54 protein-coding genes (2 of these 54 running past the window's edge) are annotated in these 56,235 nt (G+C 69.6%); 32 read left to right on the top strand and 22 right to left on the bottom strand.

Annotation, left to right across the window (positions count from 1 at the left end; genetic code table 11):
- The 6 genes in view from BXA03_RS04165 to fliF are tightly spaced (at most 40 nt apart) and all read right to left on the bottom strand, a layout consistent with a single transcriptional unit that may run on beyond the window.
- Positions 1-561, bottom strand: the 5' portion of a protein-coding gene (locus tag BXA03_RS04165) for a flagellar hook-length control protein FliK (protein ID WP_076504160.1). The gene continues 1,080 nt to the left of window position 1, outside the view; 561 of the gene's 1,641 nt are visible here — the first part of the coding sequence; it begins with the start codon at positions 559-561; its stop codon lies beyond the left edge, outside the window.
- Complete coding sequence (locus BXA03_RS04160; protein WP_076504157.1) at positions 558-1,025, bottom strand: flagellar export protein FliJ; 468 nt, start codon at positions 1,023-1,025, stop codon at positions 558-560. The genes BXA03_RS04165 and BXA03_RS04160 overlap by 4 nt, the downstream gene beginning before the upstream one ends.
- Before the next feature lie 40 nt (positions 1,026-1,065).
- Entirely contained in the window at positions 1,066-2,439 is a 1,374-nt protein-coding gene (gene fliI, locus BXA03_RS04155; RefSeq protein WP_234983602.1) for a flagellar protein export ATPase FliI, read from the bottom strand.
- 22 nt (positions 2,440-2,461) lie between these two features.
- On the bottom strand, positions 2,462-3,259 hold the full coding sequence (locus BXA03_RS04150; RefSeq protein WP_159444702.1) for a flagellar assembly protein FliH: 798 nt from the start codon (positions 3,257-3,259) through the stop codon (positions 2,462-2,464).
- 40 nt (positions 3,260-3,299) lie between these two features.
- Entirely contained in the window at positions 3,300-4,289 is a 990-nt protein-coding gene (gene fliG, locus BXA03_RS04145) for a flagellar motor switch protein FliG (protein WP_076504149.1), read from the bottom strand.
- 6 nt (positions 4,290-4,295) lie between these two features.
- Positions 4,296-6,119 (bottom strand): flagellar basal-body MS-ring/collar protein FliF, encoded by a 1,824-nt coding sequence (gene fliF / locus BXA03_RS04140; protein ID WP_076504146.1) that lies wholly within the window; start codon positions 6,117-6,119, stop codon positions 4,296-4,298.
- Between the two features lie 157 nt (positions 6,120-6,276).
- Between fliF and fliE the strand changes: the two genes are divergently transcribed.
- Positions 6,277-6,594, top strand: a complete 318-nt coding sequence (gene fliE, locus BXA03_RS04135; RefSeq protein WP_076504143.1) for a flagellar hook-basal body complex protein FliE — start codon at positions 6,277-6,279, stop codon at positions 6,592-6,594.
- Between the two features lie 16 nt (positions 6,595-6,610).
- Here fliE and BXA03_RS04130 read toward each other — a convergent pair whose 3' ends face one another.
- From BXA03_RS04130 to BXA03_RS04115, 4 genes are all read right to left on the bottom strand, one after another.
- The gene (locus BXA03_RS04130; protein ID WP_076504839.1) at positions 6,611-6,910 is read right to left on the bottom strand and encodes a flagellar protein FliT; all 300 of its coding nucleotides are present in this window, start codon (positions 6,908-6,910) and stop codon (positions 6,611-6,613) included.
- A 31-nt stretch (positions 6,911-6,941) separates the two neighbouring features.
- Positions 6,942-7,358 (bottom strand): flagellar export chaperone FliS, encoded by a 417-nt coding sequence (gene fliS / locus BXA03_RS04125; RefSeq protein ID WP_076504141.1) that lies wholly within the window; start codon positions 7,356-7,358, stop codon positions 6,942-6,944.
- 104 nt (positions 7,359-7,462) lie between these two features.
- Positions 7,463-8,911 carry a flagellar filament capping protein FliD gene (gene fliD / locus BXA03_RS04120; protein WP_076504138.1) on the bottom strand — a complete coding sequence of 483 codons (1,449 nt, stop codon included), beginning with the start codon at positions 8,909-8,911 and terminating at the stop codon, positions 7,463-7,465.
- Positions 8,912-9,014: 103 nt separating this feature from the next.
- Positions 9,015-9,860: a flagellin domain-containing protein gene (locus BXA03_RS04115; protein WP_076504135.1), complete on the bottom strand. Its 846-nt coding sequence runs from the start codon at positions 9,858-9,860 to the stop codon at positions 9,015-9,017.
- A 553-nt stretch (positions 9,861-10,413) separates the two neighbouring features.
- On the opposite strand from BXA03_RS04115, the gene flhD reads away from it, so the two are divergent.
- The 8 genes from flhD to BXA03_RS04075 all read left to right on the top strand — a co-directional run bounded on the left by flhD (position 10,414) and on the right by BXA03_RS04075 (position 19,147).
- Positions 10,414-10,746 (top strand): flagellar transcriptional regulator FlhD, encoded by a 333-nt coding sequence (gene flhD, locus BXA03_RS04110; protein ID WP_076504132.1) that lies wholly within the window; start codon positions 10,414-10,416, stop codon positions 10,744-10,746.
- Positions 10,747-10,773: 27 nt separating this feature from the next.
- Positions 10,774-11,319, top strand: coding sequence for a flagellar transcriptional regulator FlhC (gene flhC, locus BXA03_RS04105; RefSeq protein WP_076504836.1), 546 nt, complete (start codon positions 10,774-10,776; stop codon positions 11,317-11,319).
- Positions 11,320-11,440: 121 nt separating this feature from the next.
- Complete coding sequence (gene motA / locus BXA03_RS04100) at positions 11,441-12,304, top strand: flagellar motor stator protein MotA (RefSeq protein WP_076504129.1); 864 nt, start codon at positions 11,441-11,443, stop codon at positions 12,302-12,304.
- A 35-nt stretch (positions 12,305-12,339) separates the two neighbouring features.
- Positions 12,340-13,380 (top strand): flagellar motor protein MotB, encoded by a 1,041-nt coding sequence (gene motB / locus BXA03_RS04095; RefSeq protein WP_076504126.1) that lies wholly within the window; start codon positions 12,340-12,342, stop codon positions 13,378-13,380.
- 131 nt (positions 13,381-13,511) lie between these two features.
- Positions 13,512-14,678 carry an EscU/YscU/HrcU family type III secretion system export apparatus switch protein gene (locus tag BXA03_RS04090; RefSeq protein WP_076504123.1) on the top strand — a complete coding sequence of 389 codons (1,167 nt, stop codon included), beginning with the start codon at positions 13,512-13,514 and terminating at the stop codon, positions 14,676-14,678.
- A 17-nt stretch (positions 14,679-14,695) separates the two neighbouring features.
- The gene (gene flhA / locus BXA03_RS04085; RefSeq protein ID WP_143476221.1) at positions 14,696-16,768 is read left to right on the top strand and encodes a flagellar biosynthesis protein FlhA; all 2,073 of its coding nucleotides are present in this window, start codon (positions 14,696-14,698) and stop codon (positions 16,766-16,768) included.
- Positions 16,769-16,832: 64 nt separating this feature from the next.
- Entirely contained in the window at positions 16,833-18,380 is a 1,548-nt protein-coding gene (gene flhF / locus BXA03_RS04080) for a flagellar biosynthesis protein FlhF (protein ID WP_076504118.1), read from the top strand.
- 47 nt (positions 18,381-18,427) lie between these two features.
- On the top strand, positions 18,428-19,147 hold the full coding sequence (locus BXA03_RS04075; protein WP_076504833.1) for an RNA polymerase sigma factor FliA: 720 nt from the start codon (positions 18,428-18,430) through the stop codon (positions 19,145-19,147).
- Between the two features lie 340 nt (positions 19,148-19,487).
- On the opposite strand, the gene BXA03_RS04070 is transcribed toward BXA03_RS04075, so the two are convergent.
- The 3 genes from BXA03_RS04070 to flgA form a co-directional block, all read right to left on the bottom strand.
- Positions 19,488-19,892, bottom strand: coding sequence for a hypothetical protein (locus tag BXA03_RS04070; RefSeq protein ID WP_076504116.1), 405 nt, complete (start codon positions 19,890-19,892; stop codon positions 19,488-19,490).
- 5 nt (positions 19,893-19,897) lie between these two features.
- Entirely contained in the window at positions 19,898-20,197 is a 300-nt protein-coding gene (gene flgM / locus BXA03_RS04065; RefSeq protein ID WP_076504114.1) for a flagellar biosynthesis anti-sigma factor FlgM, read from the bottom strand.
- A 109-nt stretch (positions 20,198-20,306) separates the two neighbouring features.
- Complete coding sequence (gene flgA / locus BXA03_RS04060; protein ID WP_076504112.1) at positions 20,307-21,083, bottom strand: flagellar basal body P-ring formation chaperone FlgA; 777 nt, start codon at positions 21,081-21,083, stop codon at positions 20,307-20,309.
- Between the two features lie 292 nt (positions 21,084-21,375).
- Here flgA and flgB point away from each other — a divergent pair, with 292 nt between their 5' ends.
- The 15 genes from flgB to BXA03_RS03985 are packed head-to-tail and all read left to right on the top strand — an operon-like array spanning position 21,376 to position 36,477.
- Positions 21,376-21,813 carry a flagellar basal body rod protein FlgB gene (gene flgB, locus BXA03_RS04055; RefSeq protein ID WP_076504109.1) on the top strand — a complete coding sequence of 146 codons (438 nt, stop codon included), beginning with the start codon at positions 21,376-21,378 and terminating at the stop codon, positions 21,811-21,813.
- A gap of 38 nt (positions 21,814-21,851) precedes the next feature.
- The gene (flgC, locus tag BXA03_RS04050; RefSeq protein ID WP_076504106.1) at positions 21,852-22,292 is read left to right on the top strand and encodes a flagellar basal body rod protein FlgC; all 441 of its coding nucleotides are present in this window, start codon (positions 21,852-21,854) and stop codon (positions 22,290-22,292) included.
- 34 nt (positions 22,293-22,326) lie between these two features.
- Positions 22,327-22,992, top strand: coding sequence for a flagellar hook assembly protein FlgD (locus BXA03_RS04045; protein WP_076504103.1), 666 nt, complete (start codon positions 22,327-22,329; stop codon positions 22,990-22,992).
- Positions 22,993-23,006: 14 nt separating this feature from the next.
- Positions 23,007-24,206: a flagellar hook protein FlgE gene (flgE, locus tag BXA03_RS04040; protein WP_076504100.1), complete on the top strand. Its 1,200-nt coding sequence runs from the start codon at positions 23,007-23,009 to the stop codon at positions 24,204-24,206.
- Positions 24,207-24,228: 22 nt separating this feature from the next.
- Positions 24,229-24,963, top strand: coding sequence for a flagellar basal-body rod protein FlgF (gene flgF, locus BXA03_RS04035; RefSeq protein WP_076504097.1), 735 nt, complete (start codon positions 24,229-24,231; stop codon positions 24,961-24,963).
- 28 nt (positions 24,964-24,991) lie between these two features.
- Positions 24,992-25,774, top strand: a complete 783-nt coding sequence (gene flgG, locus BXA03_RS04030; protein ID WP_076504095.1) for a flagellar basal-body rod protein FlgG — start codon at positions 24,992-24,994, stop codon at positions 25,772-25,774.
- On the top strand, positions 25,774-26,460 hold the full coding sequence (locus BXA03_RS04025; protein ID WP_076504092.1) for a flagellar basal body L-ring protein FlgH: 687 nt from the start codon (positions 25,774-25,776) through the stop codon (positions 26,458-26,460). The genes flgG and BXA03_RS04025 overlap by 1 nt, the downstream gene beginning before the upstream one ends.
- A 57-nt stretch (positions 26,461-26,517) precedes the next feature.
- Positions 26,518-27,633, top strand: a complete 1,116-nt coding sequence (locus BXA03_RS04020; protein ID WP_234983588.1) for a flagellar basal body P-ring protein FlgI — start codon at positions 26,518-26,520, stop codon at positions 27,631-27,633.
- Between the two features lie 16 nt (positions 27,634-27,649).
- Positions 27,650-28,504: a flagellar assembly peptidoglycan hydrolase FlgJ gene (gene flgJ / locus BXA03_RS04015; RefSeq protein WP_076504087.1), complete on the top strand. Its 855-nt coding sequence runs from the start codon at positions 27,650-27,652 to the stop codon at positions 28,502-28,504.
- Positions 28,501-30,384, top strand: a complete 1,884-nt coding sequence (flgK, locus tag BXA03_RS04010) for a flagellar hook-associated protein FlgK (RefSeq protein WP_076504084.1) — start codon at positions 28,501-28,503, stop codon at positions 30,382-30,384. Before flgJ ends, flgK begins: the two co-directional genes overlap by 4 nt.
- Before the next feature lie 17 nt (positions 30,385-30,401).
- Entirely contained in the window at positions 30,402-31,598 is a 1,197-nt protein-coding gene (flgL, locus tag BXA03_RS04005) for a flagellar hook-associated protein FlgL (protein ID WP_076504081.1), read from the top strand.
- A 39-nt stretch (positions 31,599-31,637) separates the two neighbouring features.
- Positions 31,638-32,879 carry an HDOD domain-containing protein gene (locus BXA03_RS04000; RefSeq protein ID WP_076504078.1) on the top strand — a complete coding sequence of 414 codons (1,242 nt, stop codon included), beginning with the start codon at positions 31,638-31,640 and terminating at the stop codon, positions 32,877-32,879.
- Between the two features lie 48 nt (positions 32,880-32,927).
- On the top strand, positions 32,928-34,577 hold the full coding sequence (locus BXA03_RS03995) for an O-linked N-acetylglucosamine transferase, SPINDLY family protein (RefSeq protein ID WP_076504076.1): 1,650 nt from the start codon (positions 32,928-32,930) through the stop codon (positions 34,575-34,577).
- On the top strand, positions 34,574-35,737 hold the full coding sequence (locus tag BXA03_RS03990) for a DegT/DnrJ/EryC1/StrS family aminotransferase (RefSeq protein WP_200803327.1): 1,164 nt from the start codon (positions 34,574-34,576) through the stop codon (positions 35,735-35,737). The genes BXA03_RS03995 and BXA03_RS03990 overlap by 4 nt, the downstream gene beginning before the upstream one ends.
- Complete coding sequence (locus tag BXA03_RS03985) at positions 35,734-36,477, top strand: WbqC family protein (RefSeq protein WP_083715869.1); 744 nt, start codon at positions 35,734-35,736, stop codon at positions 36,475-36,477. Before BXA03_RS03990 ends, BXA03_RS03985 begins: the two co-directional genes overlap by 4 nt.
- Before the next feature lie 37 nt (positions 36,478-36,514).
- Here BXA03_RS03985 and BXA03_RS03980 read toward each other — a convergent pair whose 3' ends face one another.
- From BXA03_RS03980 to ettA, 6 genes are all read right to left on the bottom strand, one after another.
- Complete coding sequence (locus BXA03_RS03980) at positions 36,515-37,474, bottom strand: TylF/MycF/NovP-related O-methyltransferase (RefSeq protein WP_143476206.1); 960 nt, start codon at positions 37,472-37,474, stop codon at positions 36,515-36,517.
- A gap of 13 nt (positions 37,475-37,487) precedes the next feature.
- The gene (locus BXA03_RS03975) at positions 37,488-38,483 is read right to left on the bottom strand and encodes an SPASM domain-containing protein (RefSeq protein ID WP_076504073.1); all 996 of its coding nucleotides are present in this window, start codon (positions 38,481-38,483) and stop codon (positions 37,488-37,490) included.
- A gap of 71 nt (positions 38,484-38,554) precedes the next feature.
- Positions 38,555-40,639, bottom strand: coding sequence for a glycosyltransferase family 2 protein (locus BXA03_RS03970; protein WP_076504070.1), 2,085 nt, complete (start codon positions 40,637-40,639; stop codon positions 38,555-38,557).
- Between the two features lie 29 nt (positions 40,640-40,668).
- Positions 40,669-41,997 (bottom strand): ATP-grasp domain-containing protein, encoded by a 1,329-nt coding sequence (locus BXA03_RS26825; RefSeq protein ID WP_076504067.1) that lies wholly within the window; start codon positions 41,995-41,997, stop codon positions 40,669-40,671.
- Positions 41,994-43,016 (bottom strand): hypothetical protein, encoded by a 1,023-nt coding sequence (locus BXA03_RS03960; RefSeq protein ID WP_076504065.1) that lies wholly within the window; start codon positions 43,014-43,016, stop codon positions 41,994-41,996. Before BXA03_RS03960 ends, BXA03_RS26825 begins: the two co-directional genes overlap by 4 nt.
- Before the next feature lie 251 nt (positions 43,017-43,267).
- Complete coding sequence (gene ettA / locus BXA03_RS03955; RefSeq protein WP_076504062.1) at positions 43,268-44,929, bottom strand: energy-dependent translational throttle protein EttA; 1,662 nt, start codon at positions 44,927-44,929, stop codon at positions 43,268-43,270.
- 326 nt (positions 44,930-45,255) lie between these two features.
- Between ettA and BXA03_RS03950 the strand changes: the two genes are divergently transcribed.
- The 6 genes from BXA03_RS03950 (at position 45,256) to BXA03_RS03925 (ending at position 51,227) form a co-directional block, all read left to right on the top strand.
- Complete coding sequence (locus BXA03_RS03950; protein WP_076504060.1) at positions 45,256-47,052, top strand: DEAD/DEAH box helicase; 1,797 nt, start codon at positions 45,256-45,258, stop codon at positions 47,050-47,052.
- Between the two features lie 146 nt (positions 47,053-47,198).
- Positions 47,199-47,678, top strand: coding sequence for a MarR family winged helix-turn-helix transcriptional regulator (locus BXA03_RS03945; protein ID WP_076504057.1), 480 nt, complete (start codon positions 47,199-47,201; stop codon positions 47,676-47,678).
- A 2-nt stretch (positions 47,679-47,680) separates the two neighbouring features.
- Positions 47,681-48,355 (top strand): GNAT family N-acetyltransferase, encoded by a 675-nt coding sequence (locus BXA03_RS03940; protein WP_076504055.1) that lies wholly within the window; start codon positions 47,681-47,683, stop codon positions 48,353-48,355.
- Positions 48,356-48,563: 208 nt separating this feature from the next.
- Positions 48,564-49,808 (top strand): MFS transporter, encoded by a 1,245-nt coding sequence (locus BXA03_RS03935; RefSeq protein ID WP_076504053.1) that lies wholly within the window; start codon positions 48,564-48,566, stop codon positions 49,806-49,808.
- A gap of 177 nt (positions 49,809-49,985) precedes the next feature.
- The gene (locus BXA03_RS03930; protein WP_076504051.1) at positions 49,986-50,747 is read left to right on the top strand and encodes an aldolase; all 762 of its coding nucleotides are present in this window, start codon (positions 49,986-49,988) and stop codon (positions 50,745-50,747) included.
- A 150-nt stretch (positions 50,748-50,897) separates the two neighbouring features.
- Positions 50,898-51,227 (top strand): hypothetical protein, encoded by a 330-nt coding sequence (locus BXA03_RS03925; RefSeq protein WP_076504049.1) that lies wholly within the window; start codon positions 50,898-50,900, stop codon positions 51,225-51,227.
- A 4-nt stretch (positions 51,228-51,231) separates the two neighbouring features.
- On the opposite strand, the gene BXA03_RS03920 is transcribed toward BXA03_RS03925, so the two are convergent.
- From BXA03_RS03920 to BXA03_RS03910, 3 genes are all read right to left on the bottom strand, one after another.
- Positions 51,232-52,665 (bottom strand): MATE family efflux transporter, encoded by a 1,434-nt coding sequence (locus BXA03_RS03920; protein ID WP_076504047.1) that lies wholly within the window; start codon positions 52,663-52,665, stop codon positions 51,232-51,234.
- Between the two features lie 86 nt (positions 52,666-52,751).
- A complete protein-coding gene (locus BXA03_RS03915) occupies positions 52,752-53,999 on the bottom strand; it encodes an MFS transporter (protein ID WP_076504045.1) in 1,248 nt (415 codons plus the stop codon).
- Complete coding sequence (locus BXA03_RS03910) at positions 53,992-54,462, bottom strand: MarR family winged helix-turn-helix transcriptional regulator (RefSeq protein ID WP_076504033.1); 471 nt, start codon at positions 54,460-54,462, stop codon at positions 53,992-53,994. Before BXA03_RS03910 ends, BXA03_RS03915 begins: the two co-directional genes overlap by 8 nt.
- Before the next feature lie 50 nt (positions 54,463-54,512).
- Between BXA03_RS03910 and BXA03_RS03905 the strand changes: the two genes are divergently transcribed.
- Together BXA03_RS03905 and BXA03_RS03900 are read left to right on the top strand one after the other, a co-directional pair.
- Positions 54,513-55,058, top strand: a complete 546-nt coding sequence (locus BXA03_RS03905; protein WP_083715867.1) for a PaaI family thioesterase — start codon at positions 54,513-54,515, stop codon at positions 55,056-55,058.
- Positions 55,059-55,222: 164 nt separating this feature from the next.
- Positions 55,223-56,235, top strand: partial view of a Fe(3+) ABC transporter substrate-binding protein gene (locus BXA03_RS03900; protein ID WP_076504029.1) — the 5' portion only. 40 nt of this gene lie beyond the right edge of the window; 1,013 of the gene's 1,053 nt are visible here — the first part of the coding sequence; it begins with the start codon at positions 55,223-55,225; the stop codon falls past the right edge of the window.

The raw sequence follows: 56,235 nt of genomic DNA, 5'->3' as shown, positions 1-56,235 counted from the left end.
CGCGCCCACAGCCTCGATACCCGGGGCGCCCGCGCCCCCGGCCTCGGCAGGCGTGGTGCCGGAGCCCTCGGCCTTCTGCATGAGTTGCGACAGCATCAGGGCCAGATCGGGTGGCGTGGCGTCATTGGTGTCGGCCGGTTGCGGCACATCCACGGCCGCCTTGCCACGGCTTTCCCGTTCGGCGCGCGCCGCGTCCGATGCGCCCTCGGCTGGCGCCTCCGCCTGGGCCGCATCGCTCGCGCTGGCAGGCGACTTGGGCGGCTTGCCGGCGCCATCCTTCGCGCCCGCGCTCCCGGCCTGGCTCGTCGCATCGCGGCGCGAGTCCGCAACGGGCGCCGGCACGGCCGCCTGCTCGGGCAACTCGGCCTTGGGCGGCGCGTCCGGGTGCGGATCGGCCCGTCCCGATGCCTCATGACCGGCCGGGGCGGCCTCCGCCTCGCGCAACACCGAAGCGAACGCCGGTGCGGAACCGCTGGCCGCCGACGTGGCGGCCCCGTCCGCCGCGGCGCCAACGCCCGCGGGCAGCAAGCCCAGCGGCCCCGCAGCGGCGACGGCGGTCACCGGCCCTCCCACGCCGCGCGACCCTGCTGGCGGCGATGCACCTGGGCGGCCAGTTCGTCCGCGGCCTTCTGCTCGCGGCGCTGTTCAGCCTGGCGGGCCTTGGCGTCGCGGCTGGCGATCACCTGGCGCAGGGCTTCGAGCTTCTGCTCGGCCTCCTGCAGCCGGCCGGCGATGCGCGACACCGTCTGCGCATGCTGCTCCAGGATGCCCGCCTGCATCTGGATGGTGTGATGGAGCCGGTCCATGAACTGGTAGTGATGCCGCATGATCTCCGGCGCATGCCGCGCCTCGGAGGCGCCCCAGCGGGCGGTGGTCTCCTGCGCATAGCCTTCGAGCTGGTCGCGCTGCAACTGCGCCGACACCCAGCCCTGGCGGGCGACGGCGAGTTGCTGGGCGACGGCGTCGCGCCGTGCCCGGGCCATCTGCTCGGCCATGGCCAGCGCGTCGATCTTGGGTGCGGACATCGGTTCCTCCTTCAATGGTGTTCTGGTTTCGCCGGCGCGCTCAGGCCGCCTGTACCGCGTCGGCGATGTACTGCAGGCCGGCCACGCTTTCGTCCATGGGTGCGCCCTCACGCATGTTCTGCTGCAGGAAGGCGGTCATCACCGGCTGCAGGCGGATCGCCTCGTCCAGCACCGCATCGCTGCCGGCCGCGTAGGCGCCCACGCGCACCAGGTCACGGCTGCCCCGAAAGCGGCCGTAGAGCGTGCGGAAGCGGCGCGCGGCTTCCAGGTGCTCCGGCGTGGCGACGTTGTGCATCACCCGCGAGGCCGACTGCTCGATGTCGATGGCCGGGTAATGCGCCTCTTCGGCCAGGGCGCGCGAGAGCACGATGTGGCCGTCCAGGATGGCGCGGGCGGCGTCGGCGATCGGGTCCTGCTGGTCGTCGCCTTCGGACAGCACGGTGTAGAAGGCGGTGATCGAGCCCACGCCGTTGAGGCCGTTGCCGCTGCGCTCCACCAGCTGCGGCAGGCGCGCGAAGCACGAGGGCGGATAGCCCTTGGTCGCCGGCGGCTCGCCGATGGCCAGGGCGATCTCGCGCTGGGCCATGGCATAGCGGGTGAGCGAATCCATGAGCAGCAGCACATGCTGGCCCCGGTCGCGGAAATGTTCGGCCACCGCCGTGGCATAGGCGGCGCCCTGCATGCGCAGCAGCGGCGGCGCATCCGCCGGGGCGGCCACCACCACCGAACGGGCCCGGCCTTCCTCGCCCAGGATGTCCTCGATGAATTCCTTGACCTCGCGGCCGCGCTCGCCGATGAGCCCGACGACGATCACGTCGGCCGCGGTGTAGCGCGCCATCATGCCCAGCAGCACGCTCTTGCCCACGCCAGAGCCGGCGAACAGCCCGATGCGCTGGCCGCGGCCGACGGTGAGCAATGCGTTGATGGCCCGCACGCCGGTATCGAGCGGCAGGCGGACCGGATCGCGGTCCATGGCGTTGATGGGGCGGCGGTCCATCGGCTCGGCCGACACGTCCTGCAACGGGCCCTGGCCATCGAGCGGAATCCCTTGCGGATCGACCACCCGGCCCAGCAGCCCGCTGCCCTGCGGCAGGCGCAGCATGCCGCTGCGGGCCCGCACGTCGCGCTCGGGTTCGCCCAGGCGCGGCACCGGCACGTACGGGGCGGCCGGCACCACGCTGGCACCGGCCGACAGGCCATGCACGTCGCCGGCGGGCATCAGGTAGGCGAGCTCGCCCGAGAAGCCCACCACCTCGGCCAGCACCGGCGCACTGCCGGGCATGACCACCTGGCACTGGGCGCCGATGGGTTCGCGCACACCGCGCGCCTCGAGCACGAGGCCGGCCACGCGCGTGAGCGTGCCCCGCACCTCCAGCCCGGGCGCCTGCTCCACGCGGCGGCGCGCGTCGTCCATGAAACGTTGCCAGATGGCGCGCTCAGGGGGCATCACCGTCCGGCTCCTGTTGGTCGGGCGTCGGCGGCGCGTCGGCCGGTGCGACTGCGCTGGGCGCATTGCCCACCTCGTCCGCAGTGCCCACCTCGTCCGCCTCGGGCTGCCACGGCACGGTCAGCCCCAGGCTGGCCACGGCGCGGGCCCAGCGTGGGGCGATGCCGCCGTCGACGACCGCACCGGCCGATTCCAGGCGGCAATCGCCCGGCAGCATGGCACCCTCGGCCACCACGGTCAGGCCGCGGCTGGCGAATTCCTGCTCCAGCGCACCCGCCAGCCATGCATGGTCGTCGTGCGACAGCACCACGCGCACGCTGCGGCCGTCGGCCACCAGCAGGTCGATGGCCTCGCGTACCACGGGCTCCAGCAGTTCGGGCCGGGTGGCCAGTTCCTGGCGCAGCACCTGGCGGGCCAGTGCGCAGGCGATGTCCAGCGTGCCTCGGGCGATGTCCTGCTGGGCTGCATCCAGCCCCTCGCGGGCGGCATCGAGCATGGCTGCGAAGTGCTCGGCCTGCTCGTGCAGCTGACCCTCGGTCAGGGTGCGCATGGCCTCGTCGGCCTGTTCGCGGGCTTCGGCAGCGCCGGCCGCGTGGCCTTCGGCATAGGCCTGGGCGCGCGCCTCGGCCAGCAGGGCCTCGATGTCGATGGGGGGCTCGGGCGGCGGGCCCTCCTCCTGGGCGATCACAGGCGGCGGCGCATCCATGCGCTCGAAGGCCCAGGGCGCAGCCGAGCCGCCGGCCAGCACGGCCAGGCGCTCGGCGCTGATCAGTCGGGAACGGCTCATCGCTGGAAGGAAGGCCAGGGACATGACGGGACTGCCGGCTTCACACCATGCCCGCGCCGCCGCCCAGCACCACCTGGCCTTCCTCGGCCAGGCGACGCAGTGTCTTGAGGATTTCCTTCTGCTGCGCCTCCACCTCGGACACGCGCATCGGGCCGCGGGCTTCCAGGTCCTCGCGCAAGGCTTCGGCCGCGCGCGAGGACATGTTCTTGAGGAACTTCTCGCGCAGCGGATCGGCCGCGCCCTTGAGCGCGACGATGAGCGTCTCGGTGGCCACTTCCTTGAGCAGCAGCTGCACCGAGCGGTCGTCGAGCTTGAGCACGTCGTCGAAGACGAACATCAGATCGGCGATCTCCTGCGCCAGGTCCGGGTCCTGGATGCGGATCGCGTCCAGGGCGGAGGTGTCGTTGCCGGCACCCAGCAGGTTGATCATCCCCGCCGCCGTCTTGGTCCCTCCGGGCGAGGGCTTGCGCACCTTGCCGCCGCCGGCCAGCACGCGGAACATGACGTCGTTCAGGTCTTCCAGCGCGGCGGGGTGGATGCCTTCCAGCTTGGCCACGCGCAGCAGCACGTCGCCGCGCATGTTCTCGTCAAACTGCACCAGGATGGCGGCGGCCTGGTCGGGCTCCAGGTGGGCCAGGATGGCGGCCACGATCTGCGGATGCTCGTTGCGCAGCACTTCGGCCACGGCCACGGCGTCCATCCATTTGAGGTTCTCGATGCCGGTCAGGTCGCTGGTCTGCAGGATGCGGTCGGCCAGGATGCCGGCCTTCTCCTCGCCCAGTGCATGCTGCAGCACCGTGCGCACGTACTGGTGCGTGTCGGCGGCATACAGCCCCTGGCCCGAGGTGGCGGCGATGAAGCGCTCGGCCACGGCACCGAGCCGATCGCGCGACACCACATGCGTGCGCGCGATGGTCTCGCCGATCTTCTGCACCTCGCGCGGCGACAGGTGGCGCAGCACTTCGCCAGCCTCCTGCTCGCCCAGCGACATGAGCAGCACGGCGGCGTCTTCGAGTCCTTGTTCGTCCATGGGGGCTCAGGCCTTCTCAGTCTCGGGGTTGATCCAGCCGCGAACGATGTTGGCGACCGCCGCGGGGTTCTGGCGCGCCATGACGCGGGCGCCTTCGAGCTGGGCCTGCTCCAGCAACAACTCGGGGCGGGGCAATGCGATGGGTTCGGGGCCCGCCTCGACGCCCGGGGCATCGAGCGCCGGACGCTCGGGGTCGTCGCCGATCACGGCATTCAGGGCCCCGCCCGGGCCGGGCAGCGCGGCCGGAACCGGACCGCCTTCCAGCGTCAAGGGCTCCTCGGGCTCCTTGTCCTTGGCCGCCTCGGGCTTGGGCGGTGCCAGGGCCTTCAGCGCCGGGCGCACGAGGCCGAAGAGCACGGCCAGGCCGAGCACCGCCAGGGCTGCCGGCCAGGCCAGGCTGCGGGCCAGGTCGTACAGCTCGGGCCGCTTCCACAGCGGCAGCTCGGGCGCCACGGCGCCGTCGGCCATGAAGGCGGCGTTCATCAGGTTGACCGAGTCGCCACGCTCCTTGCTGAAGCCGATGGACTCGCGCACCAGCGCCGTCATCTGCTCCAGCTGGGCCGCGGGCAGCGCGGTGGGCGTCACCTTGCCCTGCGCATCGGCCACGCCCTGATAGTTGACGACCACGGCCGCCGACAGGCGCTTGACGGTGCCCACGGCGCCGCGCACGGTGCGGGTGGTCTTGTCGACCTCGTAATTGGTGATGGACTCACGCTTGCCGGGCGGGCGCTGGCCGGCCTGAGCCTGGGCCTGGGCCTGGGCCTGGGCACCGTTGGGCGCCAGCGGCGCAGCCTGGCCGTTGATGGGCGCGGCCGGCGCACCCGGCGGCTGCGGCTGGTTGGAAGCTGCTCCGGGCACGCCCGAGGGCTGCGTCGGCGCCGCGCCCACCGTCTCGATGGTCTGCTGGCTGCGCACCGCGCTGGCGTCCTGCGACAGGTTGGGCCGATGCTCCTCGCTCGTGGCCTCGGTCTGCGAGAAGTCCACGTTGGCGGTCACCTGGGCCTTGACGTTCTGCTTGCCGACCACCGGCTCCAGCATGTCCAGGATGCGGCGGGTGTAGAGCTGCTCGAGCTGCTGCACGTAGGCCAGTTGCTGGGCGTCGACGCTGCCGTTGGCATTGGCATCACCCGTGCTCGACAGCAGCTTGCCGGTGTCGTCCACCACGCTGACGGCGGCCGGGCTCAGCTCGGGCACGCTGGAGGCCACCAGGTGCACGATGCCGGCGATCTGCGCGCGGTCCAGCGTACGGCCGGGATGCAGCGTCAGCAGCACCGAGGCCGAGGGCTTCTGCTGCTCGCGGAAGAAGCCGTTCTGGTTGGGCAGCGCCAGGTGCACGCGGGCCGACTGCACGGCCGCCAGGGCCTGGATCGAGCGGGTCAGCTCGCCCTCGAGGCCCCGCTGGAAGCTCAGCTTCTCCTGGAACTGCGTCATGCCGAAGCGGTTGGTGTCGGTCAGCTCGAAGCCGGTGACCGAGCCCTTGGGCAGGCCCTGGGAGGCCAGGCGCAGCCGCACGTCGTGCACCTTCTCGGCCGGCACCATGATGGCGCCACCGCCCTCGGTGTACTTGTAAGGCACGTTCATCTGCGCCAGCTGCGCGACGATGGCGCCTCCGTCCTTGTCGTTCAGGTTGGAGAACAGCACCCGCCAGTCGGACGAGCGGCCCATCACGACGGCGGCGATGGCCACGGCCGCCAGCAGCACGGCGCCGAGCGCCAGCTTCAGGCGCTGACTGCGGTCCAGGGCTGCGAATCGGCTGGCCAGGCCGGCCGGCACCAGGGCGGTGCCGGGCAAGGGGCTGGTGGCGGGAAGCTGGGCGGCAGCGGCGGACATGGGGCGGACGGCGGCGTTGGAAGGCGGAAGCCGGGACAGCCTCCGCATGGCCGCCGATTATTCGAAGGCCCGCCGCCGCGAAGCCTTGGATAAGGCCCCGTATTCGGCCTCAATTCCCGCCATGAAGTGCCGAGGGGGGGCTTAGCATCCCGGCACCATGGAACTGCGCCTGAACACCGTCACCCCCTCGGCTGCGGGCCTGCGGCCGGCCGGCAGCGCCCGCCCCGCGGCCAATGTCGAGGCCGCGCCGGGCGGCGGCTTCTCGTCGGCGCTGTCGGGCGCCCTGCGCGAGGTGAGCAATGCGCAGAACGAGTCGTCGCGGCTGCAGCGCGAGGTCCAGATGGAGAACCCGCAGGTCAGCCTCGAGCAGACCATGGTGGCCATGCAGAAGGCCCAAGTGGGCTTCCAGGCCACGATGCAGGTGCGCAACCGGCTGGTGCAGGCCTACACGGACATCATGAACATGCAGGTCTGAGGCCCTGTCCGGCCCGTCAGTGCATCGTCTGCAGCCGGGGGTCGAAGAGCTGGGCGACGTCCGACAGCCAGGGCTCGGCCAGCACGCGGATCTCGGCGTCGTTGCGCAGGATGCGCTGCATGATCTTCGCCTTCTCGGCCCGGTCGGGGCGCTCCAGCCGCTCGGTGCGACCCAGGAAGCGCAGCTGCTCGATCAGCACGGCGCAGGCACCTTCGCAGCGCACCACCTCGTCCCAATCCTCGCGGCGGGCCGCCTCCAGCATGCGCATGCTCGCGTCCTCGATCGCCTTGTAGTAGTCCAGCAGTCGATGAGACATCGCGAGCTCCTGCATAGCGGCTTCAGGCCGATTAGGGGGCCACTGCATGCGCCTGGGGTCCAATTTCGCTCCAGGCCTGCGCCACGGGGCTGATCAACGCGGCCACCTCGGCGACGATGGCGGCATCGTTGCGCAGGTTGGCGGTGGTCAGACGTGCGATGCAGTAGTCGTACAGCGCGCGAAGTCTACCTGCCAGTTCGCCGCCCCGGGTGGTATCCAGACCGGGCTTCAGGCCCTCTTCCAGCAGCCGCACGGCACGGCCGATCTGCTCGCCCTTGACCCCGATGTCGCCGCGGGCCAGCGCGCCCTGGGCCGCCAGCAGCGACTGGCCGAGCCCTTCGTAGAGCATCTCCACCAGGCGATGCGGGCTGGCACCGCCTTCGATGCTGGATTCGACCGCGACGCGCTGGTAGGCACGTGCGGCGCGGGCGGCGGGAGGTGTGTACATGGCGGCTCCTGAATCGATGCTTTCCTTCTTTATCGGCCGCCCGCGGGAGAAATCAAGTCAGTTACACCTCAGCGGACCCCAAAGACGGGCGGTATTTCCCGCCGTCAGCTCGACTTGTTCCATTGCGCGATCTGCTGCTTGACGTAGGTGTCCAGGGAAGTCAGCGTGCTGAGCTTGGCATCCAGTGCCGAGTACTGCGCCCGCAGACGCGATTCTGTGAGCGTCATGCGGTCGGTCGCCTTCGCCTGGTCGTCGGTGTTGCCGTCGAGCTGCTTCTGCAGCGACTGCGTGCGGATGTCCAGCGTGCCGTCGTCGCCGACCGCCCCCTTGGTGAACGCCGAGAAGCGGGACGCCCAGCCGTCCGTGGTGCTGGTGGTGCCATCGCCCGAGCCCATGAAGAAGGTCTTGACCGCATCCGGGTTCGCCAGCACCTCGCCGAGCTTGGTGCTGTCCAGCGTCAGGCTGCCGTCCGCGCTCTTGCTCACCGAGATGCCCAACTGGGACAGCGTGGTGAACGTGCCGCTGGTGTTGGCCGTGCCCACAAGCCGCCGCATCATGGTCTGCAGGCCGGTCACCATGCTGTCGCCCTGCATCAGGCCGGCCTTCTTGGTGTCGGCGTTGTATGAGGTCAGCGAATTGATCTGGCCGTTGATGTTGTTGTAGGCGTTGACGAAGCCCTGGATGGCCGAGGTCAGCGCATTGGTGTCGGTGCTGGTGGTGACGGTGACGGGGTCGCTGCTGAGCTGCGACAGCGTGAGCGACAGCCCGGGCAGCGCGCCCGTGACGGTGTTGGTGGCGGACGTGACGGTGACCCCATCGACCGTCGCCACGGAGTTGGCGGCCCACTGCACGCTGTTGGCCGCCATGCCCGCCCCGGAACCAGGGGCGTCGAAGGCGAGTCCCGACAGGGCGGTGCCGCTGCCGGAACCGTTAGCGCTGACCTGGAAGCCCGCGGCCTCGCCCGTGCTGGCCGAACGCATCACCAGACGCTGGCCGCTCAGGTCGGTGACCACGCTGGCCGTGACGCCGGCCCCGGCCGCATTGATCTTGGAAGCCACCGTGCCGAGCGTGTCGCCCGCGCTGATGGCCACGTCGACGGCTGCTGCGCTGCCTGCGGCGAAGCTTGGCGTGCCGCCGCCCGAGGTGCCGCTCCACGTGCCGATCTGGATCGACAGCGTGCCGGCCTGAAAGCCGTCCGTCGCGGCCACGGCTGACGACGACACCGACTGCGATCTCGCCAGCTGGGACACCGACACCTGGAAGCTGCCGGCCATCGCCTGGCTGGAATCGGCCACCTTGACGCCGACCGCCGCCGAGGACGAGGACGCCGTCTTCGTCGCCCACAGCGTGGGCTTGGTGAGCGCCGTGGCCGCATCCGACAACGTGGACAGCATCGACTTGACCGTGCCCACCGCCGACACCTGGCTCTGAAGCGCGCTCGCCTGCGTCTGCAGCTTGGTGACCGAGGTCTGCTCGATCGCCATCATCTTACTGACGATCGTGTCGATGTCGATGTTGGTGCCGCTCGACGTGACGGTTCCGGTGATGGCCATGGTTGGCGCTCCTCAATGGTTGAAGGCGGCGGGCGTCACAACGCCAGCCGCCTCGATGGGAGACGCACTGCCCGGGGGCCGTGCGCCCCTTGCCTGCCGGCGATCAGCCCAGCAGCTTCAGCACGGTCTGCGGCATTTGGTTGGCCTGGGCCACCATCGAGGTGCCGGCCTGCTGCAGGATCTGCGCACGCGACAGGTTGGCGGTTTCGACGGCGAAGTCGGCGTCGGTGATCCGGCTCTTGGCGGCGCTGGTGTTCTCGGCGGCGGTCTGCAGGTTGGTGATCGTGGCCTCGAAACGGTTCTGGGCCGCACCGAAGGTGGAGCGGGCGTTGGAGATGGCGTCGATGGCGGAGTCGATGCTGGTCATCGCCGTCAGGGCCGTCGCCGACGTGGTGCCCAGCGTGGCGGTGCTGCCCTGCGTGGACGTGGTCATCGAGTTGGCGATGTTGGTCGTCGCCACGCTGATCTGGTTGTCCGAGGACGTGTTGGCGCCCACCTGGAAGGTGAAGGTGCCGCTGGAGCCGCCCGAGCCGGTCAGCAGTTCCTGGCCGTTGAACTTGGTGTTCGAGATGATCCGCGAGTTTTCCTGAGCGAGCTGCTTGAACTCGTTGTCCAGGGCCGTGCGGTCCGTCGACGTGTTGGTGTCGTTGGCCGACTGCACGGCCAGTTCGCGCATGCGCTGCAGGTTGTTGCCGATCTGGGCCAGCGCGCCTTCAGCCGTCTGCGCCAGCGAGATGCCGTCGTTGGCGTTGCGGGCCGCCACGTTCATGCCGCGGACCTGGGCGTCCATGCGGGAGGCGATGGCCAGGCCGGCGGCATCGTCCTTGGCGCTGTTGACGCGCAGGCCGGAAGACAGCCGCTGGATCGAGGTCGCCAGCGAGTTCTGGCTCGCCGACAGGTTGCGCTGTGCGTTGAGCGAGCCGATGTTGGTGTTGATGATCGAGGCCATGGTGACTACTCCTTGTTCAAAGCCGGTGAATCCGGCATACGTTGCCAATGTCTGCCAGTACCGACACTGGCTGCCAGACGGACCGGGTGGCCCGTTGCCTGGATTTCGGGTCTACCGAGCCCTGACTTGAGCACTTTATTTTTCAGTGCAGACCCTAAAGATTCGGACCCTCGGCCAGACACCGCGGCCTGGACCGGCGTGTTCTGCCGACGTGTATCGAACTTGATACGTGTAGTTACTGATCTAACGTGTTGGACGGCCGGACCAAGCGTCCTTAGAACTTTCGGCGACTCGACGTGAAAATCAGACACCCTGCTTGACAGCGAGTCACAAGATGGAGACGCTGATCGACGGGCAGAAAAACGTAAGGCGTAGGCACTAGATGCGGCGCAAAGTTGAGACGAGGGGACGGAATGAATACTTTCCGTGTAACCAAAAGTCTCGAAAAAGTTGCACTTGGATGACACGAAGTACCGCCCAGATCGCATTAAGTTTTTTGTTACGAATCTCACAATTGCTTCCATCGACAGACACAGTTCTTTGGGGCACGACCATGACCAGCGACCAGATCCTTTCCGAGATCAAGGAAGCCAACCTCACCTACCTGATGCTGGCCCAGAGCCTCATCCGTGAGGACCGCGCGCAGGCGCTCTACCGCCTCGGCATCTCGGGCGATTCGGCCGATCTGATCGCGGCGCTGTCGCCGGCCCAGCTGATGAAGATCGCCTCCGGCAACATGCTGCTGTGCACCTTCCGCGCGGACGACGACATGGTCTGGGGCCTGCTGACCAACCACAACGTCGGCCACCGCACCATCAACGAGGCCACGGCCCGGCTGCATGCCAACATCGTCATGTCCAGCCGCATCGCGGAGCAGGGTCTCTGAACCTGACCTTTCGTGGAAAGCAAGAAGATGCCTACCCCCAAGAGCGTGCTCGACGAGTCGCGCCAGATCGACCGGGCCGTCAGCCTGATCGAGATGGGCGCCCGGCTGCAGGTGCTCGAGAGCGAGACCGACCTGTCCTACGAGCGCCTGCTGCGCCTGTACAAGGAAGTGGCCGGACGCTCGCCGTCCAAGGGTCAACTGCCCTTTTCCACGGACTGGTTCCTCACCTGGCAGCCCAACATCCACGCCTCGCTGTTCCAGAACATCCACACCTACCTCAGCCGCTCCAGCACGGACCTGGAGAACGTGGACGTGATGATCAAGGCCTACGGTCTGTACACCGAGCAGGTGGGCGGACAGGGCCTGGAGCCGCTGTTGACCATCACGCGCGCCTGGCGCCTGGTGCGCTTCATCAAGAACAACATGCTCAAGATGGTGCCCTGCACGCGCTGCGGCGGGCACTTCGTGGCCGATGCCTACGAGAACCCGCGCCACTTCGTGTGCGGTCTGTGCGAGCCGCCGGCTCGGGCGGGCAAGGGGGCGGGTGCGGCCAATGGTGTGCATCTGCAGTGAATTGAACCGCAGGCACGCCGCCTCCTAACTGTCGATATGGGCCCGTGATCGGGCCCTTTTTCTTGGACCGGTTCAGCCCGCTGTCAGGCCCAATAGCGCCACCTGATCTTCGACCCTCACCATGTTCGTCATCCTCGGTTACCTGGTCGCCCTGGGCTGCATCTTCGGCGGCTTCATCGCGCACGGCGGCAACATCGGCGTGGTGCTGCACGCCCTGCCCAATGAGATCCTGGTGATCGGTGGCGGTGCCATCGGCGCCTTCGTGGTCAACAACCAGCCCAAGGTGCTCAAGGCCACGATGAAGGCCCTGCCCGCCGCGCTCAAGGGCTCCAAGTACACCAAGGCGCGCTACATGGAGCTGATGGCGCTGCTCTACGACATCCTGCAGAAAGCGCGCAAGGACGGCCTGATGTCCATCGAGAAGGATGTCGAGTCGCCGGGCGACTCGCCCATCTTCCAGGCCTATCCGAAGGTGGGCAACGACCACCACGTGGTGGAGTTCACCACCGACTACCTGCGCATGATGGTGTCGGGCAACCTCAACGCCCACGAGATCGAGTCGCTGATGGACAGCGAGATCGAGACCCACCACCACGAGGCCCACGGTCCGGTGGCCGCACTCACGCGCCTGGCGGGCGGCCTGCCCGCCTTCGGCATCGTGGCCGCCGTGCTGGGCGTGGTCAACACCATGGGCTCGGTGGGCCAGCCCCCGGCCGTGCTGGGCGGCATGATCGGCTCTGCGCTGGTGGGCACCTTCCTGGGCATTCTGCTGGCCTACGGTGTCGTGGAGCCGCTGGCCGGCCTGCTCGAGCAGAAGGCCGAGGATGCCGGCAAGGAACTGCAGTGCATCAAGACCACGCTGCTGGCCAGCATGCAGGGCTACAACCCGACCACGGCCATCGAGTTCGGCCGCAAGGTGCTGTTCTCCACCGAGCGGCCCACGTTCAGCGAGCTGGAAAGCCACGTCAAGAAAAAGCCGGCCTGATGCCGCCGACCATTCACTGAAGCACCGACGCAACCATGGCCACCGGCTCCTCGGGACGCAAGCTCCAGCCCATCATCGTCAAGCGCGTCAAGAAGACGGTGCATGCGAGCCACGGGGGCGCTTGGAAGATCGCGTACGCCGACTTCGTGACGGCCATGATGGCCTTCTTCCTGCTGATGTGGCTGCTGGGCTCGACCACCAAGGGCGACCTGCAGGGCATCGCCAACTACTTCAACTCGCCGCTCAAGGTGGAGATGGCGGGCGGCCCCGGCACCGGCAGCAGTTCGAGCATCGTGACCGGCGGCGGCACCGACCTGACGCGTACCACCGGCGAGATGCGCCGCAGCACCGAGGTGGGCAAGGACCCGACCCGCTCGCACACGGCCGCCGTCGATGCGCGTGCGCAGGCCGCGCGCGAGGATGCCCGCAAGCTCGAAGCGCTGCGCGGGCGTATCGAGGTGCTGATCACCAGCGACGTGAAGCTGCGCGAGTTCCGCTCGCAGATCCGGCTGGAGACCACGCCGGACGGGCTGGAGATCCAGATCGTCGATGCCCAGCAGCGCCCCATGTTCGACACCGGCAGCGCGCTGGTGAAGCCCTACATGCGCGACATCCTCGGCGCCATCGGCGGCTCGCTGAAGGGCATCGACAACAAGGTCAGCCTGGCCGGCCACACCGACGCCACGCCGTACGGCAACGGCGAACGCGGCTACAGCAACTGGGAGCTCTCCGCCGACCGCGCCAATGCCTCGCGCCGAGAACTGGTGGCAGCCGGGATGCCCGAGGACAAGCTGATCCGCGTGGTGGGCCTGGCGGCCAGCGACCCGCTCGACAAGAGCGAGCGCACCGCGGCCGTCAACCGCCGCATCAGCATCACCGTGCTGACCCGCGAGGCCGAGGCCCGCATGGACGGTCGCAAGAGCATGGAAGCCGACGACGCCATCAAGGCGCTGCAGCAGCGCCACGGTGGCGCAGGCGCCGAGACCGCGCCTGCAGCGGGCGCCGAAGCGCCGGCAGCCCCCCGGCCCGCGCAGGCGCCGGAGCGCGCCACGCTGCCCGCCGCGACCCGTTCCTGAAGCCGGGTCGCCGCCGCTTCGCGCGGCGTCGACCAACGCGCGAATAGCCGGCCTGCAACGGCCCTTATCGGCCTTTAGCGCCGGCACCCCCTGCCGACAATGGCCCGAACCGCCCCAAGCCGTTCGCGCCCATGTCATCCAGCAGCCAGGACAAGAAGCTTCCCGCCACGCAGCGGCGCCTGGACCAGGCCCGTCGCGACGGCCAGGTTCCGCGCTCGCGCGACCTGACGCACCTGGCCGTGGTGGGCACCGGCGCCGTGGCGCTGCTGCTGCTCGCGCCCACCGCCTTCGGTGCGCTGCGGGACGCCCTGGCCGGGGCCCTGCACTTCAACGCTGCCGAGGCCACGCGCCCCGGCGCCATGGGCGAGCGCCTGATGCACCTGGGCCTGCTCGGCATCGCCGCCTGCGTCGGCTTCGCGGTGGTGGTGATGGTGGCTTCCATCGCGGCCACCCTGGCCACCGGCGGCTGGGTGGCCAGCGCCAAGGCCATCACGCCCGACCTCACCCGCCTCGACCCCTTCGCCGGCATCGGCCGCCTGTTCAGCAAGCAGCAGGCGAGCACGGTGCTCAAGCTGGTGCTGCTGTCGGCCATCCTGGCCGGCGTGGGCTTCGTCTACGTGCGCGGCTCCATGGACACGCTGGCCCGCATGGTGATGATGCCGGCGCCCGCCGCCCTGCCCTACTTTGCCGACTGGCTGGTCACGGGCACGGCGCTGGCCCTGCTGGTGCTGGTGGCCACGGCCATCGCAGACGTGCCGCTGCAGGGCTGGCTGCACCGCTCCCGCCTGCGCATGTCGCACGAGGAAGTGAAGCAGGAGCACAAGGAAAGCGACGGCAATCCGCACGTCAAGGGCCAGCAGCGCAAGGCGGCCCGCGCCATCCTGCAGCGCGCCAGCATCACGGCCGTGCCGCGTGCCGATTTCGTGGTGATGAACCCGACCCACTTCGCCGTGGCCCTGCGCTACGACGAGTCGGACATGGCCGCACCGCACGTGATCTCGAAGGGCTCGGACCTGTTGGCCATGAAGATCCGCGACATCGCCAAGTCGCATGACATCCCGGTCATCCAGTCGCCGATGCTGGCCCGCGCGCTGTACGCGCATGCGGAGATCGACCAACCGATCCCGAGCCAGCTCTTCACCGCCGTGGCGCAGATCCTGGCCTATGTCTACCGCCTGAAGGCGGCCATCGCCGGCCGCGGCGCCTGGCCGCAGACGGTGCCCGAGCCGGCGGTGCCGGCCGAGCTCGATCCGCTCAACGACCCCAAGGCCATGGCCGACCTGGAGGATGAGGCATGAACGCCGTGCAGCGTGTGATGCAGGGCCTGTTCGGCGACGCGCCCGATTCGGCCGGCCTGCAGCGCCTGGCCGCCCCGCTGCTGGTCATCGCCATCCTGGCGTTGATGGTGCTGCCGATTCCGTCCTGGCTGCTGGACGGCTTCTTCACCCTCAACATCGCCGCGGCGCTGATGGTGATGATGGTGGCGGCGTACATGACGAAGCCGCTGGACTTCGCCGCCTTCCCCACCGTGCTGCTGCTCACCACGCTGATGCGGCTGTCGCTCAACGTGGCTTCCACCCGGGTCGTGCTGCTCGAAGGCCACACCGGCCCCGGCGCTGCCGGCGCGGTGATCGAGGCCTTCGGCCACTTCCTGATCGGCGGCAACTTCGCGGTCGGTCTGATCGTGTTCGCCATCCTGGTGGTCATCAACTTCGTGGTGGTGACCAAGGGCGCGGAGCGGATCGCCGAGGTGTCGGCCCGCTTCACGCTGGACGCCATGCCCGGCAAGCAGATGGCGGTGGACGCCGACCTCAATGCCGGCACCATCAACGAGAAGGAAGCCCGCCGCCGCCGCGCCGAAGTGGCGGAAGAGGCCAACTTCTTCGGCGCCATGGACGGCGCCTCCAAGTTCGTGCGCGGCGATGCCATCGCCGGCATCCTGATCCTGGTGATCAGCATCGTGGGCGGCTTCACCGTCGGCGTGCTGCAGCATGGCATGCCGGCCGGCGAGGCCGCCAACAGCTATGTGCTGCTGGCGGTGGGCGATGCGCTGGTGGCGCAGATCCCGGGCCTGCTGATCTCGGTGGCCGCCGCCATGGTGGTCTCGCGCGTGGGCAAGGAAGAGGACGTGGGCCGGCAGATCGTGCAGCAGGTCTTCACCTCGCCGCGCGCCCTGGGCCTGACGGCGGCCATCCTGCTGCTGCTGGGCAGTGTGCCGGGCATGCCGCACGTGGTGTTCCTGGGCATGGCGGGGCTGCTGGGCTGGGGCGCCTGGACCATGGCGCGCCGCCGCCGCATCGAGGCCGAGACGCCCAAGCCCAGCGAGCCGCCGCCCGAGGCCGACGCCACATGGGCCGACCTGCAGCCGGTGTCGCTGCTGGGCCTGGAGCTGGGCTACCGCCTGATCACGCTGGTGGACAAGAACCGCCAGGGCGACCTGCTCACCCGCATCAAGGGCGTGCGCCGCAAGTTCGCGCAGGAGGTGGGCTTCCTGCCACCAGCCGTGCATGTGCGCGACAACCTGGAGCTCAAGCCCAGCGCCTACCGCGTGACGCTGCGCGGCGTGGTGGTGGCCGAAGGCGAGGCCTTCCCCGGCATGTTCCTGGCCATCAACCCCGGCGGCATCGGCACGCCGCTGATCGGCACCGCCACCACCGACCCGGCCTTCGGCCTGCCGGCCACCTGGATCGAGGCGCGCTACCGCGACAGCGCACAAATGGCGGGTTTCACGGTCGTTGATCCAGAGACCGTGATGGCGACCCATCTGTCACATTTGATGCAGACCCAGGCAGGACGCCTGCTCAGCCGATCCGAAACGCAGCAACTCGTGGAACACGTCAGTCAGTACAGCCCAAAGTTGATCGAGGAAGTGGTGCCCAAGCTCATCCCGATCGCCACCTTCCAGAAGGTGCTCCAGTTGCTGCTGGAGGAAGGCGTGCACATCCGCGACATCCGCACCATCGTCGAGACGCTGGCCGAACATGCGGCCGGCGTGACCGATGCCGTCGAACTGGCCCGCCGCGTGCGCGTGGCGCTGGCGCCTGCCATCGTGCAGCAGATCTACGGGCCGGTGAAGGAGCTGGACGTGATCGCCATCGAGCCCGGCTTCGAGCGGCTGCTGATGCAGGCCCTGGGCAATGCACAGGGCCCCGCGCTGGACCCCGGCGTGGCCGACACCTTCACCCGCAGCGCGGCCGACATCGCCAATCGTCAGGAAGAGCGCGGCGTGCCCGCCTGCCTGCTGGTGCCCGATGCCATCCGCGGTGCCATCGCCCGCCTGGTGCGCCGCACGGCGCCGCGCCTGGCCGTGCTCTCGCACAGCGAGATCCCCGAAACCCACACCATCCGCATCGGGCCGATCCTGCGCGGTGGCGCCGCCCCTGCCTGAGGCGCGCCGTCACCCTCGCCTCGACCCCGCCCACGTCCGCCTTCAGCCGCTGCCCGCCTGAATCATGAACATCCAACGCTTTCTGGCCCCGACCGCACGCGAAGCCATGGCCATGGCCCGCAGTGCCTTTGGCGACGACGCCCTCATCCTGTCCAACAAGCAGACCGAACAGGGTGTGGAGGTGATGGCCGCGTCCGAGGAATCCCTCGCCGGCCTGCAGCAGGCGGCGGCCACCCGCCCTCCAGAAGCGGTGCCCCAGGCGGCCGCCGCGTCGAGCCCGATGCGCGCGTCGGTGGCAGCGACCGCGGCTGCCGCCGCCCAGCCCGTGGTGCGCACGCCCAACCTGGCGGAGACCTCGGTCGAGGAAGACGCCAACCGCCTCGCGATGAGCACGCTGTCCTTCCAGGACTTCGTGCGCGAACGCATGCTGCGCAAGCAACTTGGCGATGCGGCCGTCTCGGCTGCGGCCCTGCCTGCCAGCGCCGCGCCGATGCCCGCGCCCGCCCAGCCGGCGTCCGCTGCGCGCACCGCCGCGCCGGCCGTCGCCGCCATGCCGTGGACGCCCCCGGCGGCCGTGCGCCCCGCGCCGGTCAGCGGCATGCCCCTGTCCACCGCGCGCCCCGCTGCCGCTTCGGCAGCCGAGCCTGCACCCGCCGCGGCCATGGTGCCTGCCCAGGCCCTCGCCGAGGTGATGGCCGAACTGCGCGCCTTGCGCCAGATGGTCGAGACACGCTTCGAGACCGTGTCCTGGCTCGGCCGCTCGCGCCAGGACCCGGGCCTGGCCGACCTGATGCTGCGCCTGGTGCGCGCGGGCTTCTCCGCGCCGCTGGTGCGCGCGGTGTTGCAGCCCATCGCCCCTGGCACCGACGCTGCCGCGGCCGAGGCCCATGTGCTGGCCACCTTCACCCGCCTGCTGGCCATCGACGACCAGGCCATGCCGCTGGAGGACGAAGGCGGCATCCTGGCCCTCGTCGGTGCCACCGGCGTGGGCAAGACCACGGCCATCGCCAAGCTGGCCACCCTGTGCGCCCGCACGCACGGCTCGGCCAGCGTGGGCCTGATCACACTCGACACCCAGCGCGCCGGCGCCCACGAGCAGTTGCGCGCCTTCGGTCGCAGCATCGACGTGGTGGCCCACCAGGCCCACGACACCGCGGCGCTGCAGGAGCTGCTCGCCCTGCTGGCCCACAAGCGGCTGGTGCTGATCGACACCGCGGGCCATGCCTCGCACGACCCGCGCCGCCAGCAGCAGATGGCCCAGCTCGACCTGCCGGGCGTGAAGCCGCTGGTGGTGCTCAATGCCGGCGCGCAGGGCGATGCCCTCGACGAGGTGGTCCAGGCCTTCCGTGAGGACGGCGCCCGCCATGCCCTGCTCACCAAGGTGGACGAAGCCGTCAAGCTCGGCCCGGCGCTCGACGTGCTGATGCGCCATGGCCTGCAACTGCGCGGCCTGGGCTGCGGCCAGGTGGTGCCCGACGACTGGCGCCTGCCGCGCGCGGCCGAACTGCTGCGCGAAACCTTCAATGCTCCCCTGCGCGGTGCCTTCGAGCCGCGGAGCAGCGAAGACCTCGACCTTCTGCTTTCCCCGGCACAATGCAGCACTCGGCGCTGAACCACGGGGACCGACCCGCCATGCTTGCCGCCGCCGCTCTCCAGAAGATGTACACCGCCAAGGGCCGACTCGACCGCGACGCATTGATCCGCCAGTATGTGCCGCTGGTGCAGCGCCTCGCCCATCACATGGTGGCCAAGCTGCCGCCCAACGTCGAGGTGGACGACCTGATCCAGGTCGGCATGATCGGACTGGTCGATGCCCTCTCGCGCTTCGACGCCGCGCAGGGTGTGCAGTTCGAGACCTTTGCCACCCAGCGCATCCGCGGCGCCATGCTCGACGAGCTGCGCGACGGCGACTGGATGTCGCGCGGCTCGCGCAAGAGCCAGAAGCAGATCGAGCAGGCCGTGGTGCGGCTCGAACACAAGCTGGGGCGCGCGCCCCAGGAATCCGAGATCGCGGCCGAGCTGAACATGCCGCTGGCCGAATACCAGTCGCTGCTGGGCCGCGTGCGCGGCACCCAGTTGCTGTACCTGGAGGACATGGGTGGCGACGGCCGCGAGGACGAGGAGGCCTTCCTCGAACGCCATGTGGCGGACAACGAGTCCGACCCCATGAGCGTCCTCAAGGACCAGCGTCTGCGCAATGCACTGGTCGCGGCCATCGAGTCCCTGCCCGAGCGCGAGCGCTACATCATGGGCATGTACTACGAGCACGACATGAATCTCAAGGAGATCGCGGCCGTGCTGAGCATCACCGAATCGCGCGTCTGCCAGCTGCACAGCCAGGCCGTGGCGCGGCTTCGGGCCAAGATGCGCGGGCACTAGAGCAGCACCCCCCAAGCCGCTTGCGCGGCTCCCCCCTCTCTCTGGCGCCTTCGGCTTGGGAGGGGGGCGCACCCTGAGGCCCGGCAAAGCCGGTTCCTCGGGTGCCCTGGCGTGGCCTGCTCCGCGGCCCTCCGATTCGCGCCTGCGCCGGCGTCCCGAAGGTTTTGCTCGCTTCTGTCTCGCTCACCGGGTCTTCCGTTTTCAGGACCGTGGCCGAAGGCGTCATGACGGCCGGCTCCTCATCCATCCTCTGCCATACGCACGGGACCGAGCAAAGAAGAACGCCCCGGCCGCTTTCGCGGACCGGGGCGTCTTCATGGAGTCGGAGGGCTGGGCGCGCTCAGTGCATGCCGGTGGCGGAGGCGGTGCGCAGGCCGGCACCGCCGAACATGCTGCGCTGGCCGACGGCGCCGTAGGTGGGGGTGTCCTGGGTGCCCAGCAGGGCGGCCAGGCTGCGCTCCACGGCGGCGGCACGGCGGGCGATGCCTGCGCGCAGCACGCGCAGGCGCTGGGCCACGCCCTCGATGCGGTCACGGAACTCGGCGTCGAACACTTCGGCCGACAGGGCCGACTCGAGCACGTTGCTGAAACCGGTGGCAACCTGGCGCATGCCGTTGCAGGCGGCCTCGAGTGCCGGTGCGTCGCCTTCGAGCAGGCTGGCATCCACGGCGTCGAGCTGGCGCTCCACTTCCTGCAGCAGTTCTTCGGTGGACTCGCGGGTGTCGATCATCAGGGGAGCATGCATGGCGTTCAACCTCTTGTGCGGCTCAGCATTTCCTGAGCATTGGCGAGCATCTTGTCGGCCACGGCGCCGGCATTGACGGTGAAAGTGCCGTTGGCGATGGCTTCGCGCATCGACGCGACCTTGGCCTCGTCGATTCCCGAACCCGAACCCGTACGGCCCAGCGACTGCACCGTGGACGACACATCGACCGACACCCCGGCTTCCGCCCGGGTGGCACCCGACTCCGCCGCGGTGGTGGCGGGGCGATCCGACCGCACACCACCGGTGGCGATCAGGCCGACTTCATTGCTTGCACCGACTTTCATGACTGGACTCCATGCCCCTTGGAAGGGCAGCGTCACTGTTTTTCGGCGGCCCCGGAAGGAACTTGAGGACTTTTTTTAAAACTTTTTGAGTGGCACCGTCGGCATGGGCCTAGAGCGCCATCCGCACCGTCCCGGCGTCGACCACCTGCCCGGTGGCGATCCGGCCGTTCGGCATGCGAACACGCACCGCCTCGCCCACGCCGCCGGCACTGAGGGCCTGGCCCTCCGTGCTGACCTCGAAACCGCGGCCACCCGCAAGGATACGCACGGCCGCGCCAGCCTGCAGCACCTGCTGCGTTCGGACCATGGACTGGCGGATCGGCTGGCCCGCGGACAGCGCCCGCGTGGCGACCTGCCCCACCCAGCGCGCGGGATCGGCGACCACCGGCGAGGCGTCCGCCGCCCAGTCGGCTTCGGCCTGCACCGCGTCGCCGGCCTGCAGCACCGCGCCCGGCGCCACGCCGTCGCGCAGCACCCAGGCCGGGCCGATGGCCTTGACCGTCACCGGCAGAAAGACATTCCAGCGCACCGCGCCGTCTACACAGCGCAGGCCGAGCCGGCTGCGGCCCCACAGGCGCTGGCCGGGTGGCAGATAGGGCTCGACGCTGGCGCACGGCGCCAGGCGCAGCCGGCTGTCCAGCGTTCCCACGCTCACCTCCATGCGCAGCGGGGCCATGTCGGTGCCGGCGGCGCCGCGGCCCTGGGCGACGGCGTCGTCCACCCAGTGCTGGGCCGCGGACACGAAATCGGCGCCCATGTCGCCGTTCAGGCCGGGCAGTGAAGCGACGCCGGCGGGCGCCTGGCCCAGGGCCGGCGACAGGGACGCCAGGCCCAGCCCCAGGGCGGCGGCCAGGCGTCGGAGGAAGAAGGAGTGTGTGCGGGTCATGGCAAGACGGCAGCGAGGATCGGCCGGAGCCGGAAGAAGAACACCTGCCCGAAGGCTGCCGCGGCAGCGTCGGAACACGCCGCGGAGCGGGCCCGGCAGGGCGCGTCCATTCCAGGATGCGATGCACTGTAGACAGCGAGCCCCGCCCCCAAAGCAGGGAACAGCGCGGAAAAGCAGCCTTTGTTCCCGCCATTCCGCGAAGGGGTCCGCGCCCACAATTTCCGCACGGTGGCATCCGTCCCCTCACCCGGGGCCCTGCCCCGCCCACCCCTTCCCACACCAAGGATCACGCATGCTGGACAAGCTGACGCAGTCGATGGACTTCCAGGGCCAGGCGCTGACGTTGCGCGCCGAGCGCCAGCGCGTGATCGCCGGCAACATCGCCAATGCCGACACGCCGGGCTATGCGGCCCGCGAACTGGACTTTGCCGCCGCGCTGTCCGAGGCCACCGCGGGCGACCGCCGGCAGGCCACCGGCAGCCCCGCCGCCATGGCCGCGACGGACGACGGCCGCAGCGACGGGCGCCACTTCCGGCTGGCCCCGCGCACCAGCGATGCCGGCGGCAGCCTGGCCTACACCGCCCAGGTGCAGCCGTCCATGGACGCCAACAGCGTCGACCTGGACCGCGAGCGCGCCGCCTTCGCCGACAACGCCGTGCGCTACGAGGCCACGCTGCGCTTCCTCAACGGCCAGGGCAAGACCCTGCTCTCCGCCATCCAGGGCCAGTGACGCCCCGCCCCTGACCAGAAGCAAGGAAAGCGACCGCCATGTCCATGTTCTCGATCTTCGGCATCTCCGGCAGCGCGGTGAGCGCGCAGTCGCAGCGCCTGAACGTCGTCGCCAGCAACCTGGCCAATGCCGACGCCACGGCCGGGCCGGACGGCAAGGCCTACAAAGCGCGCCAGGTGGTCTTCCAGACCGTCGACCTGGGCGATGGCGGCGCCGAAGCCGACCCGGCGGCCGCCGGAAAGAGCTATTCCGCCGGCGTGCGGGTCGACGCCGTGACCGAGCGGCAGGACCCGGGCCGTCGCGTGCACGAGCCCGGCAATCCGCTGGCCGACGGCGACGGCTACGTCACCTATTCCAACGTGAATGCCGTGGAGGAGATGGTCAACATGATCTCGGCCTCGCGCTCCTACCAGAACAACGTCGAAGTGATGAACACGGCCAAGAGCCTGTTGCTCAAGACGCTGCAGCTGGGCCAATGACCCGCACCCCCGCCACCGCCGCAGGAACAACCGCATGAGCACCGTCACCGGCACCACCGCCACCAGCAACACCGCGAGCAGCGCAGGCGGCGCCTCGTCGCTCGCCTCCACCTCGGCCGCGGACCTGCAGGACCGCTTCCTGAAGCTGCTGGTCGCCCAGCTGAGCAACCAGGATCCGATGAACCCGATGGACAACGCGCAGCTGACCTCGCAGATCGCGCAGATCAACACCGTCACCGGCATCGAGAAGCTCAACAGCACCGTCAACGGCCTGGCCACCCAGGCCTCGACCACGCAGACGCTGCAGGCCGCCGCCGTGGTGGGCAAGAACGTGCTCACCGAAGGCAAGACGCTGGCCTACAGCAGCGACGGCAAGACGGCCATGGGCGCGATGGTGCTCGACGCCGCTGCCACGCAGGTCACGGTCAAGGTCACCAATGCCGACGGCCAGGTGATCGACACCAAGTCGCTCGGCCCGATGGCCGCGGGCGAACACAACATCACGCTGGACGCCTCGGGCTATCCGAGCGACCAGGAGCTGAGCTTCACCGTCACCGCCACCAACAAGGGCGACGCGGTGGGCAGCAAGACCCTCATGTACGACAGCGTGACCTCGGTGAGCACCACCAGCGACGGCCTCACGCTCAATCTCGCCCGCAACGGCAGCAAGCCGTATTCCGCCATCTACTCGATTCTCTGACCCAGGAGCCTTCCATGAGCTTTCAGCAGGCCATCGCCGGACTCAACGCCGCCAGCCGCAGCCTCGACGTGATCGGGCACAACATCGCCAACGCCGGCACCACGGGCATGAAGTCCTCCCGGGTGGAATTCGCGGAGGTGTACGCCGCCGCCGCCTCGGGCACCAACAGCGTGACCGGCGGCATGGGCGTGACGGTGGGGAGCGTCTCCCAGCAGTTCACGCAGGGCAACATCAACTCCACCGGCAACGCGCTTGACATGGCCATCAACGGCAATGGCTTCTTCCAGGTGACCATGCCGGACGGCAGCTCCGCGTACACGCGCGCTGGCAACTTCAAGAAGGACGCTACCGGCACCATCGTGACCTCCAGCGGCGCCAAGCTGATGGGCTACCCCACCGACGCCAAGGGTGCGCGCACCAGCTCCACGCTGCAGACCCTGGCCGTGCCCACCGGCACCGTGCCCGCCAAGCAGACCAGCGCCATCAGCGCCAACCTGACGCTGGACGCGTCGGCCGCGGCCACCACGAGCACCACCGACCTGTCCAAGTACAGCACCTCGCTGACGGCCTACGACGCCCAGGGCCTGAAGACCGAGGTCGGCATGTACTTCCAGAAGACGGCCAACAACACCTGGAACGTCTACACCAGCGTCAACGGCAGTGCACCGGCGGCCTCGACCCCCTTCCAGCTGAGCTTCGACGCCTCGGGCAATCTCACCAGCGGCGGCACCCAGACGCTCACGCTGACGTCGCCCAACGATCCCACGGTGACCTTCCCGGTGTCGCTCGACCTCACCAAGGTCAAGCAGGTCGCCTCCAACTTCACCGTCAACGACCTGACGCAGGACGGCTACACCGCAGGCCAGCTCACCAGCCTCACCATCGACGACTCGGGCACGCTGATGGCCACCTATTCCAACAACCAGACCCAGGCGGCCGGGCAGGTGGCGATGGTGGACTTCCGCAACCCGCAGGGCCTGGGCATCACCGATGCCGGCTACTGGTTCGAGACCACGGCGTCCGGCCAGCCCCTGCTGGGCGCGCCGGGCGAAGGCATCTTCGGCTCGATCCAGAGCAAGGCGCTGGAAGAGTCCAACGTGGACCTGACGGCCGCGCTGGTGGACATGATGACCACCCAGCGTGCCTACCAGGCCAACGCCCAGACCATCAAGACGCAGGACCAGGTCCTGCAGACCCTGGTCAACCTGCGCTGATCGAACGACGGGCTGAGCACGCATGGACCGCCTGATCTACACCGCGATGACCGGCGCCAGCGCCGCGGCGCAGCGCCAGTCCGTGCTCGCGAACAACCTGGCCAATGCGGCCACGCCGGGCTTTCGCGCCGAGCTGGCCAACTTCCGCGCGGTGCCCCTGCGCGGCGACGGCGCCACCACACGCGTGTTCGCCATGGAAACGACCACCGGCTACGACAGCCGCCCGGGCGCCCTGCAGCGCACCGGCCGCGACCTGGACATGACCGCGCAGGGCAATGCCTGGTTCGCGGTGCAGGGCCTGGATGGCACCGAGGCCTATACCCGCAGCGGCGCCTTCCAGGTCTCGCCCGAAGGCGCGCTGACCACCAGCAGCGGCCTGCTGGTGCTGTCGGATGGCGGCTCGCCCATCGACGTGCCGGCCGGCGCCAGCCTCACCGTGGGCGCCGACGGCACGATCAGCGCGCAGCAGACCGGCCAGCCGGCCGCGGTGCTGGGCCGCATCAAGCTCGCCACGTCGGAGACGCCGCTCACCCGCGGCACCGACGGCCTGTTCCGTCCCGGCGAGGGCGAGGTGCTGCCCGCCGATGCCAATGCACGCCTGGAGACCGGCGCGCTCGAGGGCTCGAACGTGAACCCGGTCGAGACCATGGTCGGCATGATCGCCGCCGCCCGCCAGTTCGAGCAGCAGATGCGCCTGCTGCAGACCACCGAAACCGCCGACAAGTCCGCCGCCCAGCTGCTGAGCGTGCAGGGCTGATCCCACTTCACACCGCAGGCACATCGCCATGATCAATTCGCTCTGGATCTCGAAGACCGGCATGGAGGCCCAGCAGACCCAGCTGGACGTCATCTCCCACAACCTGGCCAACGTCTCGACCACCGGCTACAAGCGTGCCAACGCGGTGTTCCAGGACCTGATGTACCAGAACCTGCGACAGGTCGGCGCCAATGCGAACGAGCAGACGCAGCTCCCCACGGGCCTGCAGCTGGGCCTGGGCGTGCGCACCATCGCCACCAGCCGCTCGTTCACGCAGGGCAGCCTGCAGTCCACCACCAACCAGCTGGACATGGCGATCAAGGGCAATGGCTTCTTCCAGGTGACCATGCCCGACGGCAGCACGGGCTACACGCGCGACGGCTCCTTCCAGGTGGATGCGCAGGGCCGCATCGTCACCTCCTCGGGCCTGCCGATCGCCAACGGCATCACCGTGCCCACCACCGCCACCAGCGTGAGCGTGGCCACCGACGGCACCGTCACGGCCACGCTGCCCAACAACGCGACGCCGCAGAACATCGGCACCATCGCGCTGGTCAACTTCATCAACCCGGCCGGCCTGGAGCCGCGCGGCGACAACCTCTTCGCCGAGACGGCCGCATCGGGCCAGCCCAACGGCGGCACCGCCGGCACCAATGGCCTGGGCACGGTGGTGCAGGGCATGCTGGAGACCTCGAACGTCAACGTGGTGACCGAGCTGGTGGCCATGATCCAGACGCAGCGCGCCTACGAGATGAATTCGAAGGCGATCCAGACGAGCGACCAGATGCTCCAGAAGTTGGGACAGCTGTGATGCACCGTCTGCTTGCCCCGATCGCCGCCGCGCTGGCCGTCGCCACACTGGCCGGCTGCTCCACCCTGGCCAACACGCCGCAGGTGGACATTCCCGACACGCGCCCGCCCATCGTCTACCCCACGCAACTGCAGACGCCGCGCGCGGCCACGGGCAGCCTCTACCACAACGCGAGCTACCGCCCGCTGTTCGAGGACCGGCGTGCCCGCATGGCAGGCGACACGGTCACGATCAACATCGTCGAGACGCTGACGGCCAGCCAGAAGTCGACCTCGACCGTCAACAAGAAGGACAGCCTGAGCGCGGGCGTGAGCGCCCTGCCCTTCATCAGCGCCAACTCCTTCACCCGCGCCACCGCCTCCGGCAATTCGGCCACCGACTTCGCGGGCAAGGGTGGCACCGAGGCGGCCAACACCTTCTACGGGACCATCACCTCCACCGTCGTGGACGTGCTGCCCAACGGCCACCTGGTGGTGCTGGGCGAAAAGCAGATCGGCGTGAACCAGAACGTGGACGTGCTGCGCTTCTCGGGCACGGTGGACCCGCGCGCCATCGGCCCGGGCAGCGTCGTCAATTCGACGCAGGTGGCCAACGTGCGCATCGAGTCTCGCGGCCGCGGCGCGCAGGGCGAGGCTCAGGTCATGCCCTGGCTCAGCCGCTTCTTCATGAACGTGATGCCCTTCTAGCGGCAGGCCGAACGCACGACCGACGACGCACGACAGGATCGAGGGGAAATGAACACCATGAGCAAGACCATCCACCGCCTGCTGGCGGGTGCCGCACTGGGCCTGGCCCTGCTGGCGCCAGCGCAGGCAGTGCGCATCAAGGAAGTGGCCGCCGTGCAAGGCGTGCGCAGCAACCAGTTGACCGGCTACGGCCTGGTGGTGGGCCTGGACGGCACCGGCGACCAGACCACGCAGATGCCCTTCACCACGCAGAGCGTGGCCAACTACCTGCAGCAGCTGGGCATCACGCTGCCCGACAACCGGGCCAGCCAGCTGCAACTCAAGAACGTGGCGGCGGTGATCGTCACGGCCCAGCTGCCGGCCTTCGCGCAGCCGGGCCAGGCGGTGGACGTGACCGTCGCGTCGATGGGCAATGCCCGCTCGCTCAAGGGCGGCATGCTGGTGGCCACGCCGCTGCGCGGTGCCGACGGCGAGATCTACGCCATCGCCCAGGGCAACGTGGTGGTGGGCGGCGCCGGTGCCGCCGCCGCCGGCAGCAAGGTGCAGATCAACCATCTGAGCGCAGGCCGCGTGCCCGAGGGCGCGCAGGTGGAACGGGCCGTGCCCACGCCGCTGCTCGACGGCGACACCATCAACCTGGGCCTGAACGCGGCCGACTTCCAGACCGCCAGCCGCGTCGCCGAGGCCATCAACCGCCGCATGGGCGGTGGCATGGCCCGCGCCATGGATGGCCGCACGGTGCAGGTGCGCGCTCCCGGCGACTCGGATGCGCGCGTGAGCTTCATCGCCCAGCTCGAGGAACTGACGCTGGAGCAGTCCGCGCCCGCCGCCAAGGTGGTGATCAATGCCCGCACCGGCTCCATCGTGCTGAACCAGGCCGTGACGCTCAACCCCTGCGCCATCGCCCACGGCAACCTGTCGGTGACCATCAGTTCGCAACCGGTGGTGAGCCAGCCGGCACCGCTGTCGGGTGGCCAGACCGTGGTGGCCGAGCAGGCCGCCATCCAGATCAAGCAGGAGCCGGGCATCCTCTACCAGGTGCCGGCCTCGCCGCAGTTGGCCGACGTGGTGCGCGCGCTCAATGCGCTGGGCGCCACGCCGCAGGACCTGCTGGCCATCCTGCAGGCCATCAAGGCATCGGGCGCGCTCAATGCCGAGCTGGAAGTGATCTGACGCGGCCCGCATCGCCATGAGCATCGGCACCTCCACCTCCAACAGCCTGGCCGCCGACGCGCGTTCGCTGGACGCGTTGAAGTACGCCACGGGCAACGACCCGAAGGCGGTGCGCGAGGCCGCCAAGCAGTTCGAATCCCTCTTCATGCGCGAGCTGATCAAGAGCATGCGCGAGGCGACCACCAAGTCGGGCCTGCTCGACAGCGACGGCGAGAAGCTCGGCACCGACCTGCTGGACCAGCAGCTGTCGGTGCAGCTCTCGGGCCTGCCCGGCGGCCTGTCGGACGCCATCACGCGCCAGCTGACCCAGCAGATCCAGGGCAGGCAGACGCCTTCCACCCTCTCGCTCGCCGCCATGGGCGGCATCGGCAAGGCGCCCATCGCCACCACGTCAGGCCAGAGCGGGTTCGTGGCCCGGCACCAGGATGCGGCCGAGCGCGTGGCGCAGGAGACGGGCATCCCGGCCGCCTTCATGATCGGCCAGGCCGGCCACGAGACCGGCTGGGGCCGCAGCGAGATCCGCAATGCCGACGGCAGCAGCGCACACAACCTGTTCGGCATCAAGGCCACCGGCGGCTGGACGGGCAAGGTCGCCACCGTGACCACCACCGAATACGTCGACGGTCAGCCGCGCAAGGTGAAGGCGAAGTTCCGCGCCTACGACTCGCCCGAGGAGTCCTTCCGCGACTACGCCCGCTTGATCGGCGAGAACCCGCGCTACGCCCAGGCCCGGGCCAGCACCCATTCCGCCCAGGCCTACGCCGCGCAGCTGCAGAAGGCCGGCTATGCCACCGATCCGGCCTATGCGCGCAAGCTGGGCCGCGCGATCCAGGCGACCCAGGCCGTCCAGCAGCGGCTGCAGATCACATGAGCTCCCTCCTCAACATCGGCCTGTCGGCGCTGCAGGCCAACCAGGCGGCGCTCACCACCACAGGCAACAACGTGGCCAACGCGGGCAGCGCGGGCTACTCGCGCCAGTCGGTGGTGCAGCAGCAGGCCATCACCACCCCCAGCGGCGGCGGCTACCTGGGCAACGGCGTGCGCGTGGTGACGGTGGAGCGCGCCTACAGCAGCTACCTCACGCAGCAGGCCAACCAGACGGCGGCCGTGGCGGCAGCCGACACGGCGCGCTCGGACCAGCTGTCCTCGCTGGAGTCGGTGTTCCAGACCGGCAGCGCCGGGCTGGGCGCGTCGATGAACACCCTGCTCAACGCCTTCACCAGCGTGGCCAGCGCCCCCACCGACCTGTCGGCCCGCACGGTGGTGCTGACGCAGGCCGGCGCGCTGGCCTCGCGCTTCTCCAGTGCCCAGACCCAGCTCGACGAGATGGGCAAGGCCACGCTGGAGCAGCTGGGCACGGCGGCCGACAACATCAACCGCCTGGGCGCGTCGCTTGCCAAGATCAACGGCCAGATCCAGCGCGCCCGAGGCAGCGGCCAGGAGCCCAACGACCTGCTGGACCAGCGCGATGCGCTCCTCACCCAGCTCAATGGGCAGGTCCAGACCAGCACCATGGTGGCCGACGACGGCACGCTGTCGGTCTTCGTCGGCAACCAGGCGCTGGTGCTGGGCAGCAGCAGCAGCCAGGTGTCGGTGGGCACGGCCGCCGACGGCAGCAGCACGCTGGACATCGCGCGCGGCAGCGTGGTGACCCACCTGGACGCGGCCGCACTCGGTGGCGGCGCGGCCGCGGGCCAGCTGCGCTTCCTGAACGAGGACCTGCCCGACACCCGCAACCTCCTGGGCCGGCTGGCACTGACGATGACGAGCACGGTCAATGCCCAGCATTCGCTGGGCGTGGGTCTGAACGGCGAGACGGGCAATGCGCTCTTCGGCAGCATCGCCGTGCCGGACTCGATCCCGGCTGCGACCAACACCGGCAACGCCACCTTCTCCACCACGGTGAGCGATGTCTCCGCGCTGGTCCCTTCCTCCTACACCCTGAGCGTGCAGGCCGATGGCAGCTACCAGGTGCGGCGCCTCTCCGACAACTCGGTGAGCAGCTTCGCCAGCCTGCCGGCGCAGATCGACGGCCTGTCCATCGGCCTGCAGTCAGGCGCGGGCGCGGCGGGCGACGTCTACCGCATCGAGCCCTTCTCCCAGGCCGCCGGCAAGGTGGCGGTGGCCCTGGGCTCGGCCAGTGCGGTGGCCGCCGGCAGCCCGGTGCAGGCCAGCACCGGCACCGGCAACAAGGGCAGCCTGGCGGTGTCGGGCGTCTATGCCAGAGCCCAGGACGCCAACCTCACGGCCACGGCCACGCTGAGCTTCAATGCCGACGGCACCTACAACATCAGCGGCGCGGGCACCGGCAACCTGAGCAACCAGACCTACACGGCCGGCGAGGCGATCAAGGTGAACGGCTGGTCGCTGACGCTCACGGGCGTGCCCAAGGCCGGCGACACCGTCACCGTCCAGGCCGCCACGGCCGCCATGACCGCGCAGAACAGCGGCAACGCCACGGCCCTGCAGGCCCTGGCCGACCAGAAGCTGATCGACGGCTCGCCGCTGTCGGATGGCTATGCCGGCCTCATCGCCCGCGTGGGCGTGCGGGCGCAGGGCGCCAAGTACGCGGCGCAGGTGTCCTCGGCCATCGCCACCAGCACCGAGACCGCGCGGGCCAACAGCACGGGCGTCAACCTGGACGAGGAGGCGACCAAGCTGCTGGCCTACCAGCAGGCCTACCAGGCCTCGGCACGCGTGATCCAGATCGCGCAAAACATCTTCGATTCGCTGCTGTCCAGCGTGCGCTGAGGGCAAGGGGCCACCGCATGACCATCCAACGCATCTCCACCCCCAACCTGCGCGAGACGGCGATCCAGCGCCTGTCGGAGCGACAGGCCCAGATGGCCGACCTGCAGGAGCAGGTCAATACCGGCAAGAAGATCAACCGGCTCAGCGACGATCCGCTGGCCGCCGCCCAGGCGGAGCGGGCCACCACGCGCGCCGCACGCGTCCAGACCCAGCAGCGCGCGCTGCAGGCGCAGACCGCGTCGATGACCAGCGTGGAATCGACGCTGGGCGACTCGGTCACGGCGCTGCAGACCTTCCGCTCGCTGCTGGTGCAGGCCGGCGGCGGCGCGCTCTCGAGCGCCGATCGCCAGTCCATCGCCCAGCAGATGACGGCCCTGCGCGACCAGCTGCTGTCGTATGCCAACACCACCAACGCCGACGGGCTCCCGCTGTTCGGCGGCCTGGGCAGCACCGCCCGCCCGTTCAGCGATGCAGGCGGCACGGTGAGCTACCAGGGGGTGTCCGGCCAGGTCGCCTCGTCCGAAACCAGCGTGCCCGGCGTGCTCGACGGCTATGCGACGTGGATGGACGTGCCCACCGGCAACGGCGTGTTCGAGGTCAACCAGGCGGGCAACACCAGCCAGGTGCACACCGACACCGGCCAGGTGGTGGACCCGAGCGCCCTCACCGGCCATGGCTACCAGGTGACGTTCTCGGTCGCCGCCGACGGCAGCACCACCTACGACGTCCTCGACACCACCAGCCAGCAGCCCGTCGTCGCCGGCGCCGCCTACAAGAGCGGCCAGGCGATCAGCTTCGGCGGCATGTCCTTCACCGCCAGCGGCGTGCCGGCCAACGGCGACGCGCTGGAGGTCAGGCCCTCGACCACGCAGAGCGTCTTCGCCGTGCTGGACCAGGCCATCGCCGGCGTGGTGTCGGGCTCGGACGGCAAGGCCACGCAGGCCGTGTCCCGGGGACTGGCGCAGGTCGATGCCGGCCTTGCCAAGCTGTCGGCCGCACGCAGCCAGGCCGGCGAACTGCTCAATCGCGCCGACACCATCGGCGACCGCCTCACCACCCGGGGCGACCAGTTGGAGAAGGTGCGCGCGGACGCCGAGGACGCCGACACCGTGCAGGTACTTTCGGATATCACGAGCCAGCAGACGATGTACTCTGCCGCCCTGGGCACCTATGCTCAGATCCAGAAACTCTCCCTCTTCAACTACCTCGGTTGAGGCCTGCCTGTCCGGCCCTCCCGCCCTCCTCCTTCGATCGTGGCCCAATCCGTTCTCGGCAGTCTGACCCTGTGCTACCAGCTTCTGTGGAACCGTCGGCGGGAGCTGGCCGGCATCCGCCTGCTGGCCTATGAGGACGGCAGTCAGGCCGATGGCGGCCACCTGCTGCGCAGCCTCACCGAGATGTGGACGGCCGAGTCGCCCACCCTGCTGGTGGCCGCGCGCAGCCCGCGGCTGCTGATGGGCATGCTGGAACAGGCCGATGGCGATTCGCCGATGGTCGAAGTGCCCGTCGACTGGCTGGGCGACGAGGCCCTGTTCGAGGCCGCCCGCGCGGCCCGCGGCCGCGGCGCCATCCTGATCGCCGCCAGCGGTCCCGGCCCGCGCCGGCCCGACTTTCCCGGCCGCTCCTCGCCGCGGCTCATGCAGCTGGAGGTGAGCCACGCCGCCGCCGCACTGCAGACCGTGCTGCGTGCCCGCGACGCCGATCCGCGCCATCCGGCCCAGCGGGCCGCCGCGCAGGCGCAACTGGCGGCCAGCCCGATCGAGCCCGAACAGATCGTTGTGGGCGCCGCCAGCATGGCCCTGGTCGAGCATGCGCTGGACCAGCGCGCCGCCTGGGCCGTGGCCGGCTGGCCCATCGAGGACGTGCTCCACCGCAACAAGGGCCAGCCGCTGCCGCCGACGCGGCGCGCGGTGATCCGCACCATGCAGGCACTGGAGTCGGAACAATCGCTCGACCAGCTGGAGCTGCAGTTCGGCCAGGAGCCGGCGCTGGCCTACCGCCTGCTGCTGCATCTCAACTCCGCGAGCCTGGGCCTGCGCCGCCGCATCACCTCGCTGCGCCACGGCGTGATGATGCTGGGCTACCGCACGCTCGACGCCTGGCTCGCCGAGCAGCTGCCGCACACCAGCGACGACCGCAACCTGCAACCCGCCAACGCCACCATGGTGCTGCGTGCTCTGCTGGCCGCGGAGCTGATGGAGGCCGGCGTCGAGGAGGAACTGCGGCGCGAGGTCTACCTCTGCGGCCTGTTCGCCCAGCTCGACCTGGTGATGGACGAGCCCATGCGCAGCGCCCTGGGCCGTCTTGCGCTGCCCGAGGCGCTGGTCGAGGCGGTGCTGCGCGGCAGCGGCCCCTATGCCAGCGTGCTGCAGGTGGCCCAGGCCCTGGGCCAGGACAACCCGGCCGTGGTGCGCGCCACCCGCGCGCGCTTCGACATGAGCGCCGAAGAGATCAACCGCTCGCTGCTGCGCACACTGGCCTTCGCCCACACCTGAGCGTCCGCGCGCCCTCCCGCCCGCCCCACCCTCCTGCCCGCCACCGCCATGCCCGTCCATACCGACCTTCCGCCCACCGCCTCCGCCGCTGCGCTGGCCCATGCGGCCGTCCTGCGCGGGCTGGAGGAAGTCCAGGCCTACCGGCTGGAGGCGGCCATGCAGCACTTCTCGCAGGCCATCACCCACGATCCGCAGCATGTGGACGCCTGGGTGCACCTGGGCCGCGGCTTCCTGCGGCTGGAGAACTGGGCCAATGCGGCCATGTGCATGGAGACGGCCCTGGCGCTGCAGCCCGGCCATGCCTGGGCCCAGCACGGCCTGGCCTTCGCCCGCTACAACAGCGGCCAGCGCGAGGAGGCCCTGGCGCTGATCGACGAGGTCTGCGCACGCACGCCGGACTCGGCCATGTGGCAGCTGCGGGCGTACATGCACAGCCAGACCAATCCCGATCCGCGCCGGACGCTGGAGGTCTACCGGGACTGGGGCCGGCGATTCGCCGATCCGCTCACCCTCAAGGCCCGCCCGCTGCCGCCCCGCAGCCGGGATCCGCAGCGCCGCCTGAAGGTCGGCTATGTCTCGGCCGACCTGCGCCGGCACTCGATCGCCTTCTTCATCGCGCCGGTCTTCGAGCACCACGATCCGCAGCAGGTCGAGGTGCATGTGTACAGCGTCGGCCCACGCGACGAGTTCACCGACCGGATGCAGGCCCATGTGCCGCACTGGCACGACGTCGCCCCGCTGTCGGAAGACGCGCTGTGCCGCCTGATCCGGTCGCACGGCATCGACATCCTGATCGACCTGTCCGGCCACACCGAGGGCAACCGGCTGCTGACCTTTGCCGAGCGTGCCGCGCCCATCCAGCTGACCTGGCTCGGCTTCATGCATCCGCTCGGCATGAAGGCCATGGACTACCGCTTCGTCGATGGCGCCCTGGCGCCGTCGGGACATGACGCCTTCTACAGCGAGCGGCTGTTCCACCTCAACTGCATGACCACCTATGCGCCGCCGGACTCGCCGCTGTGCGAGAGCCTGCCGATGCAGCGCAAGGGCCACCCGACGCTCATCTCGCTCAACAGCTCCACCAAGCTCACCAACGAGATGCTGGCGGTCTGGGCCCGCATCCTGGCGCTGCGGCCCGATGCGCAACTGATCATCATGGTCAAGGAACGCACGCCCGAGCTGGCCCAGGCCCACATGCTGCCGCGCGTGCAGGCCGCCGGCATGCCGCTGGACCGGGTGTTCGTCATGCACCAGCAGCCGCTGGACCACTTCATGGAGCTCGGCCACATCGCCGACATCGCGCTGGACACCTCGCCCGTGTGCGGCGGCACCACCACGCTGCACGCGCTCTGGATGGGCCTGTCGATCGTGACCCTCGACGCCGAGCGCGGCGTCGACGCCGCCACCGCCCTCACGCTGCGCGGCCTGGGCTTCGGCGGCGAAGTGGCCCAAGACGTCGACGGCTACGTGCAGGCCGCGCTGCGGCTCATGGACGACCCCGAGCGGCTGCTCGTGCAGCGCCTGGGCGCGCGCGAGCGCATGCGGCGCAGCTTCCTCATGGACTACGGGCAGCACACGCGGGACCTCGAGAAGGCCTTCCGCCTGATGTGGCTCAACTGGCTGAGAGGCGATCACCGATCGCTCACGACCGCGACCGAACTCGAACCGTGGCTGCAGGCCACAAGGACGGCAGCATGATGCGCGAACAAGCCCTGGATGCGGTGGCCCCCGTGCCGCTGCTTGTGCCCGACATGCCCACGCCCGCCGCGCTCTGGCCCTGGCTGGAGCGCATGCATGCCGCGCGCCACTACTCGAATTTCGGGCCGCTGGTGCGCGAGCTCGAGACGGCCTTCTGCCGGCAGTTCGACGTGCCCGGCGAGCAGCTCGCGACGGTGAGCAACGCCACGCTGGGCCTGGAACTGGCCCTGCAGGCGCTGGCCCTGCCCAAGGGCGCGCATGTGCTGGTGCCCTCGTTCACCTTCGTGGCGACGGCCACGGCCGTGGTGCGGGCCGGACTGGTGCCCGTGCTGGCGGACGTGGATGCCCACAGCTGGCTGCTCACGCCCCAGATCGCGCGCGACGCGTGCAGCCGGTGCCGGGTCGACGCCGTCATGCCGGTGGCCACGCTCGGCATGCCCCATGACATGGCGGCCTGGCAGCACTTCGAGGAGGAGACCGGGCTGCCCGTGATCGTGGACGCCGCCGCCGCCTACGGCCGGCAGTGGCTGCGCGGCGCGTCGGGCACGCTGGTGTTCAGCCTGCACACGACCAAGAGCCTTCCGGCCGGCGAAGGCGGCTTCGTCGTCTCGACGCGCCCGGGGCTGGCGGAGCGCGTGCGCCAGCTGTCCAACTTCGGCATCAACCTCGATCCCGACGGCGACCTGCCACTTGGCGCGCTGGCCGGGGTGGGCACCAATGCCAAGATGAGCGAATACCACGCCGCCGTCGCCCTGGCCGCAATGGAGAGCTGGGACGCGCACGCGCTGCAGCGCCGCGCCCTCTACGCGCGGCTCTTTGCGGCCCTGAATGCCGCGGCGCCGGGCCTGTTGCGCTGGCAGTGCGGCGGCCCGGACGGCGCGACGCAGGTGCCCACCCTGCTGTGCATGCGGCTTCCCGACGCCGACAGGCGCCAGACCCTGGAGCGCGCGTGTGCTGCCGCAGGCATCGGCACGCGCCGCTGGTACCAGCCGGTCATGAACGACATGGCCATCCTTCGGCAAGCCGGCGCCGTCGCGCTCGAGGCGCCGGTGTCCCAGGCCCTTTCGCAGGATCTGCTCGGGCTGCCCTTCTTCTGGGGCATGAGCGACACGCAGTGCGCACGTGTCGTGCGCGTGGTGGCCGACTCGCTGGCGAGGTGAGCAGTACGACGGGCGCCGCGGCCGGCGTGTCCGCCCCGCAGCGCCAGGGGGGACGGGTCGGCATCATGCAGCCCTACCTCTTTCCCTATCTCGGCTACTTCCAGCTGCTGGCGGCCGTGGACGACTATGTCGTCTACGACGACGCGCAGTTCATCAAGGGCGGCTGGATCAACCGCAACCACATCCTGCTCGATGGCGCGTCCCACCGCTTCAGCATCGCGCTCTCGCAGGCCAGTCCCAACCGGCGCATCGACGAGATCGCGGTGGCGGACGACTTCTCGCGCTTTCTGCGCACCCTGGAGCACGCGTACAGCCGCGCACCGATGCGGGATGCGGCCCTCGCGCTGGTGCGACGCATCTGCAGCTTCGAGGACCGCAACCTTGCGCGCTTCATCGTCCACAGCCTGGTCTGCATCGCCGAATACCTGGGCCTCGGCACGCGCCTGTGGCTGTCTTCCGACATCCCCAAGGACGGCGCGGCCAGTGCGCAGGACAAGGTGCTGCGCATGTGCGAGCACCTGCACGCGGGCACCTACATCAACGCCATCGGCGGCCAGGGGCTCTATGCGCGGGAGGCCTTCGAGGCGCGCGGGATCGCCCTGCACTTCCTCAAGTCCGGCGAATGCCGCTACCGCCAGTTCGGCACGGCCTTCGTGGGCGGGCTGTCCATCATCGACGTGCTGATGTTCAACCGGCCCGAGGCGGTGCGCGGATTACTGCAGGACTACACCCTGCTGTAACCGGCGACGCGCCGCAAGCCGCCCGCCGGCGGCCCCCTCAGCAGCGCTTGATCAGCAGCGCGTGACCATTGAGGTTGTGGACGACCAACCGGTCCGGCCGCCCGCGCTGCTCGTCCACATGGCGGACGATGCCGCCGCAGGCCTCGCAGCCATAGTCGTCGTACACGACCACGCCGCCCACGGGCATGCGCGGCCAGACGAAGTCCAGCACGTCCCGGGCGGACAGGTAGGTGTCCACGTCGATGTGGACCAGGCGGAAGATCTGGTCCGCCACCTCGGCCCCGGTCTGTTCCGGAAAGATCCCCTCCAGCAGGCGCGGCTTGGCCGCGGGCGCGAGTTGGGCCAGCAGCGTCTCCACATGCGAGCGGGTGGTGTCGGCATGCTCGCCGCCGGCGTAGTGGTTGTCGTGCTCGCCCGCCTTGACCACACCGTAGAAGGTGTCGCACAGGTAGATCGGATCGTGCTGGCCCAGCAGCTGCATCCGCCGTGCCATCAGCGCGCCCGTGCCGCCGCGCCAGACGCCCACCTCGAGCACGCTGCCGGGCAACGTCCCGGTCTCGGCCACCAGGCTCCAGAGCTCCCACAGCCGGTAGGGGTCCACCAGCGTGGCGCCGTGGATCGCGGCGACCGTCTCCATGAAGGCCGCATCCGCCAGCCACGGCGAGAAGGTCTCGCCGGGGCGCACCGCACTGTGGGCACGGGCCAGTTCGAGCACGCCGGAATCCAGCGTGGCCACCGGCACGCCAGCCGCCTGGGCCAGACCCGCCACCCAGGCGCGGCCCTGATCGCTCACCGACAGGTCGAGCGCCACCGGCGCCTCCAGGCTCCGGGCGCGGGCAACGAACTGGGCGCTGGTCCAGCGCGGAAGGCCGTGCACCGTGGCCTCGGCCTGCTGGTCGTCGACCGCGGCCACCACGTCCGGCAGCATGCCCGCCAGCTCACGCCCGAACTTCACGCCCAGGCGCGAGAGCGGTGCCATCAGGATGTACTGCGGCATCGGCACTCCCCTCTCAGGCGCTGATCTTGCCGGACCAGTGGAAGACGCGCGGGTCCTGGCAGATCGGATGGTTCATGACCTGGACGAACTCGGCGTGGTCCGGATGCTTTGGATTGGTCAGGTCCCGCAGCGCGAAGTTCTTGTCGTGGAAGAGCTTGAACCAGGGCAGCATGGGACGCAGCTGCACGCGGTCGGCCTTGAAGCGCGTCAGCGACGTCTCGACGAAGGCGGGCACCTCGCGGAAGTTGGCCTGCTGGATCACCATCGTGATGATGAAGTTCTTGATGCGCCCGGCCTGTCGCAGCTCGCACAGGAAGTCCAGGCTGTCCATCGTGAAGTCGAGGTTGTCGAAGCCGCCCGCCAGCTCCTGGTAGGTGGCCCGCTCGTAGCTGTTGGGCGTCACGATCACCGTCAGCTGGTAGTCCTCCAGATGGCTGACCTTCTCCCAGTTGCGTTTGACGAGCACGCCATTGGTCTCGAGGGTGATCAGGCAGTTCTTGTCCGCGGGTTTGACCTTGGACAGCATGTTCATCATGTACGTGCTGGAGAACACGTCGCCGTTGCCGCTGGCTTCGAGGAACTTGGCGTTGCCCAGGTAGGGCAGCAGTTGCTCTTCCATGCGGGCCATCATGTCGCGGTAGCCCGGATCGGTCTTGAACAGTCCGTCCCTGCAACTCGGGCACGCATGGTTGCAGGTGTAGTCGTAGGCGATGTTGAAGTTGGTCGGCGGCTTGCCCAGCCGCGCGTCGACCTCCTTGCGGAAGTCCTCGGGCGACAGGTCGGGCAGGCTGTCGTTGCTGATGTAGGGACAGGAGGTGTCGCGGCAGTAGCGGAAGCTCTGGTCCTCGATGGAGTCGCGCAGGGCCTGCACGTCGGGGCCGTTCTGGATCTCGTCGACCGTCTGCTCGGACAAGATCCCGATCATGCGCTTGGACGCCCAGCCGCAGGAATAGGTCTTGCCGTTGTGGGTGATGTGGAAGTGGTCGTAGGGCCGGTTGCAGAAACGCATGGTTGTTCCTTCGGACGAGGCGGTGATGGGGTGATTGAGGGGGGCCGGCGGGATCGGGGCGAGCGATGGCCCTAGGGAATGAAGCGCGCGCCGGCACTGCCGAGTGCCGAATCGCCCACCAGGATGCGGCGCACCTGGCCGGCGATGCGGCGCATGTCGTCTTCGCCGTAGCGATGGTCGCAGGGCAGGCACAGCAGGCGGTCGAGCGTTTCCTTCTCGGCGCCCAGGCAGCCGGCGTAGCGCTCGTTGAGGGCCAATGGAAATGTCTGGCACACGATGCCGTCACGGTTGAGGGCCGTGATGACGAAGACCGCCGGCATTCCCCTGGGCACGAGCATCGGGAAGAAGGCGGGCGCGAAGTCCACGCCCTCCTGGCGTGGCCACAGCGCCCAGTCCTGCAGCCAATGCGTGAGCAGGCGCCAGTTGTCCTGGCTGCGCTGCACGAGCGCCGGAAGCGGCATGCGCGCGAGCATCTCCCGGCTCAGCCGGCTCATCGCGCCCGCGGGCAGCGGGTGCGCAAGGGCAAGTGCGCGGTCCTGGGCGGTGAGTGTGGCGCCGCTAGCGGGCGCTTCCAGCCGCTCGAGCATCAGCGCCCGGCGCTGCGCGGCCAGCCCGGCCGCGTCGGCAGGCGGTGGCTGCAGGGCGGCGACGCCCGGCCCGACCAGCAGGCCGCCATCCGGCACGCCGAGCACGTCGTGCGCGCTGTAGATGGCCACGTCGGCCTCGCTGGGCTGCCCGGGCCACAGGGCCTGCGAGCGGTCGTCGATCCAGAGAAAGCCCTGGCGCGCCACCAGCGCCTCGCGAAGCGGCCCACCCGGCGCGCGGCCGAGCCAGGACTGCGTCAGCACGGCGTCGCCCGGCTGCACGTGCGCCAGAAAGCCCGGGTCCGGCGCGAAGTCGCCGCCGACGGGATAGAACTGGTAGCCCAGCCAGAGTTGCTGCAGCTCGATCTCGACCTGCTTCGGGGTGATGGACGGCAACCACAGCCGGCGCACACGGCGGTCATGCAACCAAGCGGCCAGCGCCGCCAGCGGCGTTGCGAAGCCGGCATGCTCCTGCCCCTGCGTCCAGTGGGCCCACACGCTGTCGGCGCATTCGGGAATGCTGGTGATGCCCAGTTCCATGGCGCCGCCCAGATGCGGCAGCGCAGGCGCCTCGGCCTTCGGCGCCCTGGCGCTCCAGGGCGGCACGCGTTCCACCTCCTCAGGCAGCGCCATGCGCACCGCCTCGGCAAGCGCGGCGTTGTCCTTCACCACCTTCTCCCACCAGGGCCGGTGGTCGTCCAGTACGCGGCGCAGGCCGGCCAGGTCGCCGGTCTCCATGAAGTTGGCGATCATGCCCCGCACGGCCAGCAGCACCCGCTCCCGGATCTGCAGATGGAATCGGCCGGCGAAGAACTTGTCCATCTCCTCGTAGTGCAGGATCCAGCCGTAGCCTTCCTTCTGGAAGAACACGCCCTTGTCGACGTTCTGCAGCCACGAGTAGCCGGTGTCGTTGCGCCGCCAGACGCTCATGGCCTCGTCGAAGTATTTGATCTTGCCCTCGGCCGCGTGCAGCATCATGAGGGCGTGGTCGAACATCATCCACTTGCGGAACCAGGCCGGCAGACCCTCCCGGAAGCGCCAGCGCAAGACGAAGGAACTGGTCTGGAAGTAGTAGTTGGCGATGGCCTCGTCGGCATGGAAGATGCCCTGGCGCATGCGCTCGTCGCCCACGCTGCAGTCCTTGTAGACGTACTGCTTCGGCGCGTCGTCGCTGCGATGCTCGAAGCGCATCTCGACCTTGTGGCAGGCGACGGAGAAGTCCGGATTCGCCTCCAGGAAGCGCACCTGCTTCTCCAGCTTGTGCGGTGTGCTCCAGTAGTCGTCGCCTTCGCAAAAGGCGATGTACCGGCTGCGCACGTGCCCCAGACCATCGAGATAGTTGTTCGCTCCGCGTCCGTTGACCGGCTGCTGCAGGTAGTGCACCCGGGGATCCTGCGCGGCGAAGTCGCGCACGATCTGATCGGTGCCGTCGGTCGAGGCGTCGTCGCAGATCACCAGTTCGAAGGGAAAGCTGGTCTGCTGCGACAGGCAACTGCGGATGGCCTGCGCGATGTACGGCGCGTGGTTGTAGGTCACCATGAGGATGCTGACCAGCGGAAGCTCTTCATTCATGATGGCGTGGCAGGTTGGCGAGAGTCGACTCAAAGGCCCAGCAGGCCCGGTACGGCATCGACGTCGAACACGGCGATGCCGGCATGGCGCGCGGCATCGCGGCGCTCGGCGAACAGGTTGTCGATCAGGATGGCGTTGCGGTCGGTGATGAAGTCCACCTTGCGCTGCGCCGCGTCGAGATGATCGATGCGGTCGAACAAGGACTCGGGGATATGAAAGGCCCGCATGTGAGCGGCCAGGTCCCCGGCATGCTTGGTCAGGAGCACGAGCCGGCGACCCCGGTTGCGGCATTCGTAGAGGAACTGCATCAGCACCGCATTGACCTGGCCGTCGACGATGACGGTGTCGTCGTAGTCGACGTAGACCGTGTCGAATGTCAGGTCGGTCGCATAGCTGCTCTGCAGGCGCCGGCGCAGGGTGAGCGGCAGGTCGTTCCTCAGCACCTGCACGTCCATGCCCAGGGCATCGAAGACCGCCAGCAACGGGAGATTGACACCGAGCTGCCGGTACACGCTCATCGTGCCGGCGACGCGGCAGGACATCTCCAGCAGCTTGAGCCGGCCTCCCGCGTCCCTTTTGACCTGGAAGAACCAGAGGCCCCGTGGCCGGAAGCGCTCATTCAGCGCCTGGGCGATCTGCTGGGTCTGCGCATCGAGCGGCACGACCCGCGAGACGAAGGCGATGCCCATGCGGACCACGTCGCGCGAACGCGGTCCCGCAAAGCGAAGCTGGCCGTGCCGGTCCGAGAAGCAGTCGACGGTGAACTCCTCTCCCGGGAGGAATTCGGACACGACGAGGTCTGCGCCCGCGCTGCGCAGCCGGTCCAGTTCCGCGGGCGTCCCGACCCTCGCGGCGCCCACGCCGCCCTGGCCGCGGTTGGGCTTGGCGAAGACGGGCCACTCATCGACCGGGTCGGTCTCGCCGAAGACGCGGGGGCAGAAGGCTTCGCCGGCGAGGGCTTGGTAGAGCCGCCGCTTCTCGCGGCACACCTCGGCGCAGGCCAGGTCCGATCCCACCACGGTGGCGCGGATCTGCGCCGCATGGGCCGCCAGGTACAGGGCAACGTCGTCATGCGTCGGGAAGATCAGCGAAATGCCGGCCTGGGCCACGAAGGCGTTCAGGGCATCCAGGAAGCCTGGATCCGAGATCGGGGGCAGGTCGTCCTTGAGTCGCGGAAACAGCAGGTTGGCATAGCCCGGGCGGCTGGACGCGCCCCACACGCGCAGGCGGGTGGCATAGCGCAGGGCGTCGAACAGTTCGAAGGCGTTCTCGGCTTCGGCGGGAAACACGAGCACGCCCACCTTGGCGATGTCAGCGACGGCGCCGCCGGCGGCGACGGTGGACTCGGGGGCGCTCATGGGGTGGCGGTCGCCGAAGGACGTTGCTGTGCGGGCTCGCCCCTGCTGGCCGCCTGGACGGCGTCGATCAGGCGAGAAAGCTGATCCGCCGTGAGGCGCTGGTCGCAGGGCAGGAACAGGGTGTCGCGGGCCAGCGAGGCCTCGAAGGCAGGGACCGCTGCATCCGCGGCCACCTCCGGCCAATAGCAGGGCGTGTAGATGCGCTGCTCGCGCAGGGCCTCGCGCATGCCGGGCGCCACGGGGCCATAGGGGTAGCACAGCGGCGCCGCGTCGTCCGCAGGCGTCCAGTCGAAGCCGTTGCTCGGACCGAGCGCCTTTTGCAGCAGGGTGAAATGCCGGGTCCGCGCCTGACGGACGCGGTCGAAGTCGATTGCGGCCATGAGGCGGCGGGTGAGCGTGGACATGGCCAGCGGCGGCCCGTCGTCGTCGAGGCGCTCCTCGGCGCGCGTGAAGTCCGCGTGGCCCCGCTCGACGTCGCCCGCCAGGCGTTCGAGCAGGTGGCGGCAATGCTCCACCGAGCCGGTATCCCGCACGGCGGGCTCCTCCGCGAAAAGCGTCGTCACCATCTGGCCGCCATCGGGAATGCCGACGAACTTGCGCGGCGAGTAGATCGTGGCCAGGGCGGGCCCCGCCGGACTGAACAGCGCCTGGCTGTTGTCGACGACCACCCGGTGCGCACCGAAGCGCGCCACCGCATCGGTCACGGCCCGCTCGCACAGGCCGAAGTAGTTGACGCACAGCAGCCAGTCGCCGGCCTCGGGCGCCGCATCCAGCACATGCAGCCGCTCGTCCAGGCGATAGCGGCGGATGCCGACGCCCGCGCGCCGCGCGGCTCGGACCATGCTGTCGCACAGGTACCAGGGCAGCCACACGTTGGTGGGCCGACCCCGGACGAGCAGATCGAGGAAGGCCGCGCGGGCGCAGCGGTACTGCAGCGCGCGGGCATGCGGCACGCCCCGGCCGGGACCGAGCTCAAGTTCGAAGTAACCGCCGATGGCCGGCGCAAGGGGGTCTCTCATGGCGGATCGCAGGCCCCGGACGCCCTCGGCACGCGGGGGCGGGGTTCACGCCGACACTGCCCAGTGCCGATGTGGGGTCTGCGGCAGTATGGCACCCGGGGTTCGCCGTCATAGCGCCGAGTTCGCCGTCTTTCACCCGCCTGTTCATCGCTTTCGCGACGCAGCCGCCACCCCCCGCCCGCAGGGTCGGCGCCTGGAGCAAACGATGAAGCGGCCGGCGCGAGGGCCACGCCTGCCGCCCTCGCATCGCCTTACTTGAGCGCCTTGAAGCGCACGCGCTTGGGCTTGGCGCCCTCTTCGCCCAGGCGCTTCTTCTTGTCGGCCTCGTACTCCTGGTAGTTGCCGTTGTAGAACACCCATTGCGAATCGCCTTCCGCCGCCAGGATGTGGGTGGCGATGCGGTCCAGGAACCAGCGGTCGTGGCTGATGACGAGCACAGTGCCGGCGTATTCCAGCAGCGCGTCTTCCAGAGCGCGCAGCGTTTCCACGTCCAGGTCGTTCGACGGTTCGTCGAGCATGAGGACGTTGCCGCCCTGGATCAGCGTCTTGGCCAGGTGCAGACGGCCACGTTCACCGCCCGATAGGTTGCCGACCTTCTTCTGCTGATCCTGGCCGTTGAAGTTGAAGCGGCCCGCATAGGCCCGGCTGGCCATCTGGAACTTGCCGACGTTGATGATGTCGAGGCCGCCCGAGATGTCTTCCCAGACGGTCTTCTCGTTGGCCAGTTCGTCGCGATGCTGGTCGACGAAGGCCATCTTCACGGTCTGGCCGACGATGACTTCGCCGCTGTCGGGCTGCTCGCGGCCGGCGATCAGCTTGAACAGCGTGGACTTGCCTGCGCCATTGGGGCCGATGATGCCGACGATCGCGCCCGGCGGGATGCTGAAGCTCAGCTTGTCGATCAGCAGGCGGTCGCCGAAGCTCTTGCTGACGTCCTTGAATTCGAAGACCTGCTGGCCCAGCCGGTCAGCGACGGGAATGAAGATCTCGTTGGTCTCGTTGCGCTTTTGGTAGTCGACGTCGGACAGTTCCTCGAAGCGGGCCAGACGCGCCTTGCTCTTGGCCTGCCGAGCCTTGGGGTTCTGGCGCGACCACTCGAGTTCCTTCTTCAGCGCCTTGGCGTGGGCTTCCTCGCTCTTCTGCTCCTGCGCCAGGCGCTCGCCCTTCTGTTCGAGCCAGGTGCTGTAGTTGCCCTTGTACGGAATGCCGCGACCGCGGTCCAGTTCCAGGATCCATTCGGCGGCGTTGTCGAGGAAGTAGCGGTCGTGGGTGATGGCCACCACGGTGCCGCTGAACCGCTGCAGGAAGATCTCCAGCCACTCGACCGACTCGGCGTCCAGGTGGTTGGTGGGTTCGTCGAGCAGCAGCATGTCCGGCTTGGACAGCAGCAGCTGGCACAGCGCGACGCGGCGCTTCTCGCCGCCGGACAGCAGGCCGATCTTGGCGTCCCAGGGCGGCAGCCGCAGCGCGTCGGCGGCGATTTCGATCTGGTGTTCCGAATCGGTGCCGGCAGCGGCGATCACGGCCTCGAGCTGGCCCTGCTCAGCGGCCAGCGCGTCGAAATCCGCGTCCTCTTCGGCATAGGCCGCATAGATTTCCTCGAGGCGCTTCTTGGCGTTGTTCACTTCGCCCATGGCTTCCTCGATCGCCTCGCGCACGGTGTGCTCGGGATCGAGCTTGGGCTCCTGCTCGAGGTAGCCGATCGACAGGCCGGCCATCGGCAGGGCCTCGCCTTCGAACTCCTTGTCCACGCCGGCCATGATCTTCAGCAGTGAGGACTTGCCTGAGCCGTTGAGGCCGAGCACGCCGATCTTGGCGCCGGGAAAGAACGAGAGGGAGATGTCCTTCAAGATCTGCCGCTTGGGCGGCACGGTCTTGGAGACGCGATTCATGGTGTAGACGTACTGGGCCATGGCTTCTTGTCGGTGCGGGGTGGGGGAACGCGCTCGGATGAGGAGGGGCCCGGTGCCGGGCGAGCGCGAAAACCATCGATTATCCCTCCTCGACGCGGCCGACGGGCACGCAGGCCCGGAACTCGTGCCACAATCGGGACGTTGCCGGGCACAGTCACCCGCAACACGGCTCTTCGCCGGGGACGACGGATCCACATCCTTCCAGGCTCCCGCCTTTACTCCCTTTCCACCTCGACTGGCCCGGTTCGCGCCCAAGCAGCGCCATCGTGGCGGGTGGACGCAAGACGAACACCGCGCCGTGCATGGCGCCCGTAAGTAACTACCGAATGAACTTCGACGAACTGAAGCTGGCCCCGGCCATCCTCAAGGCCGTGCGCGAGCAGGGCTACGAAACCCCCACCCCCATCCAGGCCCAGGCCATTCCGGCCGTCCTCGAAGGCCATGACCTCCTCGCCGGCGCGCAGACCGGCACCGGCAAGACCGCCGCCTTCACCCTGCCCCTGCTGCACCGGCTCTCCAAGGGCGAAGGCAAGACCAACAAGTTCGGCAAGGACGGCATCGCCGCTCTGGTGCTGACGCCCACGCGTGAACTCGCCGCCCAGGTCGAGGAATCCGTGCGCACCTACGGCAAGTACCTGCCGCTGAGTTCCACCGTCATCTTCGGCGGCGTGGGCATGAACCCGCAGATCGACCGCATCAAGCGCGGCGTGGACATCCTGGTGGCCACGCCGGGCCGTCTGCTCGACCTGCAGCAGCAGGGCCACCTCGACCTGTCCACGGTCGAGATCCTGGTGCTGGACGAAGCCGACCGCATGCTCGACATGGGCTTCATCCACGATGTGAAGAAGGTGCTGGCCCTGGTGCCCAAGGACAAGCAGAGCCTGCTGTTCTCGGCCACCTTCAGCGACGACATCCGCGAGCTGGCCAACAGCCTGCTGCGCAATCCGCAGAGCATCCAGGTCACGCCGCGCAACACCACGGTGCAGCGCATCACCCAGGTGGTTCACCCCGTGGGCCGCGGCAAGAAGAAGCAACTGCTGGCCCACATCATCCAGCAGCACGACTGGAGCCAGGTGCTGGTGTTCACGCGCACCAAGTTCGGCGCCAACCATGTGGCCGAGTTCCTCGAGAAGAACGGCATCACGGCCATGGCGCTGCATGGCAACAAGAGCCAGAGCGCCCGCACGCAGGCGCTGGCCGGCTTCAAGAGCGGCGAGATCCGCGCGCTGGTCGCCACCGACATCGCGGCCCGCGGCATCGACATCGACGACCTGCCGCACGTGGTGAACTACGAGATCCCCAACGTGCCCGAGGACTACGTCCACCGCATCGGCCGCACCGGCCGCGCGGGCAAGGAAGGCCAGGCCGTGAGCCTGGTCTGCCTGGACGAGGAAGGCTTCATGCAGGAGATCGAGCGCTTCACCAAGCAGCAGATCCCGTCGGAGACGCTCGAAGGCTTCGGCCCCGATGAAGGCGAGATCGCAGAGCCCATCGCCATGGGTCGCCAGACCCTGTGGGGCGGTGCCGGCAAGCCCCCGAGCCGCGACGTGATGGCCGCCGCGGCCCGCGCCGCGCGCCAGGAGATGATGACCCGCATCCGCGAGAACAAGGCGGGCCAGGGCGAACGTGGCGGCCAGAAGAAGGCCGGCGGCGGCCAAGGTCAGGGCCAGGGCGGCCGTGGCCAGCAGCCGCAGCAGCAGCGCGCCGGCGGCCAGCCCTCGGGTGGCGGCAATGGCGGCCCGCGCCCGCCGCGGCAGAACAACGGTCCGAAGCGCCACCATGGCGGCGCGGGCGGCCACGGCGGTGGCAACGCGCCGGCGCATGCGCTGTACGAGGACCGCCCTGAACGGCAGCCCAAGCACTACGGCAACACGACCAGCCCGTCGCATGCCGACGTGGTGGCGCATCGCCGCGCCGAGGCCTACGGCGGCCCGTCGGGCCAGCCCGACCCGCTGCGCACCAGCGTCGAGGCCACTTTTGGCCGCGGGCGCCGCAACGGCGGTGGCGGTGGTGGTGGCGGCAACGCCGGGGGTGGTGGCGGGGGCAATCGCCGTCGTGGTGGTGGCGGCGGCTACTCGGGTGGCGGCGGTGGCGGCTACTCCGGTGGCGGCAAGCGCTACTGATCGAACCTGCCTGCGCAGGTGTGCCGGATCGCTCCGGCCCCTGACGAACCCAGCGGCCCACCGGGCCGCTTTTTCTTTGTCCATTCGATTGACGTCGCATCGCCATTTACATAGCATGATATGCAAATGGTTCACCGTGGAGACCCATGATCGAGGATGTCGTGAAGGAGCTGGGCCACCTCACGCTCGGCACACGCCTGAGGCGTACCGGCGAGCTCCTGCAGGCCCAGACGCAGGCCGTGCTCGAGAGCCATGGCTTCGACCAGCCGGCTGCGCACTTCCCGCTGCTCGCGGCCTTGGACCGGCTTGGCCCCTTGAGCGTGGGCGACTTGAGCCAGGCCGTGGGCGTGAGCCAGCCGGTGGTCACCCGCTCGCTCAAGGGGCTGGAGGACGATGGCCTGGTGCAGTCGGCCACCGGCGATGAGGATCGCCGCGTGCGGCGCGTGGCGCTGAGCCGCAAGGGCAAGGGCCTCGTGCGGCGCGCCCGGCGGGAGGCCTGGCCAGCCATCGAGGCCGCTGTCGCGCAGGCCTGCGCCCGCGCCCGGGGCGACCTGCTCGCGCAACTCGCTGCGCTCGAAGACGCACTGGCCCACCAACCCCTGCTGCATCGCATTCAGGCGCCCTGACCATGTCCATGCTCGACCGCCCGGTATGGGCCAGCCTGCACCATCAACCGCATTGGTGCATCGGCGATGCGCAAGCGCGGCGCTTTCGGCCCGACATCCACGGCTTTGCCGCCACGGCCGATGAAGCCTCGGACAGCTTGGCCGCGCTGGCCGGCCTCGTCGGCGCTGCGGGCGACAGCGTGTATCTGCTGCAGGTGCCGCCCATTGCCGTTCCTGAGGAACTTGAGGTGGTCAAGGCAGCCGACGGCGTCCAGATGGTGGCCACGCGCCGCCTGCAACCCGACGACGACGTGGTGGTGCTCGGCGATGGCGATGCCAACGAGATGCTCGCGTTGGCCACGCTGACCGAGCCCGGCCCCTTCTTCGCCCGCACGCACACGATGGGCCGCTTCATCGGCGTGCGCATCGATGGCCGGCTGGCGGCGATGGCAGGCGAGCGCATGCGTTTTCCGGGACATGTGGAGGTCAGTGGGGTCTGCACGCATCCGGACTTTCGCGGCCAGGGTCTGGCGTGGCGCCTGTCGGCGGCCGTGGCGGCCGACATCCAGCAGCGCGGCGACACGCCCTTCCTGCATGCGTGGACGGCGAACACCGCCGCCATCTCGCTCTACGAAGCCCTCGGCTTCGTCGTGCGCACGCGGGTCCATGTCGCGGTGCTTCGGCGCAAGGCCTGCTGAGGACCTGCGCGGCTCCGCAGCCCAAGGGCATCCGTCCACGTCCGGTGCGCATCCTTAGGCCAGTCTTAAGCGGCCCGGCAGAAGGCCGCGTCCGACTGGCATCGCCCGTGTCATCGGCCTAGAGTGGCTTCACGCTGCACACCGACACCGGCGGTCGTTCCTCCTCCGTGCCAGGCGCAACGCTTGCACAACCCAAGGAGAACCCACCATGACCTGGACCCGCGAGCAGATCCATGTGACCGCCGCCAGCTACCTCGGCTGGACGCTGGACGCCTTCGACTTCTTCCTGATGGTCTTCATCCTGAAGGACATCGCTGCCGAGTTCCATGCGCCGCTGCCTTCGGTGGCGCTGGCCATCACGCTCACGCTCGCGATGCGGCCGGTGGGTGCACTGATCTTCGGGCGGCTCGCCGACCGCTTCGGCCGCCGGCCGACCATGATGGCCAACATCCTTTGCTATGCCGTGCTGGAGTTGCTGTCGGGCTTCTCGCCCAACCTGGCGACGCTGATCGTGCTGCGGGCGCTCTTCGGCATCGCCATGGGCGGCGAATGGGGCGTGGGCTCGGCCCTGACCATGGAGACGGTGCCCGCGCGCTCGCGCGGTTTCGTGTCGGGGCTGCTGCAGGCCGGCTATCCCACGGGCTTCCTGCTGGCCTCGCTGGTGTTCGGCCTGTTCTATTCGCACATCGGCTGGCGCGGCATGTTCTTCGTCGGCATCCTGCCGGCGCTGCTGGTGATCTACATGCGTTCGCACGTCCCGGAATCGCCCGCATGGAAGCAGATGGCCAGCCAGCCGCGGCCCAGCCTGCTGGCCGGCCTGCGCCAGCAGTGGAAGCTTGCGCTGTATGCGGTGGTGCTGATGACCGCCTTCAACTTCTTCTCGCACGGCACGCAGGACCTCTACCCCACATTCCTGCGCGTGCAGCACGGCTTCGATGCGCACACCGTGTCGATGGTGACCATCGTGCTGAACATCGGCGCCATCGTGGGCGGCCTGGCCTGCGGCACGCTGTCGGAGCGCATCGGCCGGCGCTGGACCATCTTCGGCGCCGCCCTCTTCGCGCTGCCCGTGCTGCCGCTATGGGCCTATTCGCACTCGGCCGTAGCCCTGGCCGCGGGCGCCTTCCTGATGCAGTTGAGCGTGCAGGGCGCCTGGGGCGTGATCCCGGTGCACCTCAACGAGATCTCGCCGCCCGCACTGCGCGCGACCTTCCCGGGTCTGGTCTACCAGTTGGGCAACCTGCTGGCCTCGGTCAACGCCACGATGCAGGCCTCGCTCGCCACATCCCGCGGCAACGACTATGCCTTCGCCATGGCCGTGGTGGCCGGCACGGTGGCGGTCGCCATCGCCGGACTGATCCTGTTCAGCCGCGAGCAACGCGGCGTGGACATGGGCGCGCAGCCGCCGCGCGTCCCGAAGGGCGGCGGCCAGCCGGCGTTCGCGCACCGCTGAGCTGACTTGGCGCCCGTCGCGCCACTCCCGCGGACGGCCGGGATGAGGAACGGCGCCAGGTCTCGAGTCGGCAACGCAGGCCGCAGCGATCCCCCGCGGCCCGCGCGAAGCAGGCGCCACAATCGGCGCCTGCTTCCTTCAGGAAGGGCGCTGCCCGTCCTTCGTCACCGCTGACCCATGACCCACGACGCCCTCACCGACTTCCAAAGCCCCGCCGTTCGCCAGTTGCGCGACGACCTCGCCCTGGCGCTGCGCGCCGCCGCGCATCACGGCCTCGGCGAAGGTGTCTGCAACCACTTCAGCGTGATGCTGCCCGGCGAGCCGGCGCGCTACCTCATCAACCCCCGCGGCCTGCACTGGAGCGAAGTCGGCCCGGACGACATCGTGATGATCGACGTGCAGGGCCAGGTGCTGGCGGGCCGCCATCGCGTGGAGCCCACGGCCCTGTTCATCCACGGCGCCATCCATCGGCTGACCGGCCATGCAGTGGTCATGCATGTGCACGCACCCTATGCCACCGCCCTCACGCTCACCGCCGACCGCGCGCTCGACCCGACGCTGAGCCAGAACGCGATGCGCTACATGGACCGCATCGCCATCGATCCGCACTACAACGGGCTCGCCCTGGACGACGCCGAAGGCGAGCGTATCGCCCGCACCATGGCCGCCGACCAGGGCAAGGACGTCGCCTTCCTGGCCAACCATGGCGTGATCGTGGCGGGCGCCACGGTGGCCCATGCCTACGACGACCTCTACTACCTGGAGCGTGCATGCCTGCATCAGGTCCTGGCCCAGAGCACCGGCCGGCCGCTGGCGCCGGTCGCACCGGAGATCGCCGCGCGCGTGGCGGCCCAGGTACAGGGTGAGCGAGAGCAGTCGGACCTGTTCTTTGAGGCGCTGCGTCGGCTGCTGCCAGCGCCGCAAGCCGTCACAGCCTGAAACGCTTGTCGCAATCGGCCCTGCTTCGTTTCAACGCGGCACCCAATTGCTCACAACTTCTTTCCGTCCTTTTTGCCGCGCTTACATGGCGTTGACAGGGGGCTGCCACCATTGCCTCATCCAACAACCGACAGGAAGCAAGGAGTCGTGATGAACAAGTTGACCATGGCCTTCTCGGCAGGGGCGCTGGCACTGGCCGGACTCGCCGTCCCGGCCCTCGCCCAAGCCGGTGGCCCGACGATCCAGGCCCAGGTGTATCTGGGTGCGCCGCCGCCACCCCCAGCGTACGTGGCGGTGCCCGCGCCGGTGTACTACCCGCCGCCGCCCCCGCGCTATCACGGCCCGCCGCCCCGTTACTACGGGCCGCCGCCGCATCACTTCCACCGGCCGCCGCACCACCGGGGTGGCTGGCGTGACAGCGATCGGGACGGCGTACCCAACCGCTACGACCGCCGTCCCCACAACCCTTACCGCTACTGATCGCTCAGCGATCCGACCGAAGCGCCACCCCAGCCAGGGTGGCGTTTTCGCGTGCGGGCCAGCGCGGCCAACCCACGCGGCCGAACCAGGCCCCGCCCGCAATGCTCCACGCGATGACCAGCCCATAAACCACCAGCGCCGCCGCCTGGGCCGCGAACACCTGGGCCAGCGTGCCGCCCGATGCGACCACGACCAGCCCGCCGACGCCCGCCACCAGCAGGCGAAGCAGGTTGCCCAACACTGGCCACATCAGCCGCCCTGCCCCCTGCGAGGCGAAATACAGCACGAGGCCCACGCCGAAGAAGCCATAGAAGGGACCTACGGCGCGCAGATACGACGTGCCGGCCTCCAGCATCGCCGGGTCGTGGCCGAACAGCCGCAGCCAGGCCAGCGGCCAGAGGGCGGCGGCCACGCCGATCACCGTCGTCATGCCAAAGGCCAGGGCCGCGCCGATGGCCGCCGCGCGCAGTGCGCGCTCCGGGCGACCGGCGCCCATGCTTGTGCCCACCATCGCTACCAGCGGCGCGCCCAGGCCGAAGACCAGCGGCACCAGCAGGTACTCTAGTCGGGCACCGGTGCCATAGCCGGCGATGGCGCCTGCGCCCCAGTGGCCCGCCAGTCCGGTGGCGATGCCGATGCTGAGGTTGGTCGCTGCAGTCGACACCGCGCCCAGCAGGCCCACGCGCAGCACGCCGCGCATGAGCGGCCAGCTCAATTGCGCCTGCGACCATGCCGGTTGCAGCAGACTGCGGCGGGAACGCAGGTACAGCGCCAGCGCCACCGTGCCGCCCAGGTAGTACAGCAGCAGCGCGATGGCCCCACCCGCGATGCCCAGCGGCGGAATGGGGCCCCAGCCGGAAATGAGCATCGGCGACAGCGGCACGGCCACCACCACGCCCACGATGGTCACCATCGCCGGCAGCGCCATGTTGCCCGTGCCGCGCACCACGGCGGCCAGTGAATTGAAGAGCCACACCAGGACCGCACCGCCGAAGACCCAGTGCGAGTAGGTCAGCGCCGCGGCCAGCACCGGGCCCTCCCCCCCCATGCGCGCATACAGCCAGCCACCCGCGAGCCACATGACCACTGTGCAGGCGACGCCGAAGCCCAGGGCGATGGCCACCGCCTGCCACACCAGCCGGTGTGCGTCGTCGCGCCGCCCTGCGCCCAGGGCCCGAGCGATGGCCGACGCGATGCCGCCGCCCATCGCGCCGGCCGAGCTCATCTGCATCAGCATCACCAGCGGAAAGACCAGCGCCATGCCGGCCAGCGCATCGGTGCCGAGCCTGCCGACGAAGTAGGTCTCGACCAGGCCGATGGCCGCCTGCGCGAACATCACGGCGATGTTGGGCACGGCCAGGCGCAGCAGCGTGGGCGTAATGGGCGCCTCCAGCAGCATGCGGGTGCGCGGGTCGAGCCGGGGAGTCGATGAGGTCATGGCGAGGTCCTGGAAGCGGGCATGCGGCGGCGGCACCGCATCGCTGCGGCCGCCGCGGGGTGGAGGAATGCGAAGAAAGTGGGGGCTCAGGCCGGCGCCATGGCGCGCGCGGGTGGCGACTCGCGGATCGGCAGATTGACCAGCGCGGCGCCGACGGCGAGCACGATGTCGATCCACCACATGAGGTCGTAGCTGCCGGTGCGCTCGAACACCCAGCCGCCCATCCACGCACCCAGGAAGCCGCCGATCTGGTGCGACAGCATCACCAGGCCGAAGAGCATGGCCATGTTGGCGGGCCCGAACATCTTGGCGACCAGCCCCGCCGTCGGCGGCACGGTGGAGAGAAAGCTCACGCCCATCACCGCCGCGAAGATCAGCATCACAGCCACCGTCTTGGGCGCCAGCAGGAAGACCAGCACCGCCACTGCCCGCGTCGCATACACCAGCGACAGCAGCGACTTCATGCGCCAGCGCCCCACGGCCCAGCCCATGGCCAGGCTGCCGACGATGTTGAAGAGGCCGATCACCGCCAGCGACCAGCCGCCCACCGCCGGCGGCAGTCCGCACGCCGCCACCACGCTGGGCAGGTGGGTGGCCAGGAAGGCCACGTGGAAGCCGCAGACGAGGAAGCCCGCGGCCAGGTAGCGGTAGCTGGGGGTGGCCAGCGCCTGGCCGATGGCCTCGCGCACCGTCAGGGCGCGGGGCCCGCCGGCCGCCGCCTGCTGCGCCACCAGCGCGCGTGAATTGCCGCGCAGCACCCAGGCCGCCGGCAGGGCCAGCAGCACCAGCACGCCCAGCCACTGCATCGACGCGGCCCAGCCCAACGCCGCCGTCAGACCGATGGCCACCGGCGCCAGCGCGAACTGGCCGAAGGAGCCGCCGGCATTGACCACCCCCGTGGCCAGCCCGCGCCGAGCCGGCGGCACCAGCCGCATGGTCGCGCCCATCATGACCGAGGGCCCCGCCATGCCTGCCCCACCCGCGGCCAACACGCCCACGGCCAGGATCAGCCCCAGCGTGCTCGTCATGTACGGCGTGATGAAGGTGCCGATGGCCACCAGCACCACACCCAGCAGCACCGTGCGCGCCGTGCCCACGCGGTCGGCCAGCGCGCCGGCGAATGGCTGCGTCAGGCCCCACCACAGCTGGCCGAAGGCGAAGGCCAGGCTGATGCTGCCCAGCCCCAGGTGCGTGGCGGTGTTGAGCGAGGGCAGGTACAGGCCCATGGTCTGGCGCACACCCATCGTCAGCGCGAAGGTGCCGGCCGCAGCCAGCAACACCAGCCACAGGGCGGGCACTCGCACCGCGCCAGCGGCCCGGGTGGAATCACTCATGCTCTTCTCCTTCATCGGCATCGCTGTCCTCGTTGGCGCGCAGCAGGTCGATGGCCTCGTCGAGCAGCGCATGCAGTGCCAGCACCCGGTCCAGGCCCAGCAGATCGTTCAACCGTTCCTGCGCGGCGCGCCAGCGGCGCTGCGCCTCGGCCCGCTTGTCGCGGCCGGCATCGGTGATGTGCAGCAGCCGGCTGCGTGCGTCGGGGCCCTCGGCCTGCTCGACCCAGCCGGCTGCCAGCAGGGGCTGCAGGTTGCGCGTGAGCGTCGAGGCCGTGAGGCCCATCGCACGCGCCAGGTCGACCGGCCGCAGCGGCCCCAGCTTGAGCACATGCGACAGCAGCGAGTACTGCGTGGTCTTGAGACCGACCTGCGCCAGCTCGGCGTCGTACAGGCGCGAAACGCGCCGCCCCAACTGGCGCAGCTTGAAGTTGGTGCAGCCCTGCGGTTTGACGGTGGTGCTCATGGTCTATGATTGTAGCTGCAACTATTGCATATGCAATCAAAGGAGATGCGATGAGCGACAGCACCCACGAACTGCAGCGCTGGCTGGACGACGAGGCCACGGTCCGCGCCCGCATGGATGCCGGTGCCGGTCCCGGCGTGGCAAGGCCCGAACAGGTGATGGGCCGCAGCGGCCTGGAAGTGATGCAGGCCATGCTGGCAGGCGAGCTGCCCTATGCCGAGATCGCCCGCACGCTGGACTTCGTGCTGATCGAGGCCGAGGCCGGCCGGGCCGTCTTCCAGGGCCAGCCCCAGGTGCGGCACCTGAACCCGCTGGGAACCGTGCACGGCGGCTGGTTCGCCACCTTGCTCGACTCGGCCCTGGGCTGCGCCGTGCACACCAGCCTGCCGGCCAGCCGCAGCTACACGACGGCGGAACTGGGCATCAACATGGTCCGCGCCATCACGCCGCAGGTCTCGCGCGTGCGCGCCATCGGCCAGGTGATCCACTGCGGCCGGCAGCTGGCCACGGCCGAGGCGCGGCTGGTGGGGCCCGACGGCACGCTCTACGCGCACGCCACGACCACCTGTCTGGTGTTCGACCTGCGTCCGCGCTGAGCCTCACGCCGGAGCAACCCGACGTTCCATCCAGGTTTGATGACGATGCCGCAGGCCGGCGTTGATAATGCTTCTCAGCCCGCAAGCACAACAACGACGAGAAGCGCGGCGCCCGCCGGCCAGCCCGGCCTGACCTGTTCGAAGAATCTGGAGTCGGAATCCCAATGAAAGCATCTACCGCGCCCCGTGGCGCCTGGGCGCGCCGAGCCGTGCTCGCCAGCCTCATCGGCACCGCAGCCGTCGCTGCGCAGGCCCAGGGCGAAGTCACCGTCTACACCACCCGCGAGCCCGGGCTGATCCAGCCGCTGCTGGCCGCCTTCACCCAGCAGACGCAGATCCAGGTGAAGACCGTGTTCGTCAAGGACGGCCTGGTCGAGCGGGTCAAGGCCGAAGGCCAGCGCTCGCCCGCCGATGTGCTGATGACGGTGGACGTGGGCAACCTGCTGGACCTGGTGGAAGCCGGCACCACCCAGCCGGTGCAATCGGCCGCGCTGAATGCCGCCATTCCGGCCAACCTGCGCGGCAGCGACGGCCAGTGGTACGCCCTGTCGATGCGTGCCCGCGTGCTGTATGCGGACAAGGGCCTGAAGCTGCCCACCTTCCGCTACGAGGACCTGGCCGACGCCAAGTGGAAGGGCAAGGTCTGCATCCGCGCCGGCCAGCATCCCTACAACACGGCCCTGGTGGCGGCCATGATCGCCCACCATGGCGAGGCCAAGACCGAGCAGTGGCTCAGCGGCGTCAAGGCCAACCTCGCGCGCAAGCCCACCGGCGGCGACCGCGACGTGGCGCGCGACATCCTGGGCGGCATCTGCGACGTGGGCCTGGCCAATTCCTATTACGTCGGCCACATGAAGGCCTCGAAGGAAGGCAGCGACGCCCGCAAGTGGGGCGACGGCATCCAGGTGGTCAGGCCCGTCTTCGGCGGCGCGCAGCCGGGCGGCACGCACGTCAACATCAGCGGCGCAGCCGTCGCCAAGCATGCGCCGCAGAAGGCCAACGCGGTCAAGCTGCTGGAGTTCCTGGTCTCGGAGCCGGCCCAGGTCATGTACGCCCAGGCCAACTACGAGTACCCGGTCCGCAAGGGCGTGGCGCTCGACCCGCTGATCGGCCAGACCATCGGCGAGGTGAAGGTCGACCCGCTGCCGCTGACCGAGATCGCCAAGCACCGCAAGCA

Source organism: Pseudacidovorax sp. RU35E (assembly GCF_900156165.1).
Taxonomy (GTDB): Bacteria; Pseudomonadota; Gammaproteobacteria; order Burkholderiales; family Burkholderiaceae_C; genus Xenophilus.
This window is presented reverse-complemented; position numbering and strand designations above follow the sequence as displayed.

Bases quoted from the DNA above. Each gene is read 5' to 3' on its own strand.
- fliS (WP_076504141.1), bottom strand. From the start codon at position 7,358: ATGTACACACCTCCCGCCGCCCGCGCCGCACGTGCCTACCAGCGCGTC.
- flgG (WP_076504095.1), top strand. From the start codon at position 24,992: ATGATCAATTCGCTCTGGATCTCGAAGACCGGCATGGAGGCCCAGCAG.
- motB (WP_076504126.1), top strand. From the start codon at position 12,340: ATGGCCACCGGCTCCTCGGGACGCAAGCTCCAGCCCATCATCGTCAAG.
- motA (WP_076504129.1), top strand. From the start codon at position 11,441: ATGTTCGTCATCCTCGGTTACCTGGTCGCCCTGGGCTGCATCTTCGGC.
- flgK (WP_076504084.1), top strand. From the start codon at position 28,501: ATGAGCTCCCTCCTCAACATCGGCCTGTCGGCGCTGCAGGCCAACCAG.
- BXA03_RS03950 (WP_076504060.1), top strand. From the start codon at position 45,256: ATGAACTTCGACGAACTGAAGCTGGCCCCGGCCATCCTCAAGGCCGTG.
- BXA03_RS03970 (WP_076504070.1), bottom strand. From the start codon at position 40,639: ATGAATGAAGAGCTTCCGCTGGTCAGCATCCTCATGGTGACCTACAAC.
- BXA03_RS04070 (WP_076504116.1), bottom strand. From the start codon at position 19,892: ATGCATGCTCCCCTGATGATCGACACCCGCGAGTCCACCGAAGAACTG.
- ettA (WP_076504062.1), bottom strand. From the start codon at position 44,929: ATGGCCCAGTACGTCTACACCATGAATCGCGTCTCCAAGACCGTGCCG.
- BXA03_RS03935 (WP_076504053.1), top strand. From the start codon at position 48,564: ATGACCTGGACCCGCGAGCAGATCCATGTGACCGCCGCCAGCTACCTC.
- flgE (WP_076504100.1), top strand. From the start codon at position 23,007: ATGAGCTTTCAGCAGGCCATCGCCGGACTCAACGCCGCCAGCCGCAGC.
- BXA03_RS03905 (WP_083715867.1), top strand. From the start codon at position 54,513: ATGAGCGACAGCACCCACGAACTGCAGCGCTGGCTGGACGACGAGGCC.
- fliF (WP_076504146.1), bottom strand. From the start codon at position 6,119: ATGTCCGCCGCTGCCGCCCAGCTTCCCGCCACCAGCCCCTTGCCCGGC.
- flhC (WP_076504836.1), top strand. From the start codon at position 10,774: ATGCCTACCCCCAAGAGCGTGCTCGACGAGTCGCGCCAGATCGACCGG.
- BXA03_RS03990 (WP_200803327.1), top strand. From the start codon at position 34,574: ATGATGCGCGAACAAGCCCTGGATGCGGTGGCCCCCGTGCCGCTGCTT.
- BXA03_RS03975 (WP_076504073.1), bottom strand. From the start codon at position 38,483: ATGCGTTTCTGCAACCGGCCCTACGACCACTTCCACATCACCCACAAC.
- BXA03_RS26825 (WP_076504067.1), bottom strand. From the start codon at position 41,997: ATGAGCGCCCCCGAGTCCACCGTCGCCGCCGGCGGCGCCGTCGCTGAC.
- BXA03_RS03995 (WP_076504076.1), top strand. From the start codon at position 32,928: ATGCCCGTCCATACCGACCTTCCGCCCACCGCCTCCGCCGCTGCGCTG.
- flgJ (WP_076504087.1), top strand. From the start codon at position 27,650: ATGAGCATCGGCACCTCCACCTCCAACAGCCTGGCCGCCGACGCGCGT.
- fliI (WP_234983602.1), bottom strand. From the start codon at position 2,439: ATGGACGACGCGCGCCGCCGCGTGGAGCAGGCGCCCGGGCTGGAGGTG.
- BXA03_RS04130 (WP_076504839.1), bottom strand. From the start codon at position 6,910: ATGTCTCATCGACTGCTGGACTACTACAAGGCGATCGAGGACGCGAGC.
- BXA03_RS03915 (WP_076504045.1), bottom strand. From the start codon at position 53,999: ATGAGTGATTCCACCCGGGCCGCTGGCGCGGTGCGAGTGCCCGCCCTG.
- BXA03_RS04160 (WP_076504157.1), bottom strand. From the start codon at position 1,025: ATGTCCGCACCCAAGATCGACGCGCTGGCCATGGCCGAGCAGATGGCC.
- flhD (WP_076504132.1), top strand. From the start codon at position 10,414: ATGACCAGCGACCAGATCCTTTCCGAGATCAAGGAAGCCAACCTCACC.
- BXA03_RS03960 (WP_076504065.1), bottom strand. From the start codon at position 43,016: ATGAGAGACCCCCTTGCGCCGGCCATCGGCGGTTACTTCGAACTTGAG.
- BXA03_RS04075 (WP_076504833.1), top strand. From the start codon at position 18,428: ATGTACACCGCCAAGGGCCGACTCGACCGCGACGCATTGATCCGCCAG.
- BXA03_RS04020 (WP_234983588.1), top strand. From the start codon at position 26,518: ATGAGCAAGACCATCCACCGCCTGCTGGCGGGTGCCGCACTGGGCCTG.
- BXA03_RS03980 (WP_143476206.1), bottom strand. From the start codon at position 37,474: ATGCCGCAGTACATCCTGATGGCACCGCTCTCGCGCCTGGGCGTGAAG.
- fliD (WP_076504138.1), bottom strand. From the start codon at position 8,911: ATGGCCATCACCGGAACCGTCACGTCGAGCGGCACCAACATCGACATC.
- flgC (WP_076504106.1), top strand. From the start codon at position 21,852: ATGTCCATGTTCTCGATCTTCGGCATCTCCGGCAGCGCGGTGAGCGCG.
- flhF (WP_076504118.1), top strand. From the start codon at position 16,833: ATGAACATCCAACGCTTTCTGGCCCCGACCGCACGCGAAGCCATGGCC.
- BXA03_RS04115 (WP_076504135.1), bottom strand. From the start codon at position 9,860: ATGGCCTCGATCATCAACACCAACATCGGCTCGCTCAACGCACAGCGC.
- BXA03_RS03920 (WP_076504047.1), bottom strand. From the start codon at position 52,665: ATGACCTCATCGACTCCCCGGCTCGACCCGCGCACCCGCATGCTGCTG.
- flgL (WP_076504081.1), top strand. From the start codon at position 30,402: ATGACCATCCAACGCATCTCCACCCCCAACCTGCGCGAGACGGCGATC.
- BXA03_RS04090 (WP_076504123.1), top strand. From the start codon at position 13,512: ATGTCATCCAGCAGCCAGGACAAGAAGCTTCCCGCCACGCAGCGGCGC.
- BXA03_RS03925 (WP_076504049.1), top strand. From the start codon at position 50,898: ATGAACAAGTTGACCATGGCCTTCTCGGCAGGGGCGCTGGCACTGGCC.
- BXA03_RS04045 (WP_076504103.1), top strand. From the start codon at position 22,327: ATGAGCACCGTCACCGGCACCACCGCCACCAGCAACACCGCGAGCAGC.
- BXA03_RS03930 (WP_076504051.1), top strand. From the start codon at position 49,986: ATGACCCACGACGCCCTCACCGACTTCCAAAGCCCCGCCGTTCGCCAG.
- BXA03_RS04025 (WP_076504092.1), top strand. From the start codon at position 25,774: ATGCACCGTCTGCTTGCCCCGATCGCCGCCGCGCTGGCCGTCGCCACA.
- flgA (WP_076504112.1), bottom strand. From the start codon at position 21,083: ATGACCCGCACACACTCCTTCTTCCTCCGACGCCTGGCCGCCGCCCTG.
- BXA03_RS03910 (WP_076504033.1), bottom strand. From the start codon at position 54,462: ATGAGCACCACCGTCAAACCGCAGGGCTGCACCAACTTCAAGCTGCGC.
- flgM (WP_076504114.1), bottom strand. From the start codon at position 20,197: ATGAAAGTCGGTGCAAGCAATGAAGTCGGCCTGATCGCCACCGGTGGT.
- flgF (WP_076504097.1), top strand. From the start codon at position 24,229: ATGGACCGCCTGATCTACACCGCGATGACCGGCGCCAGCGCCGCGGCG.
- BXA03_RS04150 (WP_159444702.1), bottom strand. From the start codon at position 3,259: ATGAGCCGTTCCCGACTGATCAGCGCCGAGCGCCTGGCCGTGCTGGCC.
- fliG (WP_076504149.1), bottom strand. From the start codon at position 4,289: ATGGACGAACAAGGACTCGAAGACGCCGCCGTGCTGCTCATGTCGCTG.
- BXA03_RS03945 (WP_076504057.1), top strand. From the start codon at position 47,199: ATGATCGAGGATGTCGTGAAGGAGCTGGGCCACCTCACGCTCGGCACA.
- BXA03_RS03940 (WP_076504055.1), top strand. From the start codon at position 47,681: ATGTCCATGCTCGACCGCCCGGTATGGGCCAGCCTGCACCATCAACCG.
- fliE (WP_076504143.1), top strand. From the start codon at position 6,277: ATGGAACTGCGCCTGAACACCGTCACCCCCTCGGCTGCGGGCCTGCGG.
- flhA (WP_143476221.1), top strand. From the start codon at position 14,696: ATGCAGGGCCTGTTCGGCGACGCGCCCGATTCGGCCGGCCTGCAGCGC.
- flgB (WP_076504109.1), top strand. From the start codon at position 21,376: ATGCTGGACAAGCTGACGCAGTCGATGGACTTCCAGGGCCAGGCGCTG.